Below are 57,671 nucleotides of genomic sequence, written 5' to 3'. Positions count from 1 at the left end.
GTCGAACTATACCATCAACGATCACGTTTCCTTCCTTATTAACCCTTGCTACTCCAACTTCTATTATAAATCCTCCTCCCCACTTATCAAATTGAAACGATAGCAAATAACCTAACTGACCTTCTTGCTTCCTAAAATGAGGAAAAGCCCCTTTAAATCCCCTGCTTCTTAATTCTGGGACTACTATTTTCTTTAAAGCACCGACCATTTTATCCTTATTAGATAATATAAAGATCCCTCCCTCTAAAAATGTTGATATATCAAGGTTTCTTGGCATCTTAGGGGTGTCAAAAAATATTTTTCGACAAGCTTCTGTAGGCATTTGAGCGTCTCGCTTCGCCGATAACGCTCCATTCGCCCCCTATCGTCTGATTCGCAATGTCCATCGGAAACGGCGTTTTCTCTACCACCACCAGCACACGGCCTCGCACATCTCTAGTAAAATTTCTTACATAGTCTATAACTTCTTATCTTTTTGAGGTGGATTTACAAACATATCATCATCAATGTCATATCCTTCTGGAGCCCAATAAGTTTCAGGATAACCATATTCATCAAACAACTTCCTCAAATACCTTATCGTTTCACTCCATGTCAAAAAAGTAACAAAACTATAAGGTGGATCTCCTTCATTATTCCATACTGCCCAAGTTCTATTTGGCAATTCAGTAACATACCATCCCCCGTCTTCTCGAATATGAAACATAAAGAATGTATGATCACTAGCCTCAGACCATGTACGATAGCCAAGCTCTTTAGCAAACTGTTCATATTTTCTAAAGAAAATATTTTTTAAAAAATTCATTAATCTTTTCCCTCCACATATAAACATTTTACAAAATATATAAGCTATTTTTTCCTGTTCTTCGCCTTCCATATTGTAATCCTCTAGGCCGCTCCACTTCTATAAAAATTACCTTTAAAACGAGGATGATTTTCATGGGCGTTATAATGGTAAAAATACGTGGCGTTGCCTTTTTTCATGACAAGGAGTTGCCCATTTTCTCCGTATTATATACAGTTGTACCACATTTCCGCTTGCATTAGTTTCATACAAGACGTTGAGGCTGTCGCCTCGGTAATGGTAGTTCGTCACGACGCCATTCACAGTCCTTTGAATGCGGCGGCCGTCTTCGTCGTATTGGTACGTCACAAACGGTATGCTCTCGCCTTCTTGAAAAAAGGGAAAAACCTTAAGAGAGATATAGACTCTCCTAAGGTTGGTATACTTAATAGATATCTGTTACTTCATATTCGGAATTCAAAACTCTTAACATTCATCGGCATCTTCTAATCCAAAGTATTTTTTCACTCGTAATGGAATATCATTTAAATGATCACGTTTCTTTAGTTCCATTAACAGATCTTTTTCCGGATGAATTTTGTAAAAAAATTCGAAATATTTCCCTTTCAATAAACTTTTGATTCATCACCAAAACGTGTACTTGACAGACGGTGAACTTCTCTGAACAGGTGTAGGCAAAACATGATTGATTTCCTGTTCTTTCGTGGATGCATAAGTAAGATGTGTGATGAAAAAATCAAGTACAACTTTTGGTGAAGAGCCAGAAAAGTTTTAAACTGTCAATCTTGTGAAAAATGATTCAACTTTGATAATATTTTAGAGCTATTCATTATGCCTCTCTTAATTTTACAGAGGTATAACGCTTTGAATTTTTCTCGTAAAGCGCTATTTCATCATCACTTATCCACATTAAATGTCCTAAAAACCTATCGTAAATAAGTTCATCGGGTTCAGTTGACACTATTTTTTTTTCAAGTAATACTTTATCTTTTCTATCTTTAATCACCATCTTTATTGTAAAATCATACAGATCGTGATTACAATGTACCTCAGCTTTATATTTTTGGGTCTTCACCATTTTCTGTGATTTCCACTCAATCCTAGAAGGCCGGTGAATTAATGGGGCATAGACTTCCCTCATGTCGAATTTTGGAGACCATTCTCCCCGCCATTTGGCGCCAAAGGACGGGAGGACGAGCAGGACTTCCTGCTCCAACTTCCATTTTTGCGCACGCCAAAGAGCCGGTCTCCCCTCGTTTTTTTCGAAACCGGCACAATCGCTTCAGATTTTGCACGACGGCGGTCAACAGCGCCTGTTCTTCCATGGCGTAAAGGCCTCGGCTTCGGGCCCGGTCCAGCCCATGACATTCCTTCCCTTCGGCAAACACATGCTCACAACGCGTGCGAAGGGCTTGAATGGATCGATAACCGCCCTGTTGCTGAATGAGCCTCGCTTGGTTGCGAATCTGAACTTCCCGGACTTTCGCCTGGCGTTGTGCTTCCTGAGCGGGATCCTTCGCCCGGCGCTTCCAGGTTGGAATTTCTTCCATCTCCTTGCGGCGCAGCGACACGAGCGGCGTGATGCCTTGGACGAAGAGCTCTTTCAAATACTCCGTGGTGCCATACGCTTTGTCTGCGGACAAGGTTCGAATCGTGATCGACGGGTGGCGAAACCGAATGGAAGCCAGCTGCTCCAAACTCGTCTCCCGCTCCGCCGTTCCGGTGGCGAGGCTGGCTCGTCTGGACAAAATCACGCGCGACTGGACGTCGATGACGTCGTGCACCAGATACCGAGGATACGCTTCCTGTCCTTTGCCTTTCTTGTACAACCGGGCATCCGGATCCGTCACGCTTCGATGGGTTTGGTTGGAAAACGTAGTTCCACGGAAGTTTCCTCGTTCTCCGGCATGGACGCGTTCCCCTGATGGGGGAGACGGAGAAGGCGGGTCGTCATCGGGATCCCGGTCCGCCTCCGGGGACTCGGCCTGTTCATCTTCCCGGGCGGTGCGGGCGAGGTAGTCCTCCAACGGTTCCACCGGAGCGAGCTTGACTTCCCGCAAGCTGTGGATCGAAGCATTCGCCCGCACTTGAGTGCCATCGGCCGCCGCATGCACATCCGGCGAGACCAGCCCTGCCGCGATGCACTGATCCACCACGTAGGTCATCAGCCGATCAAAGATTCCGTGTTGGCGCCAGCGCTTCCGTGTTTTGACGAGCGTCGTTCGATCCGGCAGTGTGGGGTGATGAGGATCCGGATGGAGCACGGATTCAAAGTCGAGACCGCAAAACCACAAGTATCCGGCATGCATGGGGAGGATCTCATACAACTCCCGCTCGGAGTGGTCGAACAAATACGATAGCAGCATCAGGCGAAGCAGCCGTTCCGGATCCGCCGCCGGACGACCCGTTTTTTCCGTGTACAGGGGAGCCACCCAATCGTGAATGACGGAAAAGTCAACTGCTTCGTTGATTTGGCGCAGGATATGATGTGGGGGAACCAGTTCCTCCATGTCGATGACTTGAAACAGACGAGGCTGAGTCGAAGGATGTTTGGGGGCTTTCATGATCTGCTCACGCTCCATTCAAAGATTCTTCTTCCTTTTTCGTACATAAGCCCCCTACATCCCTGCCTTGGCGTGTACTTTTTCACCGGCCTTCTAGGAGTCCGGTGATTTCGTGTAAACTGCTGCTGATCGCTCCCATTTCTCAATTAGAGAAACTTTGCAGAATCAGCTTTCTTTTGGAATAAAAATGCCTCCAATTGGTGTGGGCAGCGATTTTTCACCGGCCTTCTAGAAACATGTTAGCTGGATGAAATAGGTTCATCAGTCAGGATCCTTCTTCCGCATACAGACCACGAAGTTGGTAGAATGGAAACAGTCAAGTGCTTTCCTTGACGGGTTCCATTCTACCAACGATCATACCGAGAGCGGAAGAAGGGAGCGTTTAGGCAGCCTGACTACCTGTAGTGTTCCCTATACACTCCAGAAATACACGCAAACGAAACCGTTCCCGATTTCGATAGCCATATGCCCGGCGTTTGATGTTTTTGATCTTGTGATTCGTTCCCTCGATTCGGGCATTGGTATAGGGGCACAAAAAGTAGGAAAGAATCGGCTCCTTCCACCTTTCAAGCGTGTTGGCTACTTCCTGAAAAGAAGCAAAAGGGCTCTGTTTGGCTAACTGAATCCATTCTTCCAAGCGTTCCTTTGCTTCGTTATATCCATCGGTTCGGTAAAAATCCCGAAACAACTCTTTCAGATAATAGGCAATGGAAAGTACCGGATACTCCTCCAAGATATCGTCTAATCGATGCCGTTGGTCCTGACGAAGCTTTTCACAGCCTTTCAAGAGAAGATATCGAGCCTTTTTCAATGGAGAACATTCCTTTCTTGCTTGATCCAAGGCTTGTGTCACTTTTTGAACCACATGGTACTTATCGATGACAATCGAAGCAGATGGAAACAGGGCACGAACCGCCTTATGATAAGGTTCCCACATGTCAAGAATCACCGTTTGAACCCTTTCTTTCGACAGGACCTTTTGGCTCAACAAGTGGATAGCGGAGTCACATTGGCGATCGGCATGCATTCCCATGACGGATCCAGCTTTGGCATCCATCAATATGGTTTCATACTGATGTCCCTTTTTTACAGCGATTTCATCTAAGCTAAGCACCATCTCTTCTTGAGAAGATGTTTCTATCGCTGTCTGACGCTCTTTTGCTTTTTTCGATGCGATGGAGTAATAGATGCGTTCCAATGTCGTATATGGGATACGGTGCTTTCGGCTCACCTCTTGAATGGTGGAACCTTCACAAAGTTCATACAAGTACTCACAAAATCGGTTGGTGTAGTGCTGATTGGGTTGAACCGATTCCAAAGAGGCGGAAAACACTTGAGAGCAATTCCAGCACCGATAGCGCTTTATTTTCACGAACAAGTACACCGGTTGATGGAAAATCGCCAAATCCCGTACTTTTCTTGTCCGTCTGTCGTGGACAGAGGAAGTGGCAAACCCACAATGAGGGCAATGTTCCTGTGTCTCTGTTTTCTCTACATGAATCGCATAACCATAGGAATGAAGTTCTTGTTTAATCACTTTAAATTCTGGCAATCCTAGTGGTATAGAAAGCACTTACGAGACCTCCTTAATGTTGATTTCACCGCTAACATTATTGCCAGGATCTCGTCAGTGCTTTCTCTTTTTTGTCACTAAATCACAAAATTTGGTGATGAACCATATTTTTTATTTGGACTTAATTTAGGCTTGTTCCAAATAAACTCATTAATATAGTTTAACTCCTTTACTCTCTCATAAGCTTTTTGAAAAGGATTAGGATCCCAATTTTTTTCTCTAGTAACAAAATCGAGGCTATTTTTCAACAGTTCTAGGATCTCTATTTTTTTTTTGTTATCTGCATACTCTAGAAATTCTTGAATATTATATGGTACTAAGACTTGACAAAAACCATCAAAACATCCTAATAGGTTCATCTCGGAGTAATTACCACAATGGAAATTTAACTGCCTACAATCAGCGGTTTTATATTTTTTATCAAAGACCCGCTCATACAATTTGGTGATACATCTAGTTTGAAAAGAAAAACTTTTTTTAACGTCGGATATCCCTTCTTCTCCTAATAATAGAAATGTTTTCAGTAACATAGCTTACCCCTTTCTTTATGTTATCACGGTCTGACATGAAGATACATATTCCCCCAGCTTTTCTCACTGCATAAGCTCTTCCTCTCTCCCACTTCAGAGTTTTCTCTCTTCCATAAATATTTCTCTTCCAACAAAATTGATAGCCGCCGCAGCCGCGACACCTTTCCATCCCTTTCCCAACTATGCCTTATACGCTCCATACGCCGCCAATCCTGCATTAATTAACAACCAAGGAAGGTGCCCATCCGGATCGACCAACATGACCGGGTTGTTGTTCACGTACGTATACCCGTTCTGCGTCAAGATGTCATCGGCATCGCCTAGGTCTGGGTCAAGCGACAGGAACACGCCGTGTGTTGGGTGGTAGTAACGGGCGATCAAGTAGTACAGCCCGGTCTCTTCATCATACTGGTATCCGGCGTAGCGGTATGGGTTTTCGACTGCCATCTCGCCCGATTGGGAAAGAATGTTCCCCCATGCATCATATTGATAACGGGCCACGATGTTTCCTTGCGCATCCGTCAGGGCGATGACATCGCCGTGCGCGTTGTAGTGGTAGAAGTACGTCGCCCCGCCTTTTTTCATTGCCAACCGCTGGCCGTTTTCTCCTTATATATATGATCTTACCACATTTCCATCCGCATCGGTTTCATACAGAACGTTGAGGCTGTCGCCTTGGTAATGATAGTTCGTAACGACGCCATTCACAGTCTTTTGAATGCGCCGGTCGTCTTCATCGTATTTGTACGTCACAAACGGCGTGCTCTCGTCTTTTCTACCCATAGTTGGCGGACGTGCCGTCTGCAAACAACGATCGAATAAAGTTCATACGTGTACTTGCAATTAATCCGTTAATAATGATTTCAGTTGTTTTTTGAAACTGTTGTAATGCCAGTTAATATGATCAAGTTCTACCTCTATTTCAATCAATGTGTCGATCAATTGCTCTTTATCCTGTTGAGAGTCAATCATCGCATTTAACAGTTTTTCTATGTTCTGACTGCTCTCATAAATATCATATAAATCTATCGCTAATTCGTCTTTCTCCCTCCTAGGGGAAATGAGAGAGAGTTTTTTCATTAATTGTTCTAAATGTATCTCTTTCAATTTTGCTCCCACCCTACTCTACTTTTTTAGACGCTTTTTCAATCTAGCTATCTCCTTCTCCCAAGCCTCTATTTCCTTTTCCCAGTGTTTGACTGCTGTTGAATTTGGATTTTTAGATATTTTTTCTTTGTGTTTTTTTATTTGTTTTTCTAAACCTTCTATTCTCTTCCTCACTTGTTTATTATTTTGAGCTTTTAAATAGCACTCTTTTGCTCGTTTTCCCAGCCAAGACCCCACTTTGTAGGTTATTCCACCTAATACCACCATACCTGTTACTAGCAATGCTACTTCTCCAATTCCTGGAATAAAGTAAACTCCTATAGCATAATGCCCATCCAAATCCACCAACATCACCGGGTTGTTGTTCGCGTACGTATACCCGTTCTGCGTGAGAATGTCATCTGCATCACCTAGGTCTGGGTCGAGCGATAAAAACACTCCATGTGTTGGGTGGTAATAACGGGCGATCAAGTAGTAGAACCCGGTCTCTTCATCATATTGATACCCCGCATAGCGATACGGGTTTTCGTCTGCCATCTCACCGGATTTTGAAAGAAGCCGACCCCATGTGTCGTACTCGTAACGAGCGACCACGTTTCCTTGCGCATCGGTTAACGCGATGACATCGCCATGCGCGTTGTAGTGGTAGAAGTACGTCGCCCCGCCTTTTTTCATCGCCAACCGCTGGCCGTTTTCTCCGTATACATAGGATTGTACCACATTTCCGCTTGCGTCGGTTTCATACAAGACGTTGAGGAGTCAGTCAAGACTTTGTGGAGAACATTTTTTCGGTCTACTACGGGCGTTGTCAATCACCGGTTGGTAGACCATTTTTAGGAATTGTTATCGTAAGCGCTTTCGGACTCTCATCCCTCATCTAGAGATGGGTTTTTCTATCCATTTTTTTACATCCATCCACCGTCCCGAAGCGCCGACAATGCTTGGTAGATCGGCGTCCCCGATGACCGCTGAAGACACAGGATGTTCTGGCGCATCACCTCCGCCAACAACCGCCCTGCCTTCCGTTTGGCCTGTTTGATCCGCTCCAGCTTCGTCGGGGCCGAGGCTGCCCTCCGGGGCTCTTCCTCCTCCAACTGCCCTGTTCTCCACCCTATTCCGTCGATTTGGGCCACCATCGCCTTCAGAAACGCCCAAAGTCCTTGGTCCTTCCAGCTGCGGCGGGATTTCACCCGGTACGCGAACCGGCTCATCACGCTCTCGGCGTGGCCCATCGGACGCATGCCGGCCGTCTCCACCCCTTGCGCCGACAGCCACTCCCGGTAGTCCCGGATGCATCCCGGCATCGACTGGATCCGGCGGATCATTTCGGCCAACGGCTCTTCTTTGGCTTCGTCCCCCAACGTACCGACGGCGCTGTTCAGTTCCACCAAAAGTCCTTCCTCGTCTTGCTTCGCCAGCTTCTTCCGCACCTCCCGCCAACGTGGGTGGCCGGACAGACACTGACGAAGCTCCCGCGCCACATGGAACCGATCCAACTGAAAGCACGCCCGCTTTCCGAAATACTCCCGGCAGGCGGTAATCCAAGATGCCGCGTCGCCGTTGATGACCAACAGGTCCCGGCACGGATCATAGGCATATTCCTTCATCAGCCACGCTTCGAACCCTTCCCACACGTCCCCCGCCCCTTCATGGAGGTAGTGGCGCCGGTTCACGAGCTCCAGCTGCGAGCCGTTCCGTCTCCATCCCTCGTGAACGGCCAAGATTTTCTGCTCTTTCGCCCGTTTCCCTTTCCCTTGGCGGGAGATGAACAGTCCATCCGCTTCCACCAATAGCACCCGGCCATGCCGTTGGGAAACAGGGTGGTGCAGCGAGACAGGAGCCGCCAACACCAGCTGACGAATCGCCTCATGGCTGAGAACCGCATACCCCACGATCGCCTCCAACGTGCGAGCTGCTTTGCGGTAGGAAGAGCACTCTACAGCCAACTCGACTGCCGTTTCCTCAAGGCAAGGACTGATCGATTGGGCTCCATCAAAGCCCAGTTCGGCATCCAACAAGAAGGTATACGCCCCTGCCTGCCGATCATAGTAGTAGTTCCGTCGAAACGTCACGTCTCCAAACAGCGTTTGGAGGGTGGTCGGCCGTTTGTCTTTCAGCTGATAGCGGCGCTTGTCCCTAGCTTCTGCCAGTTGTTGATCGATTTCCTCCAAAAGGGCCGCCAACAAGGTGGCAAACACGTTTTGAAGGGTTCTCAACAATTGTTCCTCCAGCTCTTTTAATAAAGGCCATTGTGTGGTAAGATGTTTCATGGACTCTCTCCCTCCTGTTTTCGGTTGATGTGGACAATCACTATCATAGCAGGGAGAGAGTCCTTTTTGCATGAGATCCGCTTTTTCCTACCGCGCTTCGCTTGGTGGCCCCGACGAGCGTCGCGAACAAAAGTTCGCAACCCTCGTCGGGGATCCTTCCTGAACGTCACCCACAAATATTTTACTCACACGGAAAAGAAATCTTGCCCATACCGGAGCGAAAGCGTTTTGCGTATGACCAGATCAATGAGCTATGGCAAGGAGACTTATCCCATGGACCCACGATTCGCGTCCATGGGAAAGCCCAGAAAACGTTTCTGATCGCTTATATCGATGACTGCTCGCGGTTGGTGCCGTACGTATAGTTTCCCTTCGGAGAAGTTTGACGGGCTGCGGGTCGTCACAAAGGAAGCGGTGCTTCGTTGCGGGAAGCCGAAACGCATTTACTCGGACAACGGGAAAATTTACCGGTCCGAGGTGCTGCAGTATGCGTGCGCCGAGATGGGGATTACGCTCATCCACACCCAGCCGTATGACCCGCAAAGCAAAGAGAAAATCGAACGGTTCTTCCGCACCGTACAGACGCGGTTTTATCCGCTGTTGGAGCTGAATCCGCCAAAGTCGCTGGACGAGTTGAACGAGCAGTTTGGGAAGTGGCTTGAAGAAGAGTATCACCGAAAACCACACGCCTCACTGGACGGAAAAACGCCGCATGAGGTGTTTCAGTCCCAAGTGGAACGAGTGGTGTGGGTCGAAGACATCGATTGGCTGGATGCGATTTTTCTGAAACGGGAGCACCGCAAGGTGAAAGCCGATGGCACGATCACCCTAAATCAACAGCTATACGAAGTGCCGCCTCGGTTCATTGGGCAATCGATTGAGCTCCGCTATGACGAACGAGGTGTCTATGTGTACGAAGACGGCAAACGGGTAGCGGAAGCCATTCGGGTGCGTTTGGAGGATCACGCCCATGTAAAGCGTCACCGGTCGCCGTTTGCGGCAGTTCCAGCGAAGGAGGGAGAACACGGTGTATAAATCGTTCTACTCTCTTTCACGGGAGCCGTTTGCGAAAGAAACCGCCCCGTCCGAGGCGTATCAAGGGGCAGCGTTTCAAGAAGCGCTGCGGGCGCTGGAGTACGTGAAACGAACCCGGGGAATCGGGCTGTTGACTGGAGAACCGGGGGCGGGCAAGACATTCGCCCTTCGGGCGTGGAAAGAATCGTTGTCCCCTTCTTTGTATCACGTGGTCTACTTCCCGTTATCGACCGGAGGCGTGATGGATTTTTACCGCGGGCTGGCTCTTGGGTTGGGGGAAGAACCGAAATACCGCAAGGTGGATCTCTTCGGCCAAATCCAGCAGGCGATTGAGCGGTTGTATCATGAACGGCGGATCACACCGGTGTTGATATTGGACGAGATGCATTTAGCGAAGGATGCCTTTTTACAGGACATCGCCATCTTGTTCAACTTTGAGATGGATTCAACCAACCCCTTTGTCTTGATGTTAGCTGGGCTGCCCCATTTACAGGGGAAGCTGCGGCTCCATCAGCACCGCCCTCTCGATCAGCGGATCATCATGCGATGCCGGATGGGGCCGCTCGAGAAGGAGGAGGTGGCGGGCTACATCGAGCATCGGATGAAACAGGCTGGGGCGAAGCATCCGATCTTCACTCCATCGGCGTTAGAGGCGATTGCCCTGCAGTCGCAGGGATGGCCTCAGGTGATCAACACGTTGGCTACGACATGCCTGCTGTACGGGCATCAGCTGAAAAAGGACGTCATTGACGAAGAAGTGGTACGCATGGCCACAGAGGAAATGGGGTATTAGCACGAAAGGGGCCGAATCGGCCTCTTTTGTGCTTTCTCTTTTCCATCGGTCCACCAGGCGCGCTGGAAATCTTCATCTGAAATAGCGTGCAAACGTTCCGAAAGAATGTGCAAAATCCGGAACAATCCGCAAAAATTTTTCACATTATTTCGGAATCCGCCTGAAATAATTTGAAAAAGGGATTCTGAAATAATGTGCTAATTTACACCAATCCACCAACTCCTCGAGATCGTCGGTCAGCGTACCAAACGTGCGAATCTCTTTTCCTTCAGGGGTCAGGGCGCAAGCCGTCATCGATTGCTTATGCACGTCCAATCCGCAACAGCGTTCATACAAGACGCGCATCGGTTTCCCTCCCTGCTTCGTTACTCAAAAACAGCTGGTGCAGCAGCCTTTGTTCAAGCATTCTATCCTGCGTGCTTCCCTTAAGGGAGCGACATTCCGTGGTGCACCAGGCTACTGGGGTCCGTCTATATATCGGACTTTACGTACCATAGATACTACGACCTCATGTGTTTTTTGCAAGCAAAAAGTGCAGAGAATTGCAAGAAAAAATACATAGGCTTGCCGGCTCAATGAATTTACCTTTCAACCGAGTGAGAAGGGAGCGACTGAACGGCAGAAAGCGCATGCCGCAAGCGGTAGCTCTCACCCGTAAACGCGAGAATGTGGGCGTGATGGACCAAACGATCCACCAGCGCTGCCGTCAGGCGGTTGTCCCCAAACACTCGATTCCACTGTCCAAACTCTAAATTCGATGTCACGATGACACTTTTTCGTTCATAACAATCGGCAATGATGTGAAACAGCAGTTCCGATCCCTGCTTTTGGAAAGGTACATAGCCGAGTTCGTCCAAAATCAACAGCTCGCATGTGTCGATTTGCCGTTTGAGCCGTCCGAGGGTGCCGTCTTTTAACGCCTCTTCGAGCTGGGCGACAAGATCGGCGACACGGAAAAACCGAACTTCATGGCCCCGTTCACACGCTTTTAATCCTAATGCGGTGGCGAGATGGGTTTTTCCTGTTCCCGGCGAACCTAAAAGCAGGACGTTCTGTTTTTGCTCCAAAAAGCGAAGGTCGCAAAGTTCTTCCTTCGAGGTCGTGGTCGGCCAATGAATCTGATCCGACCATTCGTAATCTTTGAGCCATTTCAACTCCCGGAACTTCGCCTTCTTGATCAATCGAGCCTGTTTTGCTTTCTGACGGAACGACAGCTCCAACGCCAACACATCACGCAAAAACTGTTCCTTGGTCTCGTAGGCCACCTCCTCGAATCGATCCGCGATGTACGCCAAATGCAGGGCTTTACAAATCTCTTTTAAATCCATCTTCATGCCCGGCTTCCCCCTTCCCTTGACGGACAAAGACGTTGATCATACACATGTAAATCGGTTTCATAGTCGACGAAAACGGAAGGGGTATAGGCTTCTTCCCATTTCGCGGGATACTCCGAACGCTTCGCCTCCATCAACACCCCGATCTCATGGGGCGCCAAATCCCACCGTTGATACTTGTCAAGCCACTGAGCGATCTCATAGACGGTGTACCGGTCCAGCAGCTTCTGCACCCCTCGAATGCGTGATGCCGTCTGTTTCGGTTGTTCCATGAAGTATTTCCTAATGGCCTCCGGTAAGTAAACTCGAAACCGCGAATACTCCACCACCCGGGGCTTTTGCGCCCATTCCGCCAAAATGTCCTTCCAAGGGAGCTCCCGTTGCTTTTTCGTGTACGGCCTTGGCGCTTCCAGGTACACCTCCCCTTCTTGGGACAAAACCATGAAACGATCCCATTCCTTTTTGACAAGGACACGGTTGGGGACCGGGATCCCATGAACCACAAACGCCTCCCCATCCACCGTTACTTCCCCGTATTTATTGACATTGGCGTGGTGGAAGGAGAAGATCGGGAGATCTCTCTCCGGCAGGACAAGCAACTCCTTTTGTTCTTCCTGCCATAATTCCTCAATGGTTCTCCCTTTTTCATAGTGGGGGCGGGCTCGATCTTCGATCATCTTGCGATGCAGCCACTCCGCCAGTTCTTCATCCCCCTTGATCAACGGAGCAGGGACAAAGCAGTGTTGACGAGTATAGTAAACTTTCCGTTCGACATTCCCTTTTTCGTGTCCGCTATACGGATTGCACGCCTGTACGTCAAACCCATAATGAAGCCGGAATCGCTCAAATGCTTCAGTATATTGACGTTCGCCTCCTTTTCGGATCGAAACCACCGCCGCCGCCAAATTGTCGATGCGCAGTTTTCTCGGGACGCCTCCAGCTTGGCGAAACAGCTGAGTGAGCCCGTAAAGAAAACATTCGCTGTTTTCCGCCGGCAATGGATACGCATACGCGGCGTTGCTGTACGGAAAGCTCAAAATCAGAATTGATCGGTCTTCCTCTTTTCCCTCCTTCGTCACAACGGACATGGTGCCGAAATCCACCTGCGCTTCCCCCGGAGGGTGTTCCAGCCTCTCGTAACGCTGTTCCTTCTCCAGCTTAAGCTGAGGTCTTCGTTTTTGAACGTAGGCGCAAACCGTTCGATAAGACCCTTTAAAGCCATGTTCCTGCTTTAATTGTTCGTACATCTTCTTGCTTGTCCGCCGTTGTTTTCTTGGCAGTTTGGCGTCCTCCTCCAGCCAGTCATCAATGATTTGACCGTATCCTTCTTCCTCCATCATTCCCCGTTTTCTCTTTATTTTTGTCTGACCGAAATGTCTCCATCCGCATATTTCTTGACTGTTCTCCAGTTAAATCCCGTCCTGCGGACAATTTCGGAAAGCGATAACCCTTTCTTTTCACGCAAATGTTTGATATGATGAATTTCAGGCATTGCTAGCATCCTTTCTTTACCTCCACTGTTTTGTTCTTCACAACCTTAACAGTAGAGGGAATTTTAGGAGCTGGCAAGCCTTTTTTTATGCCATGAAGCTCTGCACTTTTTTGTTGCAGAACTCTGTACTTTCATTTTGCACTAAACAAACGGGCCACGATGTTTCCTTGCGCATCCGTTAAGGCGATGACATCGCCATGGGCGTTGTAGTGGTAGAAGTACGTCGCCCCGCCTTTTTTCATTGCCAACCGCTGGCCGTTTTCTCCGTATATATACGATTGTACCACATTTCCGCTTGCGTCGGTTTCATACAAGACGTTGAGGCTGTCGCCTTGGTAATGGTAGTTCGTCACGACGCCATTCACAGTCTTTTGGATGCGGCGGCCGTCTTCGTCCTATTTTTATAACTGTAGATGAGCAAATTCGCTAACATAAATTTACAACCAAATAAAAAAGGAGACATGAACCCGATTCCTTGGTTAGAATAGATGTACCACCAACTACCCACAAGGAGGTTCATGTCTCATGAATAGATTAGCACATCATCAAGGAATCCACAAGTTTTTCATGACGCTGGGATTGGCGCTTTATTTCTCGAAGCCGGTCATCAAGCATCTCGTTTACCTTGTCGACGCCTTGACTACCAAGGGATTTTCGGGGACATTGACGGATGTCCGGTACTGGAGTTTTCATCCGAATCATCGAACCACGCTCAGCCCTTTTTTTCACGAAAAGCCCTTGGGATGAAGAGACGTTGCTTCGCAAACTCCAGCCATGGATCCTTCATCGCATCCAGCGAATCGCCAAACAGGAGAATCAACCCCTTTTTGTTTCGATCGATGATACGATTTGCCAAAAAACGAAGCCTTCGTCACGGGCTGCCCGCGCCATTCAAGGGTGTGATTGGCACTACTCGCACAAAGATCATCAATCCGTTTGGGGGCATTCGCTCGTTTGGCTGATGGTGCATACTTTCTCGCAAGCGTTTCCGTTCGCCTTTCGTCTGTATGACAAGACGGCGGGAAGAAGCAAGATCGACCTAGCGATCGAGATGCTTTCCTCGCTCAAGGGGAAACGGGCTCAGCCGGTGTATGTGCTCATGGATTCGTGGTATCCGTCCCAAGCGCTCATCGAAGCCTGCCTGAAGCAAGGATTCCATGTCATCGCCATGCTCAAGACGAACCGGATTCTCTATCCGAAAGGCATCGCCATCCAAGCGAAGAAGTTCGCCCGCTATATCGAGCCCAACGACACCCGCCTCGTCACGGTGGGGAAGGAGCGTTACCGCGTGTATCGCTACGAGGGAGCGATCCATGGCCTCGATGACGCGGTGGTGCTGCTGGCTTGGAAGGCGGATGAACCGATGACGCCAGATCATCTCCATGTTGTCTTGAGCACCGACCGGGAGCTAGGCGATGAAGAGATCTTGCGTTACTATGCCCAGCGCTGGACGATCGAATGCTTTTTCCGGCAGGCCAAAGACCAGCTGAAGCTCGATGGATACCGTGTTCGTCACATTCGGGCGGTGAAACGGTATTGGGCCGTGGTGCTGTTCGCCTGCGTATACAGCATCGCGGAATCTCAACAAGACCTCTCTTCCGGCCTGGAGCTTCTTCGTTCTCGGAAAGGACACAGCGTCGTTGAGTTCATCTACGATGCCGCGAAGCAAGAGATTCCCATTGATGTGATCAAAAAACAGCTCCATGTCGCCTAAGGGGTACCCTGTTTGTCTCTTAGTGAATGGAAATTACTGTAATGAAAAATGCTCATCTACAGTTTATAACAAAAAGAGGTTACCGTAGAAATTCTCGGATAACCTCTCACTGAGAAATATTTGGAAGACGTCCTTACGATTCGATCATAGAATTTAGCAAAAAGATTGCACCCTCGTTCAAGTAGTGTCTTGGAATTTTTCAATTAATAAATTTTCAATCGCTTTCTCACCAACAATCCCAAGAGGATTAGGAATCTTATCGGCTTCCTGTTTCGAAATCACTTCACATTCTGCGATTTCTTTTACACTATCCCCGACACTCTTACGATACTTATCTAAAAAATAGGCCTTATATGGTATCTTTCTTAGCTCTTCATCACTAAATACTTTATCGGAGTAATTAGTAACAAATCTCCACCTACGTTCCCTAATACCGCTAATTCCTGTATTTGCAATGAATAAAAATTTCCTTTGCTTGACCAACTGAAAAATTTCATCTATTAGAAGCGCTGTGGGAGAGAATTTGTTCAAATAACCAATTAAAATCTCTTCATCCTTATTTTTGTTTATTTCCCCCGATACAACAATACCGTACACATATTTACTAATGTCCCGCAAATAAATTTCAAAAATATCTCCTTGATTAATTTCTTTAAAATATTTGCTCCTGTTTTTTTTAAACTTTATTTTTACTTCTGTTATTGTTAGATCACGTATTTTTCTATTGTCAAAATTGATAGCCTCCATTATTCTATTCTCAATTTCTTTTAATGTAACATCGTTAATTTCGTTAAGATTAGAAGTAAGTACCTCATGTAACTTTAGTATTTTTTCCTTCATTTGATCCCCTCAACTACCTTAATGATCTGTACGCATTTCTAGATACGCTCATGTAATATTTATACTTTTTATTCTTGCGGCTTATTGGTCTAATAACATTTCTCAATTTCTTTTTCCCACCATATTTTAGATATAATCTATGCTCTAATCCCCTAGCTTCTGCATAAGTCAGATTCGATTTTACAACATTAAACATTGCATCTCGATGTTTCCCTAGTTTATGGGCACTTCTCCGACTAACAACATTTTTAGTTCTTCCTACATACACAACCTTGTTATTCTTAGTCAATACATAAATACTATATGACGCTTGCTTAGTAGCTTTAATTCGTCCTCCACCAACAAAACCAAACGCCGCCGCGACCGCGACACCTTTCCATCCTTTTCCTGATTTATACGCCTGATATCCTTCATACGCCGCCAATCCTGCATTAATTAACAACCAAGGAAAATGCCCATCCGGATCGACCAACATCACCGGATTGTTGTTCGCGTACGTATATCCGTTCTGCGTCAAGATGTCATCGGCATCGCCTAGGTCTGGGTCAAGCGACAGGAACACGCCATGCGTTGGATGGTAATAACGGGCGATCAAGTAGTACAGCCCGGTTTCTTCATCATACTGGTATCCGGCGTAGCGGTATGGGTTTTCGGCTGCCATCTCGCCGGATTGGGAAAGAATATTTCCCCATGCATCGTATTGGTAACGGGCCACGATGTTTCCTTGCTCATCCGTTAAGGCGATGACATCGCCATGGGCGTTGTAGTGGTAGAAGTACGTAGCGTCGTCTTGTTTCATTGACAAGCGTACTTTAAACAAGAAGATATGTAAAATTCGGAGCAAGCTTCAAAAATTTTGAACATTATTCCCGAATCATTTTCGAAATTATTCCATAAGGATTCCGCGAAATAATGTGTTAATTTACAGCGGGGCTTATAGGGCTGATCTCCAAAGATCGTCTTACGACCTTTAGAGATAGCCTCGTGAAACTTAAATCACGGTTGTCTTCCCCAAAAAATTTCTATCTCCTCCGACGCTTTTCTTGTCTCAGGTCCCATATATTTTAATGTTTTCTCCATGATCTCTCGTTCATCTCCTAATCTCGCTAAAACGGTCATAGTAATTACTTCTTGAACATTTATGTCTCCCTCCTTAAGCATGAGTTCAATAAAATCAAAGATTTTTTTCACCTTATACCATGCCCGCTTTCTCACTAACTCTGGCAAATCCTCATTTAACGTTTCACCAAAAAATACATGGGGTAGAAACTCCTCATTGTATTCGATATGTTTAACATAGGCTTCTTTATATTCGGGACATAGTTCTAAAAATTTCTTCATAAAAACTTCAATAGTAATAATAATCCCTCCATTCATTTTCCATTTAGAGCTCTTTTTAATTCAATTAATAGATGATTTGTTATTCTCCTTTCCCTACCATTTAAATTTTCTTTAGCTAAAATTTTTTCTAGGTTTCTTATCCTTTCTTTTGCCTTTATAATATGAGATTTTCCCCCTGTTAAAATTCCTTTTCTAACTTCCAGCCTAACCGCAGCAGCTAGGCTACCATCGCCTACCGTAGCATTCGGACGAAACATTTCATGAATAACGTTTCGTAATTTTTTATTTGTAACTTGGCCTAAAAGCTGCTCTCTTCTATTTAAATTCCCTATCCCCTTAATGACGTATTTACTCGTATTTCGAACAAGCTTAAACTTTCCTCCACCAACCGCGCCAAGAGCCGTTTTTTTGGCGACATACATCCATCCTCTTCCGGTTTTATATGCCTTATACCCTTCATACGCCGCAAAGCCTGCATTAATTAACAACCAAGGAAGGTGCCCATCCGGATCGACCAGCATCACCGGGTTGTTGTTCGCGTACGTATAGCCGTTCTGTGTCAAGATGTCATCCGCATCGCCTGGGTCTGGATCCATGGACAAGAACACGCCATGGGTCGGGTGGTAATAACGGGCGATCAAGTAGTACAGCCCGGTCTCTTCATCATACTGGTATCCGGCGTAGCGGTATGGGTTTTCGGCTGCCATCTCGCCCGATTGGGAAAGAACGTTCCCCCACGCATCGTATTGGTAACGGGCCACGATGTTTCCTTGTGCATCGGTTAAGGCGATGACATCGCCATGCGCGTTGTAGTGGTAGAAGTACGTCGCCCCGCCTTTTTTCATGGCAAGGAGTTGCCCGTTTTCTCCGTATATATACGATTGTACCACATTTCCGCTTGCGTCGGTTTCATACAAGACATTGAGGCTGTCGCCTTGGTAATGGTAGTTCGTCACGACGCCATTCACAGTCTTTTGGATGCGGCGGCCATCTTCATCATATTTGTACGTCACAAACGGCGCGCTTTCGCCTTTTCTTGTGATGGAGACGAGCTGGTCGGCTTCGTTCCATTCATATCGATACTGGCCGTCTTCCAATCGGTTGCCGTTCGCATCGTACGTGATCGTTTCATCGCCGAAACGAACCAACTGATTCGCCGCATTATAATCGGCCGTGATCGTCGTGGATAGTCCGTCTTTCGTTTTGACGATTTGCCTCCGATTCCCGAATCCATCGTACGTATACGCGATCGTCGTTCCATCCGGCCATTGCTCTTCCACTAGTTGATCTAAGGCGTCATAACGATAGAGCGTCTTCGCGCCAGTCGGGGTGGCGATTTCTGTCCGATTGCCGTTTTCATCGTAACGGTACGTTTCCGATAAAATTTCTGTTCCGTCCGCCGTACCGACCGAAATGCTTTCCACTAAGCCGCGGTCATCATACGTAAAGGTCGAGCCGGCTCGGTTTCCTGTCGTGAAGGTGCGAACGTTTCCTCTCTCGTCATAGTCAAAGCGATACGTATACGTTCCATCTTGGACGACCGTATTTTGATCCAATTTATTATATTGGTAATTGATCGTTTGGCTAAAGGACCCATGAGAGAACATGAACTGCTGCAATTTATCCGATGTGGTTGGATACAGCCATTTTTGCAGCCCACCGCGGTCTGACAGTTCCGTCAGCCGGTTTGCTTTATCAAATGTTCTTGTTTTGGTGGTGCCATCTTTTAGATATTGAACAGAAAGTTCGTTTCCGTTTTTGTCGTAACGGAATTTGTAATATGGAACTCCATTGTAAGAAATCGTGTCGACCCGTTCCGTTCCGTCGTACGTCCATTGAATTGTATTTCCCTTCGGCAAGACCGTTTTGATTTTATTTCCATTGGCATCATATTCATTGGTGGTCACATCATTCAGCGGACCGACGGTTTTAATGAGTTTACCGGTCGCATCATAAGAATAGGCAAATGTTTGAGACTGGCCGTCGCTGGTTCGAATGACTTTTGAAGTCATATTGCCATTTAAGTCATAATCGTAGTTGACGGAAGTACCGTTCGCTAACAACAGCTGTTTTAAGCGATCCGAGAAATCATACGTGTACTCTTTCTTGTTTCCTTTCTTATCATACTCGCTTAACAGGTTTCCTACGGCATCATAATTCTTTTTCGCCACATAGCCTTCTTCATCCACTTCTTCCGTGACATAATTTCCGCTTGCATCATACTTGTTTTTCGTCACCACGTTTCCTTCCATGAGCCGGATCGCGTCAAACCATACCGTTCCCGTGTAATTGCCACGGAAGACAGCGGATATGTCAATTTTATCGATTGGCTTGGAAGGTTGGATCGAAACCGCCGCCCGATTCATCTCCCGCCTACATCCCATTTCGAGGTAGGAGACTTCTCGATGAATGTGTTAAAAAAGCCATACCGCCTAACCAAACGAAAACCCCAAACGGTCATTGATGCCTCCCGTTTGGGGTTCGTTCAAGAGTAGAGCACGATCATCGCAATGAAAAAGTACGCCGCGTTGGCGATTTCCAAGATGCCTAGTTTCATGATCGGCAGCGATTTTCCGTATAAGTAGACGGCGCGAATGGCGCTCGGCGCGTAGGCCAAAACGGCGAACGGCTCGCCGATGGCGATGAGACCGGCAATCAACAAGGCATGGTATCCCCATGACAGCCATTTGTATCGCACGTTTTTCTTTTCGCGAATCATCGTTTTGACGTAAAACGTGCTGCCAATGAAAAAGAGGAAGGAAAACGCGGCCAATTCGAACGCCTCCACCGTCAATTCCCCGCGCCCGACATAAAAGGCGCCCAGGCCGCCGACGCAAAACGACGCGATGGCCGCAACATCATTCCAGAAAGCGCGCTCGTTCTTTTTCTTGCTGTAGTAGATGTTTACTAGGAAAAACGGAATCATCGCCAAGCCAAAGAGAACAAGGGCCGGCCGCTGCCAAAGGGAAACGGCCAGGGCCGGCGCGGCGATGGCGCCATAGCGAATGGCAGCAGGCACGTACGGCTCGTTCCGCTTCGTTTTGACCGCCATCAAGAGCGGATACGTCGCCAAGTAGAGGGCAAGCCAAGCGAGAAAGAGCGGCGCGTGAACCCACGTGAGTCCGCCGGCGTATGCCCCGAGCCAAAACGGGATGATGAGCATCGCCCAAGCGCCATGTTGTTTAGGCATCACCCATTTGCTTTTGTTTGCCATCGCTCTCACCCCCCGCTCACTGGCGGAATAAAAGCGACTGTATCGCCCGGTTGAAGCGGCGCGTCGTCGCGGGCGTACTCCTCATTGACCGCGGTCATGACGCGGTCAAGCGGCAAGCCGTAACGCGCTTCCACTTCTTCTTTCAGCTTTCCTACGGTGTCGGGGACGTGCGGCCATGTGACTTGCCGCTCGCCGACTTGTTCGCCCAAATGGGCAAAAAACAAGAGACGGATCATCATTCACTCACCTCCGGCTTTCCGGACGGATAAGCTTTTGTTTCCAGTTGATCGCCAATCCATGCGCTGCCATCTTCCCATTGTTCTTTTTTCCAAATCGGTACGATTTGTTTGATCCGTTCGATGGCGTAGCGGTTCGCTTCATACGCTTCCGCGCGGTGCGGCGAAGAAACCGCGATGACGACGGCGATGTCGCCGATCTCAAGGCGCCCGATCCGATGGGTGATCGCCGTTTTCGCTCCCGGCCATTGTTCGGCGATTTCCGCTCCGATTTGCGCCAGCATTTTCTCGGCCATCGACACGTACGCTTCATATTGCAAAAAGAGCGTCCGCTTGCCGTTCGTCCATTCGCGCACCGTGCCGGCAAACACGGCGACCGCGCCGGCTTCCGGGCGCATCACTTTTTTCATCACGTCTTCGACCGAAATCGGTTCAGACGTGATGGCAAACAACGATTCCGTCATGTCTCTCTTCTCACCTCATTCATCAACCATGGGATATATGCGGCCTCATCAGCCAGCGAAAACACAGGGTGCGGCAGCGGCCGGGAAAGCGGTTCCCAGGCGATGACGGCGCGGATGTTGGCGAGGTGCTGAAGCGACGCCCAATCTTCCTCGGAGCGCACGAGCACGACTTTCGGATGCGGCGCCTGCTTATAGCCTTCGACCAGCACGAGATCCAGTCGAAGCGGCGCATAAAGCGCCAACACATCATCCAACCGCCACAACGGGCGGCGGAGATGCAGCTGCAACAGCCCATCCCCTTCCACCGCTGTCGCCACCGCCCCGGCCCGCTCATGACGGACGGAATCGACGCCTTCCGGCCGTGCCGGCTCGCCGCCATGGCCGTGATGCTTTACCGTCCCGACGCGCCATCCTTCCCGGACGGCGGCCGCCACCCATCTTTCGACGAGCGTCGTCTTGCCCGTATGTTTATAGCCGACAACTTGCCAGACGTTCATTCGCTCGATCCCTCATCATCATCGAGCAGCCATACGTCCACCTCGTCACCTTTAGCGAATCCTCTCGTCCCGCCCGGCAGCACCATCAAGGCGTTGGCCGCCGCGAGCGAGGTGACGATGTTCGACTTATCCATGCCGACCGGTTTGACGATGAGCCGGCCGTCAATCGCTTCGACTCGGCTGCGCACAAAGCGGGTGAACGGATTCGGCTTTGGAAAATCGGCGCCGAGCGTGGCCTTCACTTTTTTCAAATACGGCTTGGGGGAAAACAAGCGCGTCCGCACGACCGGGCGGACAAACAGTTCATAGCCGACGTAGCATGCCGACGGATTGCCGGAGAGGCCAAACAGCAGCTTGCCATTCCACTCCGCGACGGTCGTCACGCTCCCCGGGCGCATGGCGATTTTGTTAAATAAAACGTTCGCCCCCAGCCGCTCGTAAATGGCGGGCAAATAATCGTAATCGCCGACCGAGACGCCGCCGGTCGTCATGAGCATGTCCACTTGATCGAGCGCCTCGCGCACGGCGTGAAAGCACGCGTCAAGGTCGTCGGCCAGCTGGCCAAAATAGATCAGCTCAGCGCCGCTTTTGAGCGCCTGTGCTTCAATCATGTAGGCGTTGCTGTTGCGGATTTTTCCCGGAACGAGCGGTTCAGAAACGTCAAGCAGCTCGCTGCCGGTCGCAAACAAGCCGATCCGCGGCTTTTTCGCCACCTTCACTTCGGCGTAGCCAAACGTCGCCAACAGCGCCGCCACTCCCGGATTGATGCGCGTTCCTTTTTCGACGAGCGGTTGTCCCTTTTTGGCATCTTCTCCTTGAAACGAGATGTTGTCGCCGGGGCGGAACGAGCGCTTAATCGACATATACGTTTTTCCATCCCGTTCATACTGTTTGGCCAGCTCCAACATGACGACCGCATCGCACCCTTGTGGAATTTGCGCTCCGGTCATCAGGCGCACCGCTTGAAACGGGCCGACGGGCTGTTTCGCCACTTGTCCGGCGCCAATCGTTTCGATCACTTCAAACTCGACCGGACGATCCAGCCCCGCTCCTTCCGAATCGGCGGCGCGAATAGCAAATCCGTCATACGGCGATCGGTCAAACGGCGGCACATCATGGTCAGCGCACAAATCTTCGGCCAAATAGCGGCCATACGACTGGCGAAGCGGCACCGTTTCCTCTTCTCCCACTCCGGCGTAACGCATCACCCGAGCGATCGCTTCCGCTACAGGAATCGGGGTTCGTCTTTCGACCATGTCTCTCTCTCCTTTCGACTATATGGCTGGCGGCTATGGTCTCGTCCTTTTCACGCGGTTGCAGCGGTTTGATGCCTCCCGCCAGCATTTCATCACCGACACTTACAGCGGCGATATGCGCCAACATCCTTTCCCGCGTCTCGCCGAACAAAGCGGCCGACGGTGCGAGCTCTTGCCTCACTTTATCCGCCTAGCGGTATTGTTCCTGACTATAGTTTAGCACGTCTTGAGCCCGATGTTCGACTCGATCGATCCGCTCTTTTGTCTTGATTTTACATCAAAAATGAAAAGTACCGTTGTGATGTTGATCACATTCGTTCTCCGTCTCCATTTTTTCGCTGCTGTGAGATGAATCACAACGTGGCCGCGGAAAACACGGTATGCTGAAGCTGTAACGATTGGATCAATGGAGGGATGATGAATGGAACAGCGGTTTACTGAACAATCGTTGATTGGCGATATCGTCACTCCATTTCCGAAAGCGGCTGATTGATTGAAAGCGCGGCGCTCGAAGAAGATTTGTTTACCCACATCCATTTAGAAAACAACGTCCTCTTCCCGCGCGTGCTGGCGGCGGTGAAGCAAGGCCATTCCCCCATTTCTAAGGCAAAGGCAGGCGCAGCGATCGATGAACAGGCCGCTCTTCGCTGGAAAGAGCGGCCCTGCTTCTTTGTTACCCGCCGATATACGACATTTCAATTTTCGCCCGTTGTTTCGCCGTTTCTTCCGTCCGTTCTTCCGAATAGCGGTCTGTCCGCTGGTTCCAAACCGCGGTGATCAACGACTTCAGTTCCTCTTTCGTCGCCCCGGCGCGCAGGTTGTCTTTCAACGATACGCCCTTCGAGGCAAACAAACACGTATACAGCTTCCCGTCCGCGGAAATGCGCGCCCGCGTGCAGCTGCGGCAAAACGTTTCCGTCACTGAGGCGATAAAGCCGACTTCCACCTCCGTGCCGACGTAGCGATAGCGGCTCGCCACTTCGCCGAAGTACGCTTTTTCAACCGGTTCGAGCGGATGCATGGCGTTGATTTGTTCATACATCTCTTTTTTCGTCACAACATGGGAGTAATCCCAGCCGTTCGTTGTGCCGACGTCCATAAATTCAATGAGACGGAGCGGAATGCCTTGTTCTTTGAAATAGGCCGCCATCGGCACGATTTGCGAGTCGTTCCATCCTTTTTTGACGACCATGTTCACCTTGACGCCGAGCCCCGCCGCCCGGGCGGCTTCAATGCCTTTTAACACCGGGGCGACGCCGACGCCGATGCCGTTCATTTTGCGGAAAATGTCATCATCCAACGCATCCAAGCTGACGTTGACGCGCTTTAGCCCGGCTTCTTTCAGCCGCTGCGCCCATTTCACTAAATGGACGCCATTGGTCGTCAAGCCGATATCGCGCAGGCCGGGAATCGCAGACAGCCGCGCCACAAGCGCATCCAAATCGCGCCTTAAGAGCGGCTCGCCGCCCGTCAGGCGGATTTTTTCGACGCCCAGCTCGACAAAGCATTCCGATAGAAGCGCCATTTCCTCGACCGTCAACAGCTCGCCTTCCGCCAAAAAGCGAAAATTCGGCCCGAACACTTCGGCCGGCATGCAATAGACGCAGCGAAAATTGCATTGGTCGATCACTGATAACCGCAAATCGCGAAGCGGGCGGGACAGGCGGTCCATGACGTTCGTTTGGTTGCGCTCGCCCATCGCGCTCCCTCCTTTCTGTTTCGTTCGCCGCACGCTGTTGTCAGGCGGCTTTGTTTATTCCCGTAAACGACCGAGTTTCGTCGCAAAGACCAATAAACTGAATGACAATCCGATCGTGACCGCCACCCATGCCCACGCGAACTCCATCCGCCCCGCTTCCATGGCCATGTAGACGGCGGTCGGGATCGTTTGCGTTTTTCCCGGAATATTGCCGGCGAACATGAGCGTTGCGCCAAACTCCCCGAGGCTGCGGGCAAACGACAGCACCGCTCCGGATAATAACGCGTGTCTGGCAAGCGGCAGCGAAATATACCAAAAGACTTGGCGCTCATTCGCCCCATCGATGCGCGCCGCCCCTTCAATGGTTGGATCGACCGCTTCAAGCCCGGCTTTGGCCGCCTGATACATGAGCGGGAATGACACGACCACGGCGGCCATCACCGCGGCACTAGGCGTAAACAGTACGGTCGTATGAAACGACGCTTCGATCCACCGGCCGATGGGGCTATGTCGGCCAAACAAGACGACGAGCAAAAAACCGACGACCGACGGCGGCAACACGAGCGGCAACATAAACGCCGTCTCCACCGCTGTCTTGCCGCGAAACCGGCGGCGCGCCATCCGCCTCGCCGCCGCTGTCCCTAAGACCGCGACAATCAAGCCAGCGAGGAGCGATACTTTGATCGATAACCAAACCGGTGACCAAAACGTTGTCATGGGTCAGCCTCTCTTTGTTCCATCTTCATCCTAACGATACGAAAACAAGCAGGTAAACGCTGTGATGCTGCTTACATTGATTGTATCATATGGGCGGGGAAATCCCGCTTAGAAAAATTTGTGACAACCTGCACAAAAAAGCGACAAACGCTGATTTTTTTCACGCTGTCCCCACTGTGATGTTTTTTTACAATAGAAATAGCCGAACAAATGGAGTTGTCGATCATGGAACGGCAAAGCCAAACGGCAGCGAACCACGATTTTTCCCGCTTGCGCTCCCCTAATCCTCGAAAATATGCGGCTTTATTTGTACTTTCATCATACACAGGTGAAGGAAACGGATTTGTGAGATTGATCACATTCTTGTCTGTTGTCACCATTTTGTCACCGTCGTTGCCACGGTTTTGTCACCTACAAAAAAAGTCCGTCCCCCAAAAGGAACGGACATGATCGGGCAAAACGGTTTTCCCATACGAACGAGCAGAAACGCTGTTGGGGCGCACACACGTCTTTCCAAACAGCCTGTTCCCTCACCCGCTCGCCCGTATCTCTTGCCTCATAAACAACCAATAAGCGATCGCAAAGCAGACGAGAGTGGCGGCAATCAGAGCAGTCGCTTGCGGCCAAATGAGCAAGACACTTTGCGAGAACGGCAGCGGGGCGGCAACAGCGCCGGCCGTTTGTTCCACGGTGACGATCCCTAGCGTCCGAACGTCCGGCGAAAGCAAAGCGGTCGTGGATTCGTTGAACAAGTAGCTCGGCGACAATCTCATGAGACCAAGCACCAACTCTTGACGGCCGACCGCCTGCTCAACGGACGTAATCGCATCAGACTGCAAAAACGACTTCGCAAATACTTCCACGATCATCGCGTAAAAAAGGTTGAAAAACAGCCAAACGGCCAGCGCTGACAACGCGGATGTCGCCGCCTGGCGGAAGATGACGGAAAACAAAATGCCGAGATTCAGCCAAAAGGCGATATACACAAGGCATAACAACAAAAAGCAGACCATGCGGGCAAACTCTTCGAAAGTAGGCGGAATCCCCAAGACCAAAATGCCTAATGCCGTCACAAGCAGGCCGAGCGAAAGAAACAACACCGCATTCAACAACAAAGCGGCGACAAACTTGCCGTTGATGACGTAATCGCGCGGGATCGGCTGCGCCATGAGCCGGCTCAGCGTCCCGCGATTCCGCTCCGAATTGATGGCATCAAATCCAAGCGCGATGCCGAGCAGCGGTCCGAGAAAACCGACAAACGTCACAAACGATGGCAGCGTTCCGTCCGAGACAGTGAATAATTTTAAAAACAAGTAGGCGCCTTTCGCGATTTCCTTGGCCTCTTCCGACGAATCGAGCGCATCCCGAATCGTCGTCATCGCCGTATACAGCGACCCGAAGCAAGTGAGCAAGATGAGAGCGATCAAAATGATCATGCGCCAACTCGTCAAATAATCGGCCAGTTCTTTTTTGACAATGGCCGAAAAGGCGCTGCTCGCCCCTCTTGTCCGCTTCTTCTCATCAAGCGCCCCCGCCTTCAGCCGTTTTCCCCATCTTTTTGCATATGAAAAACCACCGTTTTCCCATCGCCCCTTCTTACGGGCCTTCAACGTCCATCCCTCCCTTCAAAATAGCGGTGATAAATCTCATCGAGGCCGAAATGGCGGCGGCTCAGGTGGAACAAGAAAGCTTGGGATTCGATGATGGTTTTGCTGATGGCGGCGCTCACATCCGTTTGGCAATACACATCCCATCCATTTTCCGTTTGCTCCACTTTATTGACGCCCGGAATCGCCTCGATTTTGGCCCGTAAGGAAGCGTCAAGCGGTGAAGCGGCCACATGGATGACATAGGCATCCTGCAAAAACAGCTGTTGCGCGAGACGTTCCATATTCCCTTCGGCCAGCAGTTTCCCATCAACGAACAAACCGACCCGGTCGCAAATTTGCTGAACATGATGCAATTGGTGCGAGGACAGCAGTACCGTGATGCCTTCATTGCGGCTCAAATCGCGGATCAGCCGCAGCAGCTCACGCACTCCTTCCGGGTCGATGCCTAGCGTCGGCTCATCCAAAATGATCACTTCCGGATGCTTCATCAACACATCGGCCAAACCGAGCCGCTGCCTCATCCCCCGCGAGTATTTCCCCGCTTTTTTATGGGCTGCATCAGTCAAATTCACCTTCTCGAGCAGCTCCCATGCCCGCTTTTCCGCCTCAGTGCGAGGGATGCCGTTTAACGCCGCCGTATACAGCAAGTTTTCCAAGCCTGTCATGTGATGGTAAAATCCGACATCATCCGGCAAGTATCCGACTTTCCGTTTGACGTCAATTGGATTTCGCACCGGATCGATGCCGCATACACGCACCGAACCGGATGTCGGCTCGGTAAGCCCGAGCATCATTAAAATCGTCGTCGTCTTTCCGGCCCCGTTCGGGCCAAGAAGGCCAAAAATTTCTCCCTTTCGAATGGAAAGCGACAAATGGTCAACCGCCCGGTGGTCGCCATATGTTTTGCATAAGTTGTTCAGTTCGATGACGGCGGGTGCTGCCATGCTTACCTCCTCCCGTATGTTTTGATCAAATAATACAGCCCTCCGGCCACCCCGACAATGATCAACACCGCCACCACGCCCCAAACGGTTGACGTTTTGACTGAGACGCGAAACGCCGCCTCCGCCGACGTTTCCGCGGTTTGCGCCTGGAAGTTGACAACATAATCCCCGGCAATCGCTTCATCCGACGCTTTCACTTTCGCCTTGACGGTTTTGGAATCGCCAGGGTTCAGCTGATCGATCGTGCTTTGATCGAATTCCACTTCCCAGTCAGGCGGAGCGTCAGCCGTCATGTTGATGTTCAAAAGCGGGGTGCTTCCGGTGTTTTTAACGACCAGATCGATCACCCGTTCATTCCCCGCCGTCACATCGGTGCTCAAGTTTCCTGACGGCGTCGTCAGTTTCAGCTCATACGTGCCGGTAATGACCGCCTCTAATGTCAGCTCGGCCGATGTGTCGCTCGTTTGCGCTTTGATCGGGATTTTGTACGTGCCCGCTTTCACCTGTTCCGGCGGTTTGACCTCTACGGTAATGTCTCTCGATTCATTCGGCTCGAGTTTGACCGATGTCACGGAATTGCCTTCCGATTTGAACGTGACTTGCCACCCTTTTTCCGCCGCCGAACTTAACGCGTAATTTTGCGTCTTGGCGGTTCGGTTTTTCAGCGTGACATCATACGTGAAGCTCGAATCGGCATGCCCCTCAAGGTTCGTTTGATCCGACGTCAGTTCGGTTTTAAATGACCCTTGTTCCGTCACGCGGACAAGCAGCGGCAATTTCGCTGAACCGCTCTCCCCGTTGGCGACAAGCCAAAAGCGGTAATCCCCTTTGTCGACATCCAGCGGCACGTTCACTTCCAGCGTGACCTCTTCTTCTTTCCCGCCTCGGATGGAAAGCTGTTCAATCGTTCGCCCCTCCGCGGTAATCGATGTCGACCATCCTTTCGGCAGGCGGTCAAACGAGAAGGTGACATTTTCGATGCTGGAACCGTTGTTGATGACATTAACTGTATAGTCGATCGTCTCCCCCGGCGTCACGGAAAGCCCGGTGTACGGCGTGAAAAGAACAACGCCGCTTGCCGCCGAGGCTGGACGGATCGGAAGAAAAAGAGAAAAGAGAGTCAAGATCATGGCAACCATCGCAATCATCCTGCTTCGCACGACATTCACTCCCTCCTTCTGTTTTCATTTCGTATACGCCAGAAATCGATCAATGGATTTGTTTTGCAGGAGAAAAATTCAGTTGTAGAATAGATACAGAGCAACCATTCCAAGCATGCGTCGGGAGGTGGGCAAGATGGAAGACCGACGGGAAGACCTCGAACTGCTCGAGAAGATCGCCGAAGGCTCGCGCACCGCCTTTGACCGTTTCTACGAAAAATACGCCCCGATGGTCTATCATATCGCTCTTCGGATCGTCGGCGACGAGGCGGAGGCGGAAGATGTCAGCCAAGATGTGTTTCTCGAAATCTTGCAAAACCCCCATCAATTCGACCCGAAACGAGGAAGCGTTCAAGCCTTTCTTGCCGTAAAAACAAAAAGCCGGTCGCTCGACCGCCTGCGCAAGAAACGGGATTTGTTAGTGAACCGCCTTGAGGAAACGGCATTAAAAGAAAACGGGGCCGAATTCTATTTTCTCCGCCAACTGGAACAACAAGTCATTTTGGACGCCTTAACCCATCTCCCTGAGGCGCAGCGGCAAGCCATTATTCACTTTTATTTTCACGGGGAAACCCAACGGGAAATCGCTGCCGCCATGAACAAGCCGCTAGGCTCTATCAAATCGCTCATCCGCTACGGCTTGCGCAATTTGCGAAAACAAAAAGAGCTGTTCCGCTGGTTGGAAGCCGGGAGAGGTGAAAACAAGCATGAAGCATAGCCATATTCCGGAAACGAAAATCGTCGATTGGATGCTCGGAACGCTGCCGAAACAAGAAAAAGAAGCCGTGTCGAGCCATCTCCGCCAATGCGCCTTTTGTCAAAACGCGCTCAAAGCGTGGGAAGCGATCAGGATGGAAGCGACATCTCGATCCGGTGAGCCTCCTTCTGCCATGAAAGAGCGAATTTGGGCCAACATGGAGGCGCAAAAACAGGCGAAGCGAATGCAGCACCGTCTCCGGTGGGCGGTCGGGCTGGGGGGCGCGGCGCTCGTTGCCTTTCTTTTCTTCGTCCGCTCTTCCATTTCTGGCGATGGGAGCGTTGTTCCGCATGAACCAAGCAGCGACCATTACCGGTATGTCGTTGTCGAAGCCCCGCCCGAACGAATCGTTCATCATCCGGAAACGAAGCGGTTTTCAATCGAACCGTTAGCCCATTTCGAACAGCTGAACGGAACGATTTGGCTCAATGATGATACGAAAGAAATGGTGATGGAGATTGAAGGCCTCAAACCGTTCGCCGCTCGCGACTACCAATTGTGGATTGTGTACACGGATAATGAGATGAAAGGAGAGCTATTGACGATCCGCCATGGGGCATCGCGCATTTTGATCACCGGCGAGGACGTCAAACGGTTCAAACAAATTAAAGCGAGCCTCGAACCAAAAGGAGGAAGCGTGACGCCGACCGGGCCGGAAACGTTTATTGTCGATCTCGAACACGAATAGACGCCAAATACCCCCTCTTGCCACAGGCCAGCGGCCCGTGTCGCTCGCTCATTCATCCATCCGCGGCCGCAAAAAAGCCCCCGCTGCGTCCGGGGGCGGCAAGCCAAGCCGGGGACAGCCGCCCCCGTTGGCCTAGCGGCGGTTTGCTTCTTTGTTTCGCAGCGCCTTCGGAATATAGATGCAGTACGGTTCGCTTTCCAAATAGTCGACCGTTACGGCGTAAGCGCGTGAACGCGAGCCGCCGCACACGTGGCGAAATTCGCAGACGCCGCATTTTCCTTGAAATGACGGTGTTGATTTGTACGGGAATGTCGAGCTCATGCAAGTATTGAATCGCACGGATCGTTAAAGCAAATGAGCCGCTCGTGCCGCGGAAATGGTCGTGAATCTCGGCGTTCGGTCCGTCAAGGCTGAACGCCCAGCGCGCCAAGCCGACTTCTTTCGCCTTGCGGATCGCCTCTTTCGTCACGTTGGGCGTCGCGCTTGGCTTCATTGACACGCGCAACCCTTTATCGATCGCATATTTCGCCAAATCGTACACATCCGGCCGCATGAGCGGATCACCGCCGGTAAAAACAAGCATCGGCTGATCCATATCGTAAATCTCGTCAATGAGCTTTTTCCCTTCCTCAAACGTCAACTCGCGCGGGTCGCGGTGATATTGCGCCTCGGCGCGGCAATGAAGGCATTGTAATTGACACGCCCTTGTCAATTCCCAAATCACAATAAACGGATTTTCATTGAAATCGCGCATCCCATTCCCTCATTGCCTCCATTGTACCGCAATGGCTGGACGCGTTATGTGATATCCATCACATCCACAGCCGACGGTGATCGTGCCACGAGCGAAGATGACAGCCGTCTGAACAGGCGGTATAATATAAGTAAAAACGAGTGGAGATGAGACGATGCCAGACGGGATCTCGTACCACGCCAAAGATATTTTGTTCAAATCGCTCAGTGCATTGTACCAAAACCAAGCCCTCGATGTGTACGGACTTCACGGACTCCCGCGAATCAAAGCACTGCTGCCGAACGAATTTCCGTCTGTACGGGCCGATGACAAACGCGCCGACACCGTGTTTCTTCTCGAAGATGATTCCATTTTGCTTCTTGAGTACGAAAGCAACGAATGATTCATTGACAACCATTTGAAGTATCTTGAGTATGCTTGCCGAATCTTGCGCACATCCTACCAACAGGAAAAACGAATCCGGCCCATTCGCATTGTTGTGATTTACACGAGCGATGTCACAAGCGTTCACCAACATCTGGACGCCGGAGATGTGTTTCTTTCATCCAAGGCGGTGCTGCTTGGTGAATTCAACGGGGATGCGATTTTTCAAGCCATTGAAGAAAAAATCCATAACGGTGAACCACTGACTCCCGGCGAGACGATGAAGCTCATCCTCGTTCCGCTCATGCACACCCGCCTCGACCGGCAAACGATGATCGAAAAAACGATCGAACTGGCGAAAACGATCCGTGAGGAACCGAAACAGCTGCACATCATTGCCGGTGTGTTGACAGCCACAGACAAGTTTATTGACCCGTCATACGCCCAAAAAGTAAAGGAGTGGATGAAAATGAATAAAGTTTTTCGTTTACTCGTAGAAGATCTAGAGGGGTGGTGAAAAACCGCTGTCACACACGAATCGGCGGCATTTTCATTCAGAAAAGAAAGCTGATTTTGCAAGGCTTCTCTCATTGAGAAACGGATGGAATCAGCAGTATTTTGCACTAAATCACCAGCCTCCTAGAACAGGAAAAAGAGAAAGCGGTCAAACAAGCGGAAAAACAGAAAGCCATCGAAATCGCGAAAAACTTGCTTGACGTCCTGCCGATTCACGAAGTCGCGAAACGAACGGGGCTGACTGTCGCCGAAGTGGCAGAGTTGGCGAAGGAAATGGATCAAAATCAATCTCCAGTCCAATAACGCAAAAGAGCCGAGGTCGTTCGGCTCTTTTTTCGCACTGTTGCCGTTTCATCATTGACAACGGAACGTTATTGGACAGGTGAAATCATTTTTCATGATGAGCGTCTTTCTGTATCAAGCACATTTGGTGGTGAAGAGCCGGGTGGTCAAGGATCGCTCTTCCGATCAGCAAAAGATGGATCCTCCCGTCTTATCGGTACTCTTCCTCCGTATTGACATTGCGCCATACGGTTTCATCGGCGGCAAGCGGTTGGGCGTCAACATAGCGGATGCGGGCGCCGTCAAGAAGCGAAACCATCCGTCGTTCGCCGGCATCGAGCAGCTTGGCGATCAGCGGGCGAAGCCGCCGGTGGTACAGGGCAACCAATGGCTCCGGGCGGCCGGCATGGAGCGGAACGACAGCGTCAAAGGACGGATCGGCATAGGCGGCGAGCCGTTCCGTTACGTCCTTGTTCATATACGGCATGTCGCACGGCAGAATGAACACCCAATCGGATCGGCTCTGTTCCATGGCGGTGTAAATACCAGCAAGCGGCCCAAAACCGCGGTAACGCTCCACATCGAGCAGCACCGGGATGTCCGTTCGCCGACGAAACTCGCCGACAAGCGCCGGATGACTGATGAGATACAACTCATCGGCGATCGGAGCCAGCGCGGCGACAGACCAAGCGAAAAACGGCGTGCCTTGATGCAGCGCGAACGCCTTTGGCCGCCCGAACCGGCGCGACTGGCCGCCGGCCAGCACCACTCCAGCAATCGTTTGTTTCATCACACTCCCCCTTCCGGACCTCGTCTGTTCCTACCGTACCATACGAACCGGCGAGAAAAAAGATATCCGCCTGTCGCGACAAATCTTAGACTAGTCGAACAGCCATCACCCGTTGGCAAGGAAGCATGTTTGTCGTTCCGCTTCTGAAAACGACCTGTTAATCAGCGATTGATAACGCCCGTAGTGGACCGAAAAAAACGTTCTCCGTAAAGTCTTGACTGACTCTTAGCAGCAAATTTGCTCATAACATTAGCCTTCTTTGTAGTATAATGAATTATATACTTGCATCATAACCGCTCAAGCCTTAGGATGCGGTGACGAGCGTCGCCGCCCGCAGTTGAACATGTGCAATCCCCATGAAAGGAGAAATGGCGGTTGGAAGAGCTCGTTGGCTTTTGCGCGCAATGCGGCAAGCCGATCCATTGTTTGCATGGGTTTTTAAACGGAGTGGTCAGTCGCGAAACCGAGATGTTGTACTGCTTTCCATGCCATGACAAACAAAAGGAGAACGAACACGCTAAGCCAGACAAATGCCACCAGTGATTGAAAACGTTCACAAAAGCTAGGCACAGCGGAATGCCGCTGTGCCTATTTGTTCTTTTTCCGCTACAGCTCTTCCCCTTCACCGCGCGTTGAAGACAAACGTTCAACAGCCACGTCAACAAAGGAACGATGACAAAGCAGGGCAATGCGATGCACCCAAAATACCGAATCCACCTGGGAAATCCCGACTAATCGAAGACTTCCCGCTTCATCGCCCCCTCCCGCTGCTATGCGGTCCCACTCTTCGGTCAGCGAAAATACCCGATCATCCATCCGTTGCTTCTCTTCTACGGATTGTCTTTTGTACCTCGCGTTGCTTTTTCATAGTCAGAGGCCATAATGCCTCCTTCCATTGATGCCATCTTAAACCGTTTGACTTGACTAGCCGCCGCTCCCTTCACGAGCATGCCAGAGGACAAAGGTCCGTTCCTAGCTGGCCATAGCCCCCACTCATTCCTTCACCCGCAACAGGCGCATGCTGTTGAAGGTCACGAGCAATGTGGCGCCCATATCAGCGAACACCGCGAGCCAAAGGGTGAGCCAGCCGGGGATGGCGGCAATGAGCGCTAACGCTTTTAACCCTAAGGCAAAGGCAATGTTTTGCTTGATGATCGCAAGCGTCCGGCGACTGAGGCGAACGGTGTATGGCAATTGGCGCAAGTCGTCGGCCATCAGCACGACGTCCGCCGTTTCCAGAGCGGCATCCGTCCCCGCTCCGCCCATCGCCACACCGATATCGGCCGCGGCCAAAGCGGGGGCGTCATTCACCCCGTCACCGACCATGGCCGTTATGCCATAACGGTGTTTCAGCTCGCGGATCGCTGCCAGCTTCTGCTCCGGAAGCAGCCCGGCGTGAATGGCCGACACGCCCGCTTGGCGGCCGATGGCTTGGGCGGTTTGTTTATGGTCGCCGGTTACCATGGCGATCTCTTTGACCCCGAGACGCCGCAATGCCGCAACGGTCGCCGCGGCGGACGGCCGCGGTCGATCAGCCGCCGCGATCAATCCTAACAGCCGACGGGCCGTGCCGATCGCCATCACCGTTTTTCCTTCTTGGCGGAAGGCGGCGATTCGCTCCTCCGCTTCACCCGGCAAACGGCCGAGCACCTCGGCGAGCAAGGATGGGCGGCCGATGTAGTACGTTTCGTTTCCAACGACCGCCCTCACCCCTTGACCCGTCAACGACTGAAATTCATCCACCGGCACGTCAAGAAACGGCACGCCTTCCTCTTTCGCCTGACGGACGACAGTGGAAGCGAGCGGGTGCTGCGACCGTTTTTCGATGGCTGCCGCCACCGCCAGCAGTCGTTCACGGCTTCCTTCATACACGACGACATCGGTCACGGACGGTTTCCCTTCCGTTAACGTCCCGGTTTTATCAAAGGCAACCGCTCGCAGCCGGCCGATTTGTTCCAAGTATACCCCGCCTTTGATGAGCACGCCGCGCCGGGCTGCATGGCCGAGAGCGGTAACAATTGCCACCGGTGTCGAGATGACGAGCGCACACGGGCAGCCGATGACGAGAACAGCGAGGCCGCGATACACCCAATCAAGCCAATTGCCGCCCACGACAAGCGGTGGAATGACAGCGACAAGCAGGGCCACAATCATAATGAACGGCGTATAATAGCGGGCAAACCGATCGATGAACGCTTGCGACGGCGCCCGCTCCGCCTGCGCCTCTTCAACGAGATCGATCATTTTCGCCAACATCGTTTCGTCCGCACGCTTCGTCACTTTCACTTCCAGGAATCCTTCCCCGTTCAGCGTCCCAGCGAACACCGCATCGCCGACCGTTTTTTCCAACGGGATGCTTTCGCCGGTCATCGCCGCCTCATTGACCGTAGACGCCCCATTGACGACAACGCCATCCAAAGGAATTTTCGCGCCTGGTTTCACGATCATGACCTCTCCGAGGCGAACGTCTTCGACCGGAACGGTCACTTCCTCCGCACCGCGCCGGATCGTCGCTTCAGCGGGCGCCATTTCCAGCAGCGATGCGATCGACCGCCGCGCTCGGTCCATCGAGTAGCGCTCGAGCGCTTCGCTTATGGCAAACAAAATGACAACGACCGCTCCCTCTTGCCATTCGCCGATCGCCGCCGCACCGAGAATGGCGATCGTCATTAACGTGTTCATGTCCAACTGCCAGCGGGCCAAATTCCGCAGCCCCGTCCAAAACAAGGAATAGCCGCCGAGCGCGATCGCCGCCAAATACATCGCGACCGCCATTCCTCCGCTGTCCGCCGCATCGGCCGCAATGCCAATCAGAAGCAATACAGCAGAGACGAGGACGTTTCGGTTCTCTTTCTTCTTCCAAAACGGCTCCCGACGGATAGTGCGCTCGCGTTCTTCGCGAATTTTCAGGCGTTCAAACGCTCCGGCTTGTTCCAGTTCTTCCACCGTCGCCTCGCCCCACACCGTGAGTTTGGCGGCGCCGAAGTTGACTTTCGCTTCTTTGACGCCGGGCAAAGCTTTGACGTTGCGCTCAAACTTGGCAGCGCAATTTGCGCACGTTAACCCTTGCACCCGGTATGTTTTGGCCCCGACCCGGTCCAATGTTTGTTCATTCGCCACGGTGATCCCCCTCTTTCTGATGGGCGAGCGCGACAAGCAACAGCTCGCGAATATGGTCGTCATCGAGCGAATAAAAGGCGAGTTTTCCCTCTTTCCGATATTTCACGATGCCTTGTTTATACAAAATGCGCAAATGATGCGATGTCGTTGCCACCGTCGCCCCGATGACGTTCGCTAAGTCGCAGACGCACAACTCTTCCTCGCCGCAAAGCGCATAGACGAGTTTCGCCCGGTTTTCATCAGCCAACGCTTTGAAAAACGGCACAATCGACGCCATGTTTTCCTCATTCAGCCGGCGCTGAATCCGCCTGACCTTCTCCTCGTCGTAACAGTAAACATCGCATACATCTTGGCGGTTCATTCCGTTCCTCTCCTTACCAACATTCAAATAGTTGTTTGAATATAGAATATCATATCCCCTTTTGATATTCAAATATTCATTTGAATGAAAAAAAGTTCCCTGTATGACAAAAATCCGCCTTCGTCGCAGCGAAAGGCGGATCTCGGTCTGATGAACGCGCCGCGGCCATGAGGCCCATTGCCGTCGGCTTCCCCTATACGTATTCGCGAAACCAACGCACCGTCTCCAAAAACGCTTCGCGCGTCACTTTATGGCCGGCGTGCGGATCGGTGATGAATTGCAGCCGGTCTTCGTTCCCTTCATAAAGTGGTTTAATTTGCTGATAAAACTCATATGTATAAGCATACGGGACGACTTGGTCGGCTTTCCCGTGCCAGATGAACAGCGGCCGCCCGGCGAGTTTTTCCGGTTGTTTCGATAAATCATAGCGGGCAAGCTTTTCTTTTTCCAACGCCAACAACGCCGGCGGCATCGGAATGTCGATTTGGCGCCGCTTCCCTTCTTCAATCATGGCATCAAAAAAGGCGCTGAAATTCGGGCAGCCCATCAGCGCCACTGCCGCCCTCACCCACGGATAGACGGCGAGCGCTCCGAACGTGACGATCCCACCCATCGACGTTCCGGCAAGCCCAATTCGTCCCGAATCAGCCAGCCCGCGGCTCACAAGGTCGTTTTTCATCTCGTCGATTTCACTGATCGTGCGCACCACAATGTCCCAAAACGACAACTGCAATTTCCGTTCGCTCAACCCTTCGTCCCGCTCGCCGTGAAACAGCGCATCGGGAAGCACAACGCGATAGCCCGCCTCGGCGAGCAAGTAGCCGAAATGCAAATTATGTTCTTTGGCGCTCGTAAAGCCGTGAATAAAGAAAATGAGCGGAAGCGGTTCGTCCCGTTTTTCCGGCTGAACGACATGTAGAACGGGCACGCCGGCCAACTGTTGTTGTTCAATGATCACCATCGCTGCACAAACTCCTTTTCTTTTTCCATCGCTGTATAGTGTACCATATGGACAGCGATTTTGGAAAAGAGTTACACTAGGTAATGAGAAAAACAAAGGCAAAGGAGTCAGACATGAAGCCATATTTAATTGCTTTGGATTTGGATGGAACGTTGTTGAGAGAGGATAAGACGATTTCCCCGCTGACCAAAGAGGTCATCCGCCGCGCCATTGACGCCGGCCATGTTGTCGTCATCGCCACCGGTCGGCCGTACCGGGCGAGCCGCATGTATTACGAGGAACTGAACCTCACGACACCGATCGTCAATTTCAACGGCGCGTTTGTCCACCACCCGCGCCAACCGTCATGGGGAATCCACCATGTTCCGTTGCCGTTGCCTGTTGTGAAAGACATCGTCGAACTTGGGGAAACGTATCGAATCAAAAACATTTTGGCGGAAGTGATGGACGACGTCTATTTTCACGAACATGACGAAGTGTTGCTCGACATCGTCCGCCTCGGCAACCCGACGGTGAAAATTGGCGATTTGCGCCGCTCGCTCGGCAAAGACCCGACGAGCGTGCTCGTGTATACAGACCGTGATCATATCGAACAAATCCAGTCCCATTTATCCAATGTATATACCAACGTATTGCACCATCGCCGTTGGAATGAACCTTGGCACGTGATTGAAATCGTCCGCCGCGGCGTCCATAAAGCCGCTGGTTTAAAACAAATCGCCGATCACTTCGGCATCCCTCGGGAGCGAGTGATCGCCTTTGGCGACGAAGACAACGATTTGGAGATGATTGAGTGGGCCGGATTGGGCGTCGCCATGGGCAACGCCATCGAACCGCTGAAAACGATCGCCGATGATGTGACGAAAAGCAACGAAGAAGACGGCGTTGGCTTGTATTTACAAGACGTTCTAGCCCTGTAGCCATGCCGATTTCCCCGCTACGGGAGGCTTCTCGCGCCTCCCAACCGCTTCTTTCCGCCCTTGCATTGCTTTTTGTCCTTCCTGTCGTGTCAAGCGGATTTCCGCTTCAGAGCGACGAACGGCGGTTTTGTAACGAATTTCCTTACTACTGTTCCCCGCCCGCGGTTACACTATACGTGACGCAACGTGCGTCTTCATTTTTTAAAGGGGGAATCCGTCGTGGGCAAACGAAACAAATCGAAGCGTTTCGTCCAGCAAAGCGTCGATGCAGTCGAACGGCATGACAAACGAATCCCTTACCATTTGACGTACGCCGAAGCGGAAGCACGAAAAGCGGAAAAAGCGGTGGAAACGTCGCTTGGGGGCGTGTAGCGATGGGCAACCGTTTGTTTCAAGAAGCGCGAAAAGCGGTCGCCCAAGCGAAGCAAGCCGCCAACGGTGAAATCGACATGAGCGTCGACCGCGCTGTCGCCATCGCCAAAAACGCGTTGTCTTCAGCTTACGCGCATTCCAATGCGGCGGAAAAAGCGCAGTTGCGTCAATTTCAAGCTGAGCTTGATGGGCTCACTCAATAACCGCTGCGGGCTTCCCGCAGCTCTTTTTTTCGCCCGCTCCCGATTTTCCGTTGTATTCCGAGCTGAAAACCGCTACACTGAACATAGAAACATGAATCACCGTTCACCTGCGAAAACGGTTGGTTCATCCGACCGAGCCGCGGGGAACGCGGAAGGAGAAAAGAGGAGGACGAAAAATGTCCATTCAAATCATTACCGACAGCGGCGCGGATTTGCCGCAATCGTACATTCGTGAACATCATATCGCTTTTTTGCCGCTCGTCGTCCATTGGAACGGCCAAGACTACGAAGATGGGGTGACGATCGAGCCGAAACAAGTGTATGACGCCATGCGCCAAGGACAGGCGGTGAAAACGGCCCAACCGAGCCCCCTGACGATGAAGGAGCTGTTTTTGCCGTACGCCAAAGAAAATCGGCCATGCGTGTACATCGCCTTTTCCTCGAAATTATCCGGTACATACCAGACCGCCATGGCCGTCCGCAGCGAACTGCTTGACGAATACCCTGAGTTTCGCCTGACGATCATCGACTCGAAATGCGCCTCGCTCGGCCAAGGGCTTGCCGTCATGAAAGCGGTCGAGTTGGCTGAACACCACACCCCATACCACTTGCTTTGCGAAACGATCGAGGCGTACTGCCGCCATATGGAACACATTTTCACCGTCGACAATCTCGACTATTTGGCGCGCGGCGGCCGCATCAGCAAAACCGCCGCCGCCTTCGGAGGTTTGCTCAACATCAAACCGCTTCTTCATGTCGAAGACGGCGCCCTCGTTCCGCTGGAAAAGCTGCGCGGGCGGAAAAAAGTGTTGAAGCGGATGGTCGAGTTGATGGGCGAACGTGGCGACGATCTTCAAAAACAAACAATCGGCATCAGCCATGCCGATGACGAAGAAACAGCGCTTGAACTGAAGCGGATGATCGAAGAAACGCACGGCTGCACGCGCTTTTTCCTCTCCGACATCGGCAGCGCCATCGGCGCCCACGCCGGACCGGGGACGATCGCTCTGTTTTTTCTGAATCAATACATTGAAATCTGACGCGAAACGAAACAGAGGCGCCTGCTCAACACAGGCGCCTCTCCCTTCTCATTGACGACAGCCCACGCTCACCCTATCCTCCTGCGTCCCCCATCGCTTAAAGCCTCTCCCTTCTCATTGCTGACAGTCCTCTATTCATTACAGATCCGCAAGCGGGCCAGTGGCCGCGGAAAACCTTTCCGTTATTTTCCCATCAACTCCCTCTATATTTCCTGTTCAGTTGCCCATACTAATACTACACGATCGGAATGCAGGGAGGGCTGGTCCATGCCAAACACAAGCGACAACGATAAAAAAGCGCGCGACAACCAAGCGAAGCGCCATGAAAAAAACATGATGCGCGAGAAAAACCGGGAAGCCGGGAAATTCGCGTATTCGAAGAAGACGGATCATCTATAAGCGAACTGACAAAAAGGCGGCCGAACGACCGCCTTTTTACCTTTGTCTTTCCATGTGCTTTTCCTCTTCGTTGACTTGAAACTGACTCATCGCCTCACGCAATTCATCTGTCAACTCGCGGAGCGTTGTTGCTTTTTCCTTCATTCGTTCAAATGCGGCAAGCTGTTCAGTCATCGATGCGGCGATTTGTTCACTGCCGGCAGCCGATTGTTGAACAACGGCACTAATACTTTCCACATTTTTGAACACTTGTTCCTCACGCCATTTTAAGTCGGAAAACGCATCGGCAAGTGCTTGGAGATCAGCGGAAATGCTTGTGACGGTCTCGTCAATTTTCGCAAACGCCTTTGTTGTTACTTCGGCCGACTCCGATTGCTCGCGCGCCATCTCCATCCCGTTGGTCACCGCATCGGTGACGGACGCAACACCGCGCTCAATCAATGAAACAGTCGCAAAAATTTGCTTCGTTGCTTGAGCCGATTGTTCGGCTAGCTTTCTCACCTCATCAGCCACAACGGCAAACCCTTTCCCCGCTTCACCGGCGCGGGCTGCTTCAATCGCCGCGTTGAGTGCCAACAAATTCGTCTGTTCGGCGATCTCAGCGACTGAGGCTGCCATTTGTTGAATGTGGCTCGCATACCCAGCCAATTGTTTTGTCGCCTGTTCAATCAGGCGAGTTGCTTCAACGCTTTGGTGAATAAGGCGCATTTGCTGCTCCATGGCTGCCCGGCCGCTTTCGACCGCTTCTAACGCCGCGCTGCCATAACGGGCCGTTTGCTCGGTCCTCTCTGCCGTTTTGGCAAACGTTTCATCCATTTTTTCGATTTGTTCCACCGCTTGCTGTAATTCCTCGGCGATATTTTGTGTCCCAGTGGAAAGTTCATTGACCGACACCGTGACTTGTTCATGAATGGAAGTGAGCGTTTGTTGCTCAGCTTCCATCTCTTGAGCAAACTGTTCCACTTGTTTACTTGCTTTCCCAACTGATCCTAGCAATTGCTTTAGTTGCTCGACCATTGCAGCAAACGCCTCGTTTAATGAACCGAGCTCATCCTTGGCCCGGTAATCGACACGAGCGACGATCAAGTTTCCGCTTGCAATTTCCCCCGCATTGGCCGCCAACTGTCGGAGCGGAGACGTAATCGAACGAGTAAGACGCCAGCTCGCCAATCCGGAGATCATCATCAACAAGGCGCTGCCGATCACAGCCGTCCCAATGACCGTTTGAATTTGTTGCTTCAAATCTTTCTGGACAGCCTGATAGCGGTCATTCGTCTCCCAACCGAGAACAACAACATCGTTGATCGCCCCTTCAATGCGCATGGCTTGGCGCCGCACCTCTGCCGCATCCTTTTTCGCGAACGCTGTTCCGACCGCCTGTTTCACAGCGGCAAATTTCGTTCCCGCTTTCTCGATCAAAGAACGAAAACGCGGTTGTTCAACCGCTGTTTTGAGCTCCTCTAACCGTTGATCCACGACGTGAAGCTGCGCCAACGCCTGTTGTTTATTCCCTTCCGTCATATTGTAGGAAGCGCTGTTTAAGCTTTGCTTTGCCCCCTTCATATCAGCTTCCAACTGTCTTACTGAAAGCAGCACCGGAACGATATCCTCGTTTTTCTCCTGAATCGATAACATGGTGGCAATGATGTAACCGATGATGCCGATGGCGGCCACGAGTGCAACGAAAGCATGCAGCCATAGTTTTTGGCGAATCGTCATGGTCCTCCCCTTCTCTTTTTAGTTTGTTGCGATTTGTCCGTCGATGATTTTTTGCGCCCAACTGTCAACCAGACGTTGCTTTTGTTCATCCCACGGAATGACCCGGATCGGTGCCAAACCGACTCCGTCTTTGGCCAATCCTAACGTAACCGTGCCCTCGGGCCATTGTTTTTGCTTCACATAATGCTTGATCACTTGATAAAGCGCAACATCAATATTTTTCACCATCGAGGTGATCACCGCTTTTTCCGCGTAAATATATTGGTCGCTGTCGACACCGATCGCATACTTTCCACGCGCTTCGGCCTCGCGAAGCGCGCCAATGCCGGTAAACCCAGCCGCCGTATAGATGACATCGCACTGCTTAGCAAACAGCTTCTTCGCCCATTGTGCGCCAAGATCAGCATTGCCAAAATCACCTGCATAGACGGTTGTCACCTTTGCTTGCGGCTTGACAGACCGCACCCCTTTCTCAAATCCGTCAGCAAACTTCCGGATTAACGGCACATCGGCTCCGCCGATAAACCCGACATGATTTGTTTTCGTTGCCAACGCCGCTACCACTCCAGCCAAAAAACTTCCTTCTTCCTCTTTAAAGGTAATCGATGTCACATTAGGCAGCGTCGATTCCGCATCAATCAGAATAAACCGTTGTCTTGGGTATTGTTTCGCGACGTTTTCCAAATCGTTTTGCACCATAAATCCCAGCCCAATGACCACGTCATTGCCGGCGGCGACCAATTCTTTCAACCCTTGCTCATATGTCTTTGTTTCACTAAGCTCACGATAGTCAAACTGAACACCTAATTCGTCCCGCGCCTTGATCAAACCGCGAAACGCGGCATCGCTAAACGACTGATCCCCCAGTCCGACGTCTGACAACATAATACCGACTTTTACTCTTTTTTTCTGCACAGCGGGGGCATGAGGCGAACAGCCGGCTACCAATACCATAAGCCCCAACAAAAAATAGCATAGTCGTCTGCACCGATTCATCTCCCTGTCTCCTTCCCATGATGTCCATTAACATATATCGGCGGAATTGGAGGATGTTTTAGCGTTTTAACCAAAAATCTTCTTATTGTTCTCTTCTTCCATTTGCTTATGGTTGTGTTCGCTGCCACCTTTTTCTATAATGAAAGTACATCACACGCCCGGGAGGTTTCGTATGTCGAAGGAAAGTTCGTTTGATATCGTCTCGAAAGTCGATTTGGCTGAGGTGGCGAACGCTATCAATATCGCGATGAAAGAAATCAAAACGCGCTATGACTTTAAAGGAAGCAAAAGCGACATTTCGCTCGAGAAAGACGAGCTCGTTCTCATCTCCGACGATGAGTTTAAGCTGGAGCAGCTGAAGGACGTGCTCATCGGCAAGCTCATTAAACGCGGGGTGGCGACGAAAAACATCCAATACGGCAAAATTGAGCCGGCCTCAGGCGGCACGGTGCGCCAGCGCGCCAAGCTTGTCCAAGGAATCGACAAAGACAACGCGAAAAAGATCAACACGATCATTAAAAACACGGGGCTGAAAGTGAAAAGCCAGGTGCAAGATGACCAAATTCGCGTCAGCGGCAAAAGCAAAGACGACTTGCAAAAGGTCATCGCCGCCATTCGCGAAGCGGATTTGCCAATTGAGGTGCAGTTTGTGAATTATCGTTAAGCGGATGAGGGAATCCTCGATCCGCTTTTTTGGTTTACAGGGAGAACGATCGAAGGCCGTGATTTCAGATAAAAATGGGGGCTTCTAATTCTTTCTTTTGGGAGAAATAAGAACCGCAACGTTTTCTGTTCTCGCCAGCCGCACCGATCGGAGCGAACAACACGTTTTTGACCAGCCTTACAAAAAGCTCTTGGACAACGGTTTGCCCTCCACCTGGGGATGAAAATCACCGCTCGCCGGCGCGAGATTTCCACGGAACGTTTGAAAGAAAAGCTAGACGGCGCGTTGTGAGGATGGACCGTCCTGAAATTGGGCAAACAGCGGTCGCATAATATCGGCCACTGAGCCGGCAGACGACCCCTACATGCCAACGGCCGCCCGCCCGGTCAGCACGCCAAGAACAATGATGACCAACGCCGCGCCCGCGATCGGACCGACAAGGCGCATCGCCTCTCCTTCCCCACCGGGGCGGCCGAGTGTTGAGGCGACGAGCGCGATTCGCGCCGGGGACGCCATCGTCATATTCGACGCGGCGACGTTTTGTGCGGCGGCGTACCAGATGGCGGGCTCATGCAGTTGTTTTTTGACTTTTTCCGTCACATGGCGAGGAATCAAAGCGGCGATGACGAATAAAAGAGTAAACGTATCTTTGCCAAAGGGGTGTGCCAATGAGCATCGGCCAAGAATATTTGCGAGTGGTGCGCGCGCGCTTTCTCGACATGAAAACGATCGCCGAACGAGCGATGGCTCAATGTTCGGAGGAACAACTGTTCCATTGTTTTCATGAGGAGGCCAACAGCATCGCCATCATTGTCAAACATATGAGCGGAAATATGGTGTCGCGCTGGACAGACTTTTTGTCATCGGATGGGGAAAAACCGAACCGCAACCGCGATGATGAGTTTATCAACGATTTTCATACGCGCGAAGAAGTCATGGCCTGCTGGGAAAAGGGGTGGTCCGCTTTGTTTCAGACGCTCAGCGAACTGCAAGAAACGGACTTGTTGCGGACGGTCACGATCCGCGGTGAGCCCCATTCTGTCATCGAAGCGATTGAGCGACAAATGTACCATTATTCGTATCATATCGGACAAATCGTCTATATCGCGAAACAGCTGAACGCCGAGCGCTGGAAAGCGTTGACGATCCCGAGAAAAAGAAAACGCTAGCCCCCCAGCAAAAAGCGGGGGCGTGTCAAGTTTTTTCAGACACGCCCTCGCTCATCCGGCAATGGTTTATTTTTGCTGCATCTTAAACTGCAAAAACAACTCATTATAGTAGGCGAGCATACGTTTCCCTAAGTTTTCGTACACTTCCAAGCGCCCTGCCGCATCCAAATCCGGGTAAAAGCGCCGGTCATTGGCGATGTCTTTTGGCAAATAGCGAAGCGCCGCGCGATTCGGCGTCGAGTAGCCGACATATTCGGCGTTTTGCGCCGCGTGTTTCGGGTCAAGCATAAAATTGATAAACGCGTGCGCGCCTTCGATGTTTTTCGCTGTTTTCGGAATGACCATGTTGTCAAACCATAAATTGGATCCTTCCTTGGGCACGACATAGTCCAACGCTTCGTTTTCGGAAATGATTTCCGCCGCATCGCCCGACCAGACGACACCGACCGCCGCCTCTTCGTTGGCAAGAAGCAGTTTGATTTCATCGCCGACAATGGCCTTCACATTCGGCATAAGCCGGTCGAGCTTTCGTTTTGCCTCTTGCAGATGCTGCTTGTTCGTATCGTTGAGCGAATAGCCGAGGCTGTTTAACGCCATCCCCATCACTTCGCGCGCCCCGTCAACAAGCAAAATTTGATTGCGCAAATCCGGGTCCCATAAGTCGTTCCAGCTGGTGATCGTTTTGCCACCCAGCATCCCGCGGTTGTAGACGATGCCGACCGTCCCCCAAAAATACGGCACCGAATAGCGGTTATGTGGGTCAAACGACAAATCGAGAAACCGCGGTTCAATGTATTTCAAGTTCGGGAGTTTGCTATGGTCGAGGGGCAAAAGCAAGTTTTCCTCGATCATCTTGCTGATGTCGTAATCGGACGGAACGGCGACATCAAACGTCGCGCCGCCTTGGGCGATTTTCGCCATCATCGCCTCGTTCGAATCAAACGTTTGGTAAACGACTTTCCAGCCGGTTTCTTTTTCAAACTTCCGAATCAGCGCCGGGTCGATGTAATCGCCCCAGTTGTACACGCTGACCGTCTTGTCGCCTCCATATCCTTCCGCTTCGTTGAGCCGATGGGTCATGAACATCAGGGCGAACGCGGCGATGAATATAGCGGCAAACCCTTGAACGAGCCGTTTCATCTACTTTCGTCCCCCTATTCCGTACATGCGGCCGCCTTTTTGACTGAGCACGTAATAGCCGACGACCAGCAGCATCGTAAACAAAAACAGCAATGTCGACAGCGCATTGATTGATAGAGAAATGCCTTGACGCGCCCGCGAATAAATTTCGACCGACAACGTCGAGAACCCGTTCCCTGTCACAAAAAACGTCACGGCAAAATCATCGAGCGAATACGTGAGTGCCATAAAAAACCCAGCCCAGATGCTCGGCGTCAAAAACGGGAGGATCACCCGCGACAGCACTTGCCGCGATCCTGCCCCCAAATCGCGCGCCGCATCGATCCATGTCGGGCTCATCTCCTCAAGCTTGGGCAGCACCATCAGCACGACAATCGGCACACTAAAGGCGATATGGGACAACAGCACGGACACAAACCCCAGCTTGATGCCGGCCAGCGTAAACAACAATAAAAACGAAGCGCCGATGATGACGTCCGGGCTGACGATCAGCACGTTGTTGAGAGCAAGCAGCGTATTTTTCATCCGCTGCCGCTTGACATAGTAAATGGCCAATGCCCCGATGACGCCCAAAATCGTGGCCACCGCCGCCGACAATAACGCGACGACCAGCGTATTGAGCACAATGATCAACAAACGGTCATCCGATAGCACCTCGCCATACCATTCCAGTGTGAAAGATTGAAAATCGTGCATCGTCCCGCCGCTGTTGAACGAATAATACATCAAGTACCCAATCGGCGTGTACATGATGGCAAACACAAAAAGCAAATAGACGCGCCCCCACCGATGTGTGCGTTTCATCGACTTCCCTCTTTCCTTCCGCTTCCTGTCAAAAAGACAATGACCGCCATCGCGATCATGAGCACAACCGCAATCGTCGCCCCCATCCCCCAATCTTGGGTGACGAGAAAATGCTGCTCAATGGCCGTGCCAAGCGTAATGACGCGGTTACCCGCAATGAGGCGCGTAATCATAAACAGCGACAACGCCGGGATAAACACCGCCTGGCAGCCGGCCTTCACCCCACCGAGGGTGAGCGGGAACACGACGCGGCGGAACGTCGTCCACCCGGACGCGCCCAAATCGCGGGCGGCATCAATGAGTGACGGCGGCATTTCTTCCAGCGCATTAAAAATCGGCAGCACCATAAACGGAATAAAAATGTACACGGAGACGAACACAAAGCTGAAATCGGTGAACAACAGCTGGCGCGCCCCGAGGCCGATCGCCTGCAAAAAAGCGTTGGCCAATCCATATGTGCCGAACAGCCCTAAAAACGCATACACCTTCAGCAGCAAATTCACCCACATCGGCAAAATGAGCAACAGCAGCCATAGCTGCTTATGCCGCGTTTTCGTCAGCCAATACGCGGTCGGATAGCCGATCAACAAGGAGGCGAGCGTAATCAGCAGCGCGTACCAAAACGAATACGCCATCATTTTCAAATAAATGGGCGTCAGCACCTTTTCATAATTGGCCAGCGTCCACTGTCCGTCGATATCCAAAAACGACTCATACACGAGAAAGACGAGCGGCGCAATAACAAACAACACCAGCCATGCCGCATAGGGGATCAAATACCAGTTTCGCCATGCCCGTTCCATCCTTCGTCCCCTTTCCTGCGCTCGGCTCGCATGACATGAATCGCTTCCGGTTCAAAGCGAAGCCCGATCGTTTCCCCGACTTCCGCTTTTTTCGTTGAATGAACGAGCCATTCATTGCCGTTTTCATCATAGCCGCAAATTTCATAATGAACGCCGCGGAACAAAAGCGAATCGACGCGAATGACGATTTGGCTGTCTTCCGGTGCGGCGAGCTCCAAATCTTCCGGGCGAATGACAACATCAACCGGTTCGTTGGACGCAAAGCCGCGGTCAACGCAGGCAAACTGTCGGCCGGCAAATTCGACGAGAAAGTCTGCGATCATGCGCCCCGACAAAATGTTCGATTCGCCGATGAAATCAGCAACAAACCGATTGACCGGCTCATCGTAAATCTCTTTCGGCGTCCCAAATTGCTGAATTTTCCCTTTATGGAGGACAAAAATATAGTCGGACATCGCCAGCGCTTCTTCTTGATCATGCGTGACGAAAATAAACGTGATCCCCAGCCGGCGCTGCAATTCGCGAAGCTCGTACTGCATTTCCGTGCGCAGCTTCAAATCCAGCGCCGAGAGCGGTTCATCAAGAAGCAGCACTTCCGGCTCATTCACGATCGCCCGGGCAATCGCGACGCGCTGCCGCTGGCCTCCGGACATTTCCTGAATGCGGCGGCGTTCATACCCTTCCAAGTTGACAAAACGGAGCGCTTCCTTCACCTTTTGGCGAACGTCCGCTTCTTTCATTTTTTTCACCCGCAAACCAAAAGCGACATTTTCAAACACATCCAAATGCGGAAACAAGGCGTAATCTTGAAACACCGTATTGACTTGCCGCTTGTTGGGCGGAACGTGATTCATCGGCTTCCCGTGAAAATAAATCGTCCCTTGTGTCGGTTCAATAAACCCGGCGATCAGCCGCAAAATCGTCGTCTTCCCACATCCGGACGGACCTAGCAGCGTATAAAATTTGCCTCGCTCCATCTCAAAACTCACGTCGTCCAATACCGCTGTCCCATCGTATTCCTTCGTCACATGGTCAAAGCGGATGATTGCTTGTCCGCTCACCTTCGCCCCCCCTACTCCACCTATTTCCGTCATTTCTAATGAAAGCATACTCAGCGTAAAAAAGGCAATAAAAAATCATGACAACCATGAACCGAAAGTTGCCAAAAGGAACAAAAGCCGCCACCAATCGAGCGGCAGCCCTTCCTTATCTTGAAAGCTTCACCATCCCAATCAACAAACAAATCATCCCTGCCCCCCACGCCACTCCCGCTTGGCCGAGCAGCAGCGAAATTTCTTCCGAAGCCTGCACGTCGGTAAGATCAAACCCTGTGATCCTCCATGCCAAATAGGCAGCGACAGCGTGCAGCAGAAAATGGGCGGTTATCCATAAAAACGCCGAACGCCGCGCCCGATATTTCCGCCAAAGGAAAACAACCGTCGTGATGGCGATCAACATGACAACAGAAAAACCGCCGACGAGAAGCTCCATCACTTCCTCTTCCATCGGTAAACGTACCGGCATATCTTGTCCCCCCATATCATTATGAGCGTTCCTTTTCCTATCTTTTTCTCCCTCTCTATGCCGCTCCCTTCTTGCTTCCTTGCATTTTTTCAAATTTTCTTCTTTACCGTATTGAACAATTTCAGAAAATGCATTAAATTATATAGTAATAGTCAAAACAAGAACTAATAATCGCATACGGACATTCTTATCAAGAGAGGGGGAGGGACTGGCCCGGTGAACCCTCAGCAACCTGGCCGCGGCCAAGGTGCTAAATCCAGACAGGCAGCAGCCTGGAAGATAAGAAGAAGCGAACGGAAAGTCTTCTTCTTAGAAGGCTTTTTTCTTTTACTTGCCAAGAAACGGGGGAATGGAACATGGGATTGCTTGATGAGCTGAAACAACGCGTGCTGATCGCCGACGGGGCAATGGGAACGCTTCTCTATTCGCATGGCGTTGACCGTTGTTTTGAAGAATTGAATCTATCGAAACCGGAAGACATCGTCCATATTCACGAAGCCTATATCGCGGCAGGCGCCGACGTCATCCAGACGAATACATACGGCGCCAACTATGTGAAACTCGCCCGCTACGGCTTGCAAGATGAAGTGCCGGCCATCAACCGGGCGGCGGTGCGGCTCGCCAAACAAGCCGCCAACGGTCGGGCGTACGTGCTCGGGACCATTGGCGGGCTGCGCACGTTAAACAAAAGCGCCGTGCCGCTTGATGAAGTGAAGCGGACGTTCCGCGAGCAGCTGTTTGTCTTGCTCGCCGAGGGGGTCGATGGCGTGCTGCTCGAGACGTATTACGATTTAGAAGAGTTGGAGACGGTGCTCGCCATCGCCCGCAAAGAGACGGACTTGCCGATCATCGCCCATGTGTCGCTCCATGAAGTGGGCGTCTTGCAAGACGGCACGCCGCTCGCTGACGCCCTCGCCCGCTTAGAAGCGCTTGGCGCCGATGTCGTCGGGCTCAACTGCCGGCTCGGGCCGTACTATATGCTTCAATCGCTCGAGGAAGTGCCGCTGCCAACGCGCGCCTTTTTATCGGCGTACCCAAACGCGAGCCTCCCCGACTATCGCGATGGCCGGCTCGTCTATGAGACGAATGCCGAATACTTTGAGGAAACGGCGAAAGCGTTTCGCGACCAAGGGGTACGGCTGCTCGGCGGATGCTGCGGCACGACGCCGAAACATATTGAAGCGATGGCGCGGGCGCTGCAAGACCGGACGCCGGTCACGGAAAAAACGGTCAAACGGCGCGCCGTGCCGGTGTCGGTCCAATCTGACATTCCATCATCAGCGACGCCGCTTCCCGAACTTGTCCGCGCCCGCCGCTCGGTGATCGTCGAGCTCGATCCCCCGAAAAAACTGGGCATTGACAAATTTCTCGCCGGGGCGAAAGCGCTCCATGACGCCGGCATTGACGCGCTGACGCTGGCCGACAACTCGCTCGCCACCCCGCGCATCAGCAACGCCGCCGTCGCGACCATCATCAAAGAGCGGCTCGGCGTCCGCCCGCTCGTGCATATTACGTGCCGCGACCGCAACTTGATCGGCCTGCAGTCGCACTTGATGGGCCTGCATACGCTCGGCATCACCGACGTGCTCGCCATTACCGGCGACCCGTCAAAAATCGGCGACTTTCCGGGAGCGACATCGGTGTACGATTTATCGTCGTTTGATTTAATCCGCTTGATCCGCCAATTTAATGAAGGATTGTCGTATTCGGGCAAACCGCTCGGACAAAAAACGAACTTCTCGATCGGCGCGGCGTTCAATCCGAACGTCCGTCACTTGGATAAGGCCGTCGAACGGATGGAGAAAAAAATTGAATGCGGCGCCCACTATTTCTTGACCCAGCCGATTTATTCGGAAGAGAAAATCGTGGCCGTGCACGAAGCGACAAAACATTTGTACGCGCCGATTTACATCGGCATTATGCCGCTTGTGAGCGCGCGCAACGCCGAGTTTTTGCATCATGAGGTGCCGGGCATTACGTTGTCCGATGAGATTCGCGCCCGCATGGCCGCCTGCGGTGACGACCCGGTGCGGGCGGCGCGCGAAGGAATCGCCATCGCCAAAGCGCTCATTGATGCGGCGTTCGACTTGTTTCACGGCATTTATTTAATTACGCCATTTTTGCGTTACGACATGACGGTGGAACTCATCCGCTACATTCACGAAAAAGAAGCGGCCACGAAAGAAAGGAAGGTTGTTCATGGCTGACCTCATCTTCGAACAACAGCTGCAGCGAAAAATTCTTGTCATCGACGGCGCCATGGGCACCATGATCCAAAGCGCCAACTTATCAGCCGCCGACTTTGGCGGCGAGGCGTATGAAGGGTGCAACGAATACTTGACCATCACCGCCCCGCACGTCATCCGCCGCATTCATGAAGCGTACTTGGAAGCCGGCGCGGACATCATCGAAACGAACACGTTCGGGGCGACGCGCATCGTCCTTGACGAATACGGGCTTGGCCATTTGGCGCTCGAACTGAACATCGAAGCAGCAAAGCTCGCCAAACAAGCGGCCGAGTCGTTCGCGACGCCCGACTGGCCGCGCTTTGTCGCCGGTTCGATGGGGCCAACGACGAAAACTTTGTCGGTCACGGGCGGAGCGACGTTTGACGAACTCGTTGCCGCCTATGAAGAACAGGCGCGCGGACTGCTTTTGGGCGGCGTCGACCTTCTCCTTTTGGAAACGTGCCAAGATACCTTGAATGTCAAAGCGGGATTCATCGGCATTTCCAAAGCGTTTGAAGCGGTCGGCCGCCGCGTGCCGCTCATGATTTCCGGCACGATCGAGCCGATGGGTACGACGCTTGCCGGGCAGGCGATCGATTCGTTTTTCATCTCGATCCGCCACATGAAGCCGATCGCCGTCGGCTTAAACTGCGCGACCGGCCCGGAGTTTATGACCGATCATTTGCGCACGCTCGCCTCGCTTGCCGACACGGCGGTCAGCTGTTACCCGAACGCCGGCCTGCCGGACGAAGAAGGGCATTACCATGAAACACCGGAGATGCTCGCGGAAAAAATCCGCCGCTTTGCCGAAAAAGGGTGGATCAACATCGTCGGCGGGTGCTGCGGCACGACGCCGGACCATATCCGCGCCATCGCCGAAGCGGTGCGCCACATTCCGCCGCGGGCGATCCCGTCTTCATTTGATGTCCACGCCGTCTCCGGCATTGAAGCGCTCATCTATGATGAAACGATGCGTCCGCTTTTTGTCGGCGAGCGGACGAACGTCATCGGCTCGCGCAAATTTAAGCGCCTCATCGCCGAAGGCAAATACGAAGAAGCGGCGGAAATCGCCCGCGCCCAAGTGAAAAACGGCGCCCATGTCATCGACATTTGCCTCGCCGATCCGGACCGTGATGAGCTTTCCGACATGGAACAGTTCGTCCGCGAAGTCGTCAAAAAAGTAAAAGTGCCGCTCGTCATTGACTCGACCGACGAGCGCGTCATCGAGCGCGCCCTCACGTATTCACAAGGGAAGGCGATCATTAACTCGATCAACCTCGAAGACGGCGAAGAGCGCTTTGCCAACGTCGTGCCGCTGCTGCACCGCTACGGCGCCGCCGTTGTGGTCGGGACGATCGATGAACAAGGAATGGCGGTTACCGCCGAACGGAAGCTCGAGATCGCCTTGCGTTCGTACGACTTGCTCGTGAACCGCTACGGCGTGCCTGAGCGCGACATCATTTTCGATCCGCTCGTCTTCCCGGTCGGCACCGGCGATGAGCAATACATCGGCGCGGCGAAAGAAACGATCGAAGGGATCCGCCTCATTAAAGAGCGGCTTCCTCATTGTTTAACGATGCTCGGCATCAGCAACGTCTCGTTCGGCTTGCCGCCGGCCGGGCGCGAAGTGCTGAACTCGGTCTTTTTGTACCATTGCACGCAAGCCGGGCTCGATTACGCCATCGTCAACACCGAGAAGCTCGAGCGGTTCGCTTCGATTCCGGAAGAAGAAGTGCGGATGGCCGAGGCGCTTCTTTTTGCCACCAGCGACGAAACGTTAAACGCCTTTATCGAATTTTACCGAAGCAAAATCACCGCCGCCAAGCCGGTGCAGACGAACTTGAGCTTGGAAGAGCGGCTCGCCCGCTACGTCATTGAAGGATCAAAAGACGGGCTCATTCCCGATTTGGAACAGGCGCTGGAAACGTACTCCGATCCGCTCGCGATCATCAACGGCCCGCTCATGGCCGGCATGGACGAAGTCGGGCGGCTGTTTAACAACAACCAGCTCATCGTCGCTGAAGTATTGCAAAGCGCAGAAGTAATGAAAGCGGCCGTCGCCTTTTTAGAACCATATATGGAAAAGAAAGAAGGAAGCACGAAAGGAAAAGTGATTTTGGCGACGGTGAAGGGCGATGTGCATGACATCGGCAAAAACTTGGTCGACATTATTTTAAGCAACAACGGCTATGAAGTGATCGACCTTGGCATCAAAGTCGCCCCCCAGCAGCTCATCGAAGCGGTGCGCGAGCATAAACCGGACATCATCGGCCTGTCGGGCCTGCTCGTCAAATCGGCGCAACAAATGGTCGTCACCGCCCAAGACTTGCGGCAAGCCGGTGTTTCGACCCCGATTTTAGTCGGCGGCGCCGCCTTGACGCGTAAGTTTACGGAAAACAAAATCGCGCCCGAATACGACGGCATCGTCCTGTACGCGAAGGACGCCATGGATGGGCTCGCCCTTGCCAACCAAATCCAGCAAGGCGAGATCGACTATCAAAAAAAAGAAACCGTTGGACACGAACCGGCGCGAACGGCGGCTGTCGCCGCGGCCGCCAAATCCAACGTTTCGACCGACGTCCCGGTCTACGTGCCGGCCGATCTCGACCGCCACGTGCTAAGGAATGTGCCGCTTGACCACGTGTTGCCGTACGTCAACTGGCAAATGGTGCTCGGCCATCATCTCGGCTTGAAAGGAAAAGTGAAGCGGCTGTTGGAAGAAAAAGACGAAAAAGCGCTCGCCTTAAAAGCGGTCGTCGATGAACTGATCGCCGCCGCCAAAACACACGGCTGGATTCAGCCGGCCGGCGTCTACCGCTTTTTCCCGGCGCAAAGCGACGGCAACCGCGTGTACATTTACGACCCGACCGACCGGCAAACCGTGCTTGAGACGTTTGACTTCCCGCGCCAGCCGCGGGCGCCGCACCTTTGCCTCGCCGATTACTTGAAATCGAAAGAGAGCGGGGAAATGGACTATGTTGGCTTTTTCGCCGTCACCGCTGGGCACGGCATCCGCGAACTCGCCCAACAGTGGAAAGACGAAGGCGAATTTTTGAAAAGCCATGCCATTCAGGCGTTGGCGCTCGAGATCGCCGAAGGGTTCGCCGAACGCATCCATCAAATTATGCGCGACCGCTGGGGCTTCCCAGACGACCCGGACTTCACGATGGAAGAGCGCTTCGCCGCCAAATACCAAGGCCAGCGCTACTCGTTCGGCTACCCAGCCTGCCCGAACTTGGAAGATCAAGAAAAACTGTTCCGCCTCCTTCGCCCGGAAGATGTCGGCATCCGCTTGACCGACGGCTACATGATGGAGCCGGAAGCCTCCGTCTCGGCGATCGTCGTCGCCCATCCGGAAGCGCGGTATTTCAATGTGCTGTAAAGAAAACGAGCTGGCTCAAACGAGTCAGCTCGTTTTCCTCTCTTCGTTTTTCACGCAACAAACCTTAGCCACGCCATCGTCTCGGAACAAAAAGACGAGGGGGAACGAAATCATAAAAATCCGCGATATTGGTCCACATCCTAGCTTTGAGCCATTCCAATGATGGACTCCGGCAGATAGCACTCCCCGCCAAGTCGACGAAAATCTTTTTCGTTCCAAGTGATGATCCCTTGAATGGATGAAGTGTGCCTAGTCAACGCCGAAAGATACGCATCAGCAAAATCGACACCGCAGCGGGCGTAATCATCCAATGCCTTTTCAACCACTTCTTGATCGATCGTCTTCACGCAAGAAGCCTCTATCATTTGCTTCAACTTGCTTGCGATTTCTTCTTTCGCATACCCATACCGTTTCGACTCCAGCACCCAGCAACATTCCGCTACGACAAGAGGATGCAATAGGAACAAAAGTTCACCGTTAACCGCCTTTTCAAATAACCGATAGGCAATGGAAGATTGCTCTTGGTCGTCATTTGTTAAAAAACGAATGATTATGTTCGTGTCTAAAATATACACGTTCCATCCTCTTCTCCCGATCATCTACTCCTTGTTCTTTTCCCTCTTGACCATCCGTTCCTCTTTCGCCTGTTTGCGAATATCCGCCCATGCCATCGGACGGCGGTCTCCTCTAGGCGGCATGGTGCCGAACAAAGATAGCAACGCATCTTTCTTTTTCACCTTTAACGTTACCTCTTGATTTTCTCCATAAACAAACGCGACTTGGTCTCCCGGTTCTGCCCCAAGCACTTCTCTAATCTTCATTGGAACTGTCACTTGATTTTTCGAAGAAAGTGTGGAGTAATACGTATGCGTTTCATGTGAGGATCGCTTCATCACGATTCCTCCTTTCCTCTTTGCTCACTATTTTATCTTTACTTAATCAAAAAGTAAAGACCATCTCATTACCCAAGACGTTTATGGCTAGACACGAAAAACCAGAAGAGAAAAAGCACGCTCCGTAAATTTCCAGATCTGCTGAACAGCGCGGTCAACCGTCCGAAACAAAGCGCTTTCGGTCAGGACGCTTCCCCCTTTAGCTAAAGGCGGCAGCGTTAGATTCTAGTCTCTGCCAAAATCATCTGTTTCATCACGCCAATCAACGAACAAGATTCGCCGCCTTGAACCCGTTCCTTTGGCTCAACGGCTATCGCCTTACCGCTTCAGAAAAAAGCATATACCATGCGTCGTGACCGACAAACGATCTGGATGGAAACGTGGGCGGAAAAACGATAACCGCCGGCTCCTTCATCGCCTCTCTGCACATATTTCCGCCCCTCGGTTCCATACTAACGATGACAATACCCACCAAGGAGGAGAACATATGGTCACAAAGCAACAAGCCACGCTGCCGCCGCAGCACCAGACGCGCCAGCCGGGCCTGCAAACGGAGATGAACCCGCAGCCGGTCACGATCAAAGACTCGTATCAAGGAAGCGGCAAATTGGCGAATAAAGTCGCCATCATCAGCGGCGGCGACAGCGGCATCGGCCGGGCGGTCGCGGTTCATTTCGCCAAAGAAGGAGCCGATGTCGCCATTTTGTATTTGAACGAACACGAGGACGCCGAGGAAACGAAACGGCTCGTCGAACAGGAAGGAAAACGGTGTTTGGCGATCGCCGGCGACATTGGCGATGAAACGTTTTGCAAAGAGGCGGTGAAACAAACGATCGAGACGTTCGGCAAGTTGGACATCGTCGTCAACAACGCCGCTGAACAGCACCCGCAGCCGAACGTTCTCAACATCACCGCGGCACAGCTGGAAAAAACGTTCCGCACGAACGTATTCGGCTACTTTTTCCTAACGAAAGCGGCGCTCCCGCACTTAAAAAACGGCAGCGTCATCATTAACACCGCTTCCATCACCGCCTATGAAGGCAATGAACAGCTGATTGACTATTCAGCAACAAAAGGAGCGATCGTCGCCTTTACCCGCTCGCTGGCCAAAGCGCTCGTCGGCCAAGGCATCCGCGTCAACGGCGTCGCCCCAGGCCCGATCTGGACACCGCTCATTCCGTCGACATTCCAAAGCAGCCAAGTCGCCACGTTCGGCGCCAACACCCCGATGAAACGGCCCGGCCAGCCGAGCGAAGTCGCCCCGTGCTACGTCTTTTTGGCAAGCGACGAATCATCGTACATGACCGGGCAAATGCTTCATGTCGACGGCGGCCAATTCATTAGCGGCTGATGGCAGCCACCGCTGACGCCAACCCTTTGACAAAATCGCGTTACCTTTTCTTACAAAAATATGGAACGATAGGAAAACATCGTGTACGATAAAGCTACGATGTTCCCTACTTCGTAACAAGGTGCCCCTCTTCTCTCTGCCCGTCCCGGATGGGGCGGGTGTTTTCTTTGACTGTGAAAGGCGAACAGAGAATAACCTGACCAATTAGCCTTTTGTGAATCGTCCCCCATCTCTCCTTGAGCGCGCGTTGTCTATAACGGAGGTTTTGTTTTTGAAA

Annotated in this window: 51 protein-coding genes, 13 pseudogenes and 1 riboswitch (1 of these 65 cut by a window edge); of the genes and pseudogenes, 18 read left to right on the top strand and 46 right to left on the bottom strand. The window is 51.6% G+C overall.

The window, feature by feature from the left end:
- The 11 genes and pseudogenes from GC56T2_RS03915 to GC56T2_RS03865 all read right to left on the bottom strand — a co-directional run.
- A protein-coding gene (locus GC56T2_RS03915; RefSeq protein WP_255516009.1) for a DUF4304 domain-containing protein crosses the window boundary here: on the bottom strand, positions 1–322 show its 5' portion. The gene continues 209 nt to the left of window position 1, outside the view; only the first 322 of its 531 coding nucleotides appear in the window; it begins with the start codon at positions 320–322; its stop codon lies beyond the left edge, outside the window.
- Between the two features lie 135 nt (positions 323–457).
- On the bottom strand, positions 458–877 hold the full coding sequence (locus GC56T2_RS03910; protein ID WP_255516008.1) for a hypothetical protein: 420 nt from the start codon (positions 875–877) through the stop codon (positions 458–460).
- 62 nt (positions 878–939) lie between these two features.
- Positions 940–1,177, bottom strand: a pseudogene (locus tag GC56T2_RS18320) (RHS repeat protein); the annotation flags it as partial.
- Positions 1,178–1,634: 457 nt separating this feature from the next.
- A complete protein-coding gene (locus tag GC56T2_RS03900; RefSeq protein WP_255516007.1) occupies positions 1,635–1,883 on the bottom strand; it encodes a hypothetical protein in 249 nt (82 codons plus the stop codon).
- 22 nt (positions 1,884–1,905) lie between these two features.
- Positions 1,906–3,387 carry a transposase gene (locus GC56T2_RS03895; protein ID WP_144972437.1) on the bottom strand — a complete coding sequence of 494 codons (1,482 nt, stop codon included), beginning with the start codon at positions 3,385–3,387 and terminating at the stop codon, positions 1,906–1,908.
- Positions 3,388–3,751: 364 nt separating this feature from the next.
- On the bottom strand, positions 3,752–4,942 hold the full coding sequence (locus GC56T2_RS03890) for an ISL3 family transposase (RefSeq protein WP_144973182.1): 1,191 nt from the start codon (positions 4,940–4,942) through the stop codon (positions 3,752–3,754).
- Positions 4,943–5,019: 77 nt separating this feature from the next.
- On the bottom strand, positions 5,020–5,472 hold the full coding sequence (locus GC56T2_RS03885) for a hypothetical protein (protein ID WP_255516006.1): 453 nt from the start codon (positions 5,470–5,472) through the stop codon (positions 5,020–5,022).
- Between the two features lie 93 nt (positions 5,473–5,565).
- Positions 5,566–6,249: pseudogene (locus GC56T2_RS03880) on the bottom strand (RHS repeat-associated core domain-containing protein); the annotation flags it as partial.
- Between the two features lie 66 nt (positions 6,250–6,315).
- On the bottom strand, positions 6,316–6,552 hold the full coding sequence (locus GC56T2_RS03875) for a hypothetical protein (protein ID WP_370454555.1): 237 nt from the start codon (positions 6,550–6,552) through the stop codon (positions 6,316–6,318).
- A gap of 45 nt (positions 6,553–6,597) precedes the next feature.
- A pseudogene (locus tag GC56T2_RS03870) lies at positions 6,598–7,335 on the bottom strand (RHS repeat-associated core domain-containing protein); the annotation flags it as partial.
- Between the two features lie 149 nt (positions 7,336–7,484).
- Positions 7,485–8,849, bottom strand: a complete 1,365-nt coding sequence (locus GC56T2_RS03865) for an ISLre2 family transposase (protein ID WP_144973180.1) — start codon at positions 8,847–8,849, stop codon at positions 7,485–7,487.
- A gap of 191 nt (positions 8,850–9,040) precedes the next feature.
- On the opposite strand from GC56T2_RS03865, the pseudogene GC56T2_RS03860 reads away from it, so the two are divergent.
- A pseudogene (locus tag GC56T2_RS03860) lies at positions 9,041–9,884 on the top strand (transposase); the annotation flags it as partial.
- Entirely contained in the window at positions 9,877–10,677 is an 801-nt protein-coding gene (locus GC56T2_RS03855; protein ID WP_144973178.1) for an ExeA family protein, read from the top strand. The pseudogene GC56T2_RS03860 and the gene GC56T2_RS03855, both read left to right, overlap by 8 nt.
- A gap of 201 nt (positions 10,678–10,878) precedes the next feature.
- On the opposite strand, the pseudogene GC56T2_RS03845 reads toward GC56T2_RS03855, so the two are convergent.
- The 4 genes and pseudogenes from GC56T2_RS03845 to GC56T2_RS03830 form a co-directional block, all read right to left on the bottom strand.
- Positions 10,879–11,022 (bottom strand): annotated as a pseudogene (locus GC56T2_RS03845) (IS110 family transposase); the annotation flags it as partial.
- 236 nt (positions 11,023–11,258) lie between these two features.
- Positions 11,259–12,011, bottom strand: coding sequence for an IS21-like element helper ATPase IstB (gene istB, locus GC56T2_RS03840; protein ID WP_033019214.1), 753 nt, complete (start codon positions 12,009–12,011; stop codon positions 11,259–11,261).
- Positions 12,008–13,512 (bottom strand): annotated as a pseudogene (istA, locus tag GC56T2_RS03835) (IS21 family transposase). The gene istB and the pseudogene istA overlap by 4 nt, the downstream one beginning before the upstream one ends.
- Positions 13,513–13,652: 140 nt before the next feature.
- Positions 13,653–13,898 (bottom strand): annotated as a pseudogene (locus tag GC56T2_RS03830) (RHS repeat domain-containing protein); the annotation flags it as partial.
- A gap of 130 nt (positions 13,899–14,028) precedes the next feature.
- On the opposite strand from GC56T2_RS03830, the pseudogene GC56T2_RS03825 reads away from it, so the two are divergent.
- A pseudogene (locus GC56T2_RS03825) lies at positions 14,029–15,217 on the top strand (IS701 family transposase).
- Between the two features lie 177 nt (positions 15,218–15,394).
- Here GC56T2_RS03825 and GC56T2_RS03820 read toward each other — a convergent pair.
- The 9 genes and pseudogenes from GC56T2_RS03820 to GC56T2_RS03780 all read right to left on the bottom strand — a co-directional run bounded on the left by GC56T2_RS03820 (position 15,395) and on the right by GC56T2_RS03780 (position 23,065).
- Positions 15,395–16,057 (bottom strand): Imm26 family immunity protein, encoded by a 663-nt coding sequence (locus GC56T2_RS03820; RefSeq protein ID WP_144973175.1) that lies wholly within the window; start codon positions 16,055–16,057, stop codon positions 15,395–15,397.
- 13 nt (positions 16,058–16,070) lie between these two features.
- Positions 16,071–16,862: pseudogene (locus tag GC56T2_RS18285) on the bottom strand (RHS repeat-associated core domain-containing protein); the annotation flags it as partial.
- A gap of 191 nt (positions 16,863–17,053) precedes the next feature.
- Positions 17,054–17,434: a DUF7674 family protein gene (locus GC56T2_RS03810; protein WP_144973171.1), complete on the bottom strand. Its 381-nt coding sequence runs from the start codon at positions 17,432–17,434 to the stop codon at positions 17,054–17,056.
- Complete coding sequence (locus GC56T2_RS03805) at positions 17,431–19,005, bottom strand: RHS repeat domain-containing protein (protein WP_255516136.1); 1,575 nt, start codon at positions 19,003–19,005, stop codon at positions 17,431–17,433. The genes GC56T2_RS03810 and GC56T2_RS03805 overlap by 4 nt, the downstream gene beginning before the upstream one ends.
- 878 nt (positions 19,006–19,883) lie before the next feature.
- A complete protein-coding gene (locus tag GC56T2_RS03800) occupies positions 19,884–20,612 on the bottom strand; it encodes a YwiC-like family protein (protein WP_144973169.1) in 729 nt (242 codons plus the stop codon).
- Positions 20,613–20,617: 5 nt separating this feature from the next.
- Positions 20,618–20,848 carry a molybdopterin converting factor subunit 1 gene (gene moaD / locus GC56T2_RS03795; RefSeq protein WP_031405156.1) on the bottom strand — a complete coding sequence of 77 codons (231 nt, stop codon included), beginning with the start codon at positions 20,846–20,848 and terminating at the stop codon, positions 20,618–20,620.
- Positions 20,848–21,312 (bottom strand): molybdenum cofactor biosynthesis protein MoaE, encoded by a 465-nt coding sequence (locus GC56T2_RS03790; protein WP_144973167.1) that lies wholly within the window; start codon positions 21,310–21,312, stop codon positions 20,848–20,850. The genes moaD and GC56T2_RS03790 overlap by 1 nt, the downstream gene beginning before the upstream one ends.
- Entirely contained in the window at positions 21,309–21,809 is a 501-nt protein-coding gene (mobB, locus tag GC56T2_RS03785; RefSeq protein WP_144973165.1) for a molybdopterin-guanine dinucleotide biosynthesis protein B, read from the bottom strand. The genes GC56T2_RS03790 and mobB overlap by 4 nt, the downstream gene beginning before the upstream one ends.
- A complete protein-coding gene (locus GC56T2_RS03780; RefSeq protein WP_144973163.1) occupies positions 21,806–23,065 on the bottom strand; it encodes a molybdopterin molybdotransferase MoeA in 1,260 nt (419 codons plus the stop codon). The genes mobB and GC56T2_RS03780 overlap by 4 nt, the downstream gene beginning before the upstream one ends.
- A gap of 501 nt (positions 23,066–23,566) precedes the next feature.
- Here GC56T2_RS03780 and GC56T2_RS18315 point away from each other — a divergent pair.
- Positions 23,567–23,647, top strand: a pseudogene (locus GC56T2_RS18315) (iron-sulfur cluster repair di-iron protein); the annotation flags it as partial.
- Between the two features lie 91 nt (positions 23,648–23,738).
- Here the strand turns inward: GC56T2_RS18315 and moaA are convergent.
- The 6 genes from moaA to GC56T2_RS03740 all read right to left on the bottom strand — a co-directional run bounded on the left by moaA (position 23,739) and on the right by GC56T2_RS03740 (position 29,204).
- Entirely contained in the window at positions 23,739–24,764 is a 1,026-nt protein-coding gene (moaA, locus tag GC56T2_RS03765; protein WP_144973159.1) for a GTP 3',8-cyclase MoaA, read from the bottom strand.
- A 54-nt stretch (positions 24,765–24,818) separates the two neighbouring features.
- Positions 24,819–25,481 carry a molybdate ABC transporter permease subunit gene (gene modB / locus GC56T2_RS03760; protein WP_144973157.1) on the bottom strand — a complete coding sequence of 221 codons (663 nt, stop codon included), beginning with the start codon at positions 25,479–25,481 and terminating at the stop codon, positions 24,819–24,821.
- A gap of 71 nt (positions 25,482–25,552) precedes the next feature.
- Entirely contained in the window at positions 25,553–25,858 is a 306-nt protein-coding gene (locus tag GC56T2_RS03755) for a hypothetical protein (protein ID WP_144973155.1), read from the bottom strand.
- A gap of 153 nt (positions 25,859–26,011) precedes the next feature.
- A complete protein-coding gene (locus GC56T2_RS03750) occupies positions 26,012–27,091 on the bottom strand; it encodes an ABC transporter permease (RefSeq protein ID WP_144973153.1) in 1,080 nt (359 codons plus the stop codon).
- Complete coding sequence (locus tag GC56T2_RS03745) at positions 27,088–28,035, bottom strand: ABC transporter ATP-binding protein (RefSeq protein ID WP_144973151.1); 948 nt, start codon at positions 28,033–28,035, stop codon at positions 27,088–27,090. The genes GC56T2_RS03750 and GC56T2_RS03745 overlap by 4 nt, the downstream gene beginning before the upstream one ends.
- A 2-nt stretch (positions 28,036–28,037) precedes the next feature.
- On the bottom strand, positions 28,038–29,204 hold the full coding sequence (locus tag GC56T2_RS03740) for an NEW3 domain-containing protein (protein ID WP_144973149.1): 1,167 nt from the start codon (positions 29,202–29,204) through the stop codon (positions 28,038–28,040).
- Positions 29,205–29,331: 127 nt separating this feature from the next.
- Here GC56T2_RS03740 and GC56T2_RS03735 point away from each other — a divergent pair, with 127 nt between their 5' ends.
- The gene (locus tag GC56T2_RS03735) at positions 29,332–29,913 is read left to right on the top strand and encodes a sigma-70 family RNA polymerase sigma factor (RefSeq protein WP_144973147.1); all 582 of its coding nucleotides are present in this window, start codon (positions 29,332–29,334) and stop codon (positions 29,911–29,913) included.
- On the top strand, positions 29,903–30,640 hold the full coding sequence (locus GC56T2_RS03730) for an anti-sigma factor (RefSeq protein WP_144973145.1): 738 nt from the start codon (positions 29,903–29,905) through the stop codon (positions 30,638–30,640). Before GC56T2_RS03735 ends, GC56T2_RS03730 begins: the two co-directional genes overlap by 11 nt.
- A 132-nt stretch (positions 30,641–30,772) precedes the next feature.
- Here the strand turns inward: GC56T2_RS03730 and GC56T2_RS03725 are convergent.
- Positions 30,773–31,394, bottom strand: a pseudogene (locus GC56T2_RS03725) (radical SAM protein).
- Between the two features lie 154 nt (positions 31,395–31,548).
- On the opposite strand from GC56T2_RS03725, the pseudogene GC56T2_RS03720 reads away from it, so the two are divergent.
- Positions 31,549–32,270, top strand: a pseudogene (locus GC56T2_RS03720) (transcriptional regulator); the annotation flags it as partial.
- A gap of 126 nt (positions 32,271–32,396) precedes the next feature.
- Positions 32,397–32,576, top strand: a pseudogene (locus GC56T2_RS18000) (transcriptional regulator); the annotation flags it as partial.
- A 190-nt stretch (positions 32,577–32,766) separates the two neighbouring features.
- On the opposite strand, the gene GC56T2_RS03705 reads toward GC56T2_RS18000, so the two are convergent.
- From GC56T2_RS03705 to yjfP, 5 genes are all read right to left on the bottom strand, one after another.
- Positions 32,767–33,345 (bottom strand): molybdenum cofactor guanylyltransferase, encoded by a 579-nt coding sequence (locus tag GC56T2_RS03705; protein WP_144973143.1) that lies wholly within the window; start codon positions 33,343–33,345, stop codon positions 32,767–32,769.
- Between the two features lie 606 nt (positions 33,346–33,951).
- On the bottom strand, positions 33,952–34,161 hold the full coding sequence (locus tag GC56T2_RS03700) for a hypothetical protein (protein WP_253263993.1): 210 nt from the start codon (positions 34,159–34,161) through the stop codon (positions 33,952–33,954).
- A gap of 177 nt (positions 34,162–34,338) precedes the next feature.
- Positions 34,339–36,465 (bottom strand): heavy metal translocating P-type ATPase, encoded by a 2,127-nt coding sequence (locus GC56T2_RS03695; RefSeq protein ID WP_144973141.1) that lies wholly within the window; start codon positions 36,463–36,465, stop codon positions 34,339–34,341.
- Complete coding sequence (locus GC56T2_RS03690; RefSeq protein ID WP_144973139.1) at positions 36,455–36,826, bottom strand: ArsR/SmtB family transcription factor; 372 nt, start codon at positions 36,824–36,826, stop codon at positions 36,455–36,457. The genes GC56T2_RS03695 and GC56T2_RS03690 overlap by 11 nt, the downstream gene beginning before the upstream one ends.
- A 193-nt stretch (positions 36,827–37,019) precedes the next feature.
- The gene (gene yjfP, locus GC56T2_RS03685; protein WP_144973138.1) at positions 37,020–37,787 is read right to left on the bottom strand and encodes an esterase; all 768 of its coding nucleotides are present in this window, start codon (positions 37,785–37,787) and stop codon (positions 37,020–37,022) included.
- Between the two features lie 113 nt (positions 37,788–37,900).
- Between yjfP and GC56T2_RS03680 the strand changes: the two genes are divergently transcribed.
- The 5 genes from GC56T2_RS03680 to GC56T2_RS03665 all read left to right on the top strand — a co-directional run bounded on the left by GC56T2_RS03680 (position 37,901) and on the right by GC56T2_RS03665 (position 40,721).
- Entirely contained in the window at positions 37,901–38,707 is an 807-nt protein-coding gene (locus tag GC56T2_RS03680) for a Cof-type HAD-IIB family hydrolase (protein WP_144973136.1), read from the top strand.
- A gap of 219 nt (positions 38,708–38,926) precedes the next feature.
- Positions 38,927–39,079, top strand: coding sequence for a hypothetical protein (locus tag GC56T2_RS17715; RefSeq protein WP_165570920.1), 153 nt, complete (start codon positions 38,927–38,929; stop codon positions 39,077–39,079).
- A gap of 2 nt (positions 39,080–39,081) precedes the next feature.
- Positions 39,082–39,282 carry a DUF3813 domain-containing protein gene (locus GC56T2_RS03675; RefSeq protein WP_144973134.1) on the top strand — a complete coding sequence of 67 codons (201 nt, stop codon included), beginning with the start codon at positions 39,082–39,084 and terminating at the stop codon, positions 39,280–39,282.
- 176 nt (positions 39,283–39,458) lie between these two features.
- Positions 39,459–40,322 (top strand): DegV family protein, encoded by an 864-nt coding sequence (locus GC56T2_RS03670; RefSeq protein WP_144973132.1) that lies wholly within the window; start codon positions 39,459–39,461, stop codon positions 40,320–40,322.
- A gap of 267 nt (positions 40,323–40,589) precedes the next feature.
- Positions 40,590–40,721, top strand: coding sequence for a DUF3941 domain-containing protein (locus GC56T2_RS03665; protein ID WP_008879040.1), 132 nt, complete (start codon positions 40,590–40,592; stop codon positions 40,719–40,721).
- Between the two features lie 36 nt (positions 40,722–40,757).
- Here GC56T2_RS03665 and GC56T2_RS03660 read toward each other — a convergent pair whose 3' ends face one another.
- Complete coding sequence (locus GC56T2_RS03660) at positions 40,758–42,440, bottom strand: methyl-accepting chemotaxis protein (protein WP_144973130.1); 1,683 nt, start codon at positions 42,438–42,440, stop codon at positions 40,758–40,760.
- A gap of 18 nt (positions 42,441–42,458) precedes the next feature.
- On the bottom strand, positions 42,459–43,436 hold the full coding sequence (locus tag GC56T2_RS03655) for a BMP family lipoprotein (protein WP_144973128.1): 978 nt from the start codon (positions 43,434–43,436) through the stop codon (positions 42,459–42,461).
- 172 nt (positions 43,437–43,608) lie between these two features.
- Between GC56T2_RS03655 and GC56T2_RS03650 the strand changes: the two genes are divergently transcribed.
- Positions 43,609–44,100: a YajQ family cyclic di-GMP-binding protein gene (locus GC56T2_RS03650; protein ID WP_144973126.1), complete on the top strand. Its 492-nt coding sequence runs from the start codon at positions 43,609–43,611 to the stop codon at positions 44,098–44,100.
- 360 nt (positions 44,101–44,460) lie between these two features.
- Here GC56T2_RS03650 and GC56T2_RS03645 read toward each other — a convergent pair whose 3' ends face one another.
- Positions 44,461–44,769 carry a hypothetical protein gene (locus GC56T2_RS03645; RefSeq protein ID WP_144973124.1) on the bottom strand — a complete coding sequence of 103 codons (309 nt, stop codon included), beginning with the start codon at positions 44,767–44,769 and terminating at the stop codon, positions 44,461–44,463.
- On the opposite strand from GC56T2_RS03645, the gene GC56T2_RS03640 reads away from it, so the two are divergent.
- A complete protein-coding gene (locus GC56T2_RS03640; RefSeq protein WP_031405225.1) occupies positions 44,769–45,269 on the top strand; it encodes a DUF1572 domain-containing protein in 501 nt (166 codons plus the stop codon). The genes GC56T2_RS03645 and GC56T2_RS03640 overlap by 1 nt on opposite strands.
- A gap of 66 nt (positions 45,270–45,335) precedes the next feature.
- Here GC56T2_RS03640 and GC56T2_RS03635 read toward each other — a convergent pair whose 3' ends face one another.
- The 5 genes from GC56T2_RS03635 to GC56T2_RS03615 form a co-directional block, all read right to left on the bottom strand.
- Positions 45,336–46,409: an ABC transporter substrate-binding protein gene (locus GC56T2_RS03635; protein ID WP_144973121.1), complete on the bottom strand. Its 1,074-nt coding sequence runs from the start codon at positions 46,407–46,409 to the stop codon at positions 45,336–45,338.
- Complete coding sequence (locus GC56T2_RS03630) at positions 46,410–47,213, bottom strand: ABC transporter permease (RefSeq protein ID WP_144973119.1); 804 nt, start codon at positions 47,211–47,213, stop codon at positions 46,410–46,412.
- A complete protein-coding gene (locus GC56T2_RS03625; RefSeq protein WP_144973117.1) occupies positions 47,210–48,016 on the bottom strand; it encodes an ABC transporter permease in 807 nt (268 codons plus the stop codon). Before GC56T2_RS03625 ends, GC56T2_RS03630 begins: the two co-directional genes overlap by 4 nt.
- Positions 47,986–49,077 carry an ABC transporter ATP-binding protein gene (locus GC56T2_RS03620; RefSeq protein ID WP_144973115.1) on the bottom strand — a complete coding sequence of 364 codons (1,092 nt, stop codon included), beginning with the start codon at positions 49,075–49,077 and terminating at the stop codon, positions 47,986–47,988. The genes GC56T2_RS03625 and GC56T2_RS03620 overlap by 31 nt, the downstream gene beginning before the upstream one ends.
- Before the next feature lie 145 nt (positions 49,078–49,222).
- Positions 49,223–49,540, bottom strand: a complete 318-nt coding sequence (locus GC56T2_RS03615) for a hypothetical protein (RefSeq protein ID WP_144973113.1) — start codon at positions 49,538–49,540, stop codon at positions 49,223–49,225.
- A 184-nt stretch (positions 49,541–49,724) separates the two neighbouring features.
- Positions 49,725–49,826: riboswitch (SAM riboswitch) on the top strand.
- 70 nt (positions 49,827–49,896) lie between these two features.
- Between GC56T2_RS03615 and GC56T2_RS03610 the strand changes: the two genes are divergently transcribed.
- Entirely contained in the window at positions 49,897–51,747 is a 1,851-nt protein-coding gene (locus GC56T2_RS03610) for a bifunctional homocysteine S-methyltransferase/methylenetetrahydrofolate reductase (RefSeq protein ID WP_144973111.1), read from the top strand.
- Positions 51,740–55,150, top strand: a complete 3,411-nt coding sequence (gene metH / locus GC56T2_RS03605; protein ID WP_144973109.1) for a methionine synthase — start codon at positions 51,740–51,742, stop codon at positions 55,148–55,150. Before GC56T2_RS03610 ends, metH begins: the two co-directional genes overlap by 8 nt.
- 140 nt (positions 55,151–55,290) lie before the next feature.
- Here metH and GC56T2_RS03600 read toward each other — a convergent pair whose 3' ends face one another.
- Positions 55,291–55,725 (bottom strand): type II toxin-antitoxin system VapC family toxin, encoded by a 435-nt coding sequence (locus GC56T2_RS03600; protein ID WP_144973107.1) that lies wholly within the window; start codon positions 55,723–55,725, stop codon positions 55,291–55,293.
- A gap of 24 nt (positions 55,726–55,749) precedes the next feature.
- Positions 55,750–56,043 (bottom strand): AbrB/MazE/SpoVT family DNA-binding domain-containing protein, encoded by a 294-nt coding sequence (locus tag GC56T2_RS03595; RefSeq protein WP_144973106.1) that lies wholly within the window; start codon positions 56,041–56,043, stop codon positions 55,750–55,752.
- 487 nt (positions 56,044–56,530) lie between these two features.
- Between GC56T2_RS03595 and GC56T2_RS03590 the strand changes: the two genes are divergently transcribed.
- Positions 56,531–57,394, top strand: coding sequence for an SDR family oxidoreductase (locus GC56T2_RS03590; RefSeq protein WP_144973104.1), 864 nt, complete (start codon positions 56,531–56,533; stop codon positions 57,392–57,394).
- Positions 57,395–57,671 lie beyond the last annotated feature (277 nt).

Origin of the sequence: Geobacillus sp. C56-T2, from assembly GCF_007829715.1 — a bacterium.
Lineage (GTDB): Bacteria > Bacillota > Bacilli > Bacillales > Anoxybacillaceae > Geobacillus > Geobacillus icigianus.
The sequence above is the reverse complement of the archived record's forward strand: the minus strand, read 5'-3'. Positions and strand labels throughout refer to the sequence as shown.

Excerpts from the sequence above, each read along its gene's own strand:
- GC56T2_RS03800 (WP_144973169.1), bottom strand. The coding sequence starts at position 20,612 with ATGGCAAACAAAAGCAAATGGGTGATGCCTAAACAACATGGCGCTTGG.
- GC56T2_RS03820 (WP_144973175.1), bottom strand. The coding sequence starts at position 16,057 with ATGAAGGAAAAAATACTAAAGTTACATGAGGTACTTACTTCTAATCTT.
- GC56T2_RS03805 (WP_255516136.1), bottom strand. The coding sequence starts at position 19,005 with ATGTTCTCTCATGGGTCCTTTAGCCAAACGATCAATTACCAATATAAT.
- GC56T2_RS03875 (WP_370454555.1), bottom strand. The coding sequence starts at position 6,552 with ATGAAAAAACTCTCTCTCATTTCCCCTAGGAGGGAGAAAGACGAATTA.
- GC56T2_RS03670 (WP_144973132.1), top strand. The coding sequence starts at position 39,459 with ATGTCCATTCAAATCATTACCGACAGCGGCGCGGATTTGCCGCAATCG.
- GC56T2_RS03595 (WP_144973106.1), bottom strand. The coding sequence starts at position 56,043 with ATGAAGCGATCCTCACATGAAACGCATACGTATTACTCCACACTTTCT.
- GC56T2_RS03655 (WP_144973128.1), bottom strand. The coding sequence starts at position 43,436 with ATGAATCGGTGCAGACGACTATGCTATTTTTTGTTGGGGCTTATGGTA.
- GC56T2_RS03635 (WP_144973121.1), bottom strand. The coding sequence starts at position 46,409 with ATGAAACGGCTCGTTCAAGGGTTTGCCGCTATATTCATCGCCGCGTTC.
- GC56T2_RS03745 (WP_144973151.1), bottom strand. The coding sequence starts at position 28,035 with ATGGCAGCACCCGCCGTCATCGAACTGAACAACTTATGCAAAACATAT.
- metH (WP_144973109.1), top strand. The coding sequence starts at position 51,740 with ATGGCTGACCTCATCTTCGAACAACAGCTGCAGCGAAAAATTCTTGTC.
- GC56T2_RS03630 (WP_144973119.1), bottom strand. The coding sequence starts at position 47,213 with ATGAAACGCACACATCGGTGGGGGCGCGTCTATTTGCTTTTTGTGTTT.
- yjfP (WP_144973138.1), bottom strand. The coding sequence starts at position 37,787 with ATGGTGATCATTGAACAACAACAGTTGGCCGGCGTGCCCGTTCTACAT.
- GC56T2_RS03660 (WP_144973130.1), bottom strand. The coding sequence starts at position 42,440 with ATGACGATTCGCCAAAAACTATGGCTGCATGCTTTCGTTGCACTCGTG.
- GC56T2_RS03735 (WP_144973147.1), top strand. The coding sequence starts at position 29,332 with ATGGAAGACCGACGGGAAGACCTCGAACTGCTCGAGAAGATCGCCGAA.
- GC56T2_RS03895 (WP_144972437.1), bottom strand. The coding sequence starts at position 3,387 with ATGGAGCGTGAGCAGATCATGAAAGCCCCCAAACATCCTTCGACTCAG.
- GC56T2_RS03590 (WP_144973104.1), top strand. The coding sequence starts at position 56,531 with ATGGTCACAAAGCAACAAGCCACGCTGCCGCCGCAGCACCAGACGCGC.
- GC56T2_RS03610 (WP_144973111.1), top strand. The coding sequence starts at position 49,897 with ATGGGATTGCTTGATGAGCTGAAACAACGCGTGCTGATCGCCGACGGG.
- istB (WP_033019214.1), bottom strand. The coding sequence starts at position 12,011 with ATGAAGATGGATTTAAAAGAGATTTGTAAAGCCCTGCATTTGGCGTAC.
- GC56T2_RS03910 (WP_255516008.1), bottom strand. The coding sequence starts at position 877 with ATGGAAGGCGAAGAACAGGAAAAAATAGCTTATATATTTTGTAAAATG.
- GC56T2_RS03675 (WP_144973134.1), top strand. The coding sequence starts at position 39,082 with ATGGGCAACCGTTTGTTTCAAGAAGCGCGAAAAGCGGTCGCCCAAGCG.
- GC56T2_RS03810 (WP_144973171.1), bottom strand. The coding sequence starts at position 17,434 with ATGAATGGAGGGATTATTATTACTATTGAAGTTTTTATGAAGAAATTT.
- GC56T2_RS03680 (WP_144973136.1), top strand. The coding sequence starts at position 37,901 with ATGAAGCCATATTTAATTGCTTTGGATTTGGATGGAACGTTGTTGAGA.
- GC56T2_RS03640 (WP_031405225.1), top strand. The coding sequence starts at position 44,769 with ATGAGCATCGGCCAAGAATATTTGCGAGTGGTGCGCGCGCGCTTTCTC.
- GC56T2_RS03615 (WP_144973113.1), bottom strand. The coding sequence starts at position 49,540 with ATGCCGGTACGTTTACCGATGGAAGAGGAAGTGATGGAGCTTCTCGTC.
- mobB (WP_144973165.1), bottom strand. The coding sequence starts at position 21,809 with ATGAACGTCTGGCAAGTTGTCGGCTATAAACATACGGGCAAGACGACG.
- GC56T2_RS03780 (WP_144973163.1), bottom strand. The coding sequence starts at position 23,065 with ATGGTCGAAAGACGAACCCCGATTCCTGTAGCGGAAGCGATCGCTCGG.
- GC56T2_RS03700 (WP_253263993.1), bottom strand. The coding sequence starts at position 34,161 with ATGGATGATCGGGTATTTTCGCTGACCGAAGAGTGGGACCGCATAGCA.
- GC56T2_RS03625 (WP_144973117.1), bottom strand. The coding sequence starts at position 48,016 with ATGGAACGGGCATGGCGAAACTGGTATTTGATCCCCTATGCGGCATGG.
- GC56T2_RS03665 (WP_008879040.1), top strand. The coding sequence starts at position 40,590 with ATGCCAAACACAAGCGACAACGATAAAAAAGCGCGCGACAACCAAGCG.
- GC56T2_RS03865 (WP_144973180.1), bottom strand. The coding sequence starts at position 8,849 with ATGAAACATCTTACCACACAATGGCCTTTATTAAAAGAGCTGGAGGAA.
- GC56T2_RS03885 (WP_255516006.1), bottom strand. The coding sequence starts at position 5,472 with ATGTTACTGAAAACATTTCTATTATTAGGAGAAGAAGGGATATCCGAC.
- GC56T2_RS03730 (WP_144973145.1), top strand. The coding sequence starts at position 29,903 with ATGAAGCATAGCCATATTCCGGAAACGAAAATCGTCGATTGGATGCTC.
- GC56T2_RS03650 (WP_144973126.1), top strand. The coding sequence starts at position 43,609 with ATGTCGAAGGAAAGTTCGTTTGATATCGTCTCGAAAGTCGATTTGGCT.
- modB (WP_144973157.1), bottom strand. The coding sequence starts at position 25,481 with ATGACAACGTTTTGGTCACCGGTTTGGTTATCGATCAAAGTATCGCTC.
- GC56T2_RS03705 (WP_144973143.1), bottom strand. The coding sequence starts at position 33,345 with ATGAAACAAACGATTGCTGGAGTGGTGCTGGCCGGCGGCCAGTCGCGC.
- moaD (WP_031405156.1), bottom strand. The coding sequence starts at position 20,848 with ATGATCCGTCTCTTGTTTTTTGCCCATTTGGGCGAACAAGTCGGCGAG.
- moaA (WP_144973159.1), bottom strand. The coding sequence starts at position 24,764 with ATGGGCGAGCGCAACCAAACGAACGTCATGGACCGCCTGTCCCGCCCG.
- GC56T2_RS03790 (WP_144973167.1), bottom strand. The coding sequence starts at position 21,312 with ATGACGGAATCGTTGTTTGCCATCACGTCTGAACCGATTTCGGTCGAA.
- GC56T2_RS03690 (WP_144973139.1), bottom strand. The coding sequence starts at position 36,826 with ATGAACCGCCAAGATGTATGCGATGTTTACTGTTACGACGAGGAGAAG.
- GC56T2_RS03900 (WP_255516007.1), bottom strand. The coding sequence starts at position 1,883 with ATGGTGAAGACCCAAAAATATAAAGCTGAGGTACATTGTAATCACGAT.